The 56,639-nt window shown below is 38.3% G+C and carries 56 protein-coding genes, 17 tRNA genes, 1 rRNA gene and 1 other RNA gene; 51 read left to right on the forward strand and 24 right to left on the reverse strand.

The features are described 5' to 3' along the window. Positions 1-188: 188 nt before the first annotated feature. From rrf to ACFPYN_RS07600, 18 genes are all read left to right on the forward strand, one after another. Positions 189-304 (forward strand): 5S ribosomal RNA (gene rrf / locus ACFPYN_RS07515). Between the two features lie 13 nt (positions 305-317). After that, positions 318-392 (forward strand) — tRNA-Asn (locus ACFPYN_RS07520). A 4-nt stretch (positions 393-396) separates the two neighbouring features. Continuing rightward, positions 397-488 (forward strand) — tRNA-Ser (locus ACFPYN_RS07525). A gap of 22 nt (positions 489-510) precedes the next feature. Beyond that, positions 511-585, forward strand: a tRNA-Glu gene (locus ACFPYN_RS07530). 154 nt (positions 586-739) lie between these two features. After that, positions 740-815 (forward strand) — tRNA-Val (locus ACFPYN_RS07535). A 148-nt stretch (positions 816-963) separates the two neighbouring features. After that, a tRNA-Met gene (locus ACFPYN_RS07540) sits at positions 964-1,040 on the forward strand. 228 nt (positions 1,041-1,268) lie between these two features. Next, a tRNA-Met gene (locus ACFPYN_RS07545) sits at positions 1,269-1,345 on the forward strand. 3 nt (positions 1,346-1,348) lie between these two features. Then, a tRNA-Asp gene (locus ACFPYN_RS07550) sits at positions 1,349-1,424 on the forward strand. A gap of 147 nt (positions 1,425-1,571) precedes the next feature. Further along, positions 1,572-1,647: transfer RNA gene (locus ACFPYN_RS07555), tRNA-Phe, on the forward strand. A gap of 19 nt (positions 1,648-1,666) precedes the next feature. After that, positions 1,667-1,742 (forward strand) — tRNA-Thr (locus tag ACFPYN_RS07560). 9 nt (positions 1,743-1,751) lie between these two features. Then, positions 1,752-1,835: transfer RNA gene (locus tag ACFPYN_RS07565), tRNA-Tyr, on the forward strand. Between the two features lie 5 nt (positions 1,836-1,840). Beyond that, positions 1,841-1,914, forward strand: a tRNA-Trp gene (locus ACFPYN_RS07570). 18 nt (positions 1,915-1,932) lie between these two features. Beyond that, a tRNA-His gene (locus ACFPYN_RS07575) sits at positions 1,933-2,008 on the forward strand. Between the two features lie 41 nt (positions 2,009-2,049). Continuing rightward, a tRNA-His gene (locus ACFPYN_RS07580) sits at positions 2,050-2,125 on the forward strand. A gap of 9 nt (positions 2,126-2,134) precedes the next feature. Further along, positions 2,135-2,206 (forward strand) — tRNA-Gln (locus ACFPYN_RS07585). Between the two features lie 7 nt (positions 2,207-2,213). Next, positions 2,214-2,288 (forward strand) — tRNA-Gly (locus ACFPYN_RS07590). Positions 2,289-2,299: 11 nt separating this feature from the next. Next, positions 2,300-2,373: transfer RNA gene (locus ACFPYN_RS07595), tRNA-Cys, on the forward strand. Between the two features lie 38 nt (positions 2,374-2,411). Continuing rightward, positions 2,412-2,492, forward strand: a tRNA-Leu gene (locus ACFPYN_RS07600). A gap of 96 nt (positions 2,493-2,588) precedes the next feature. Here the strand turns inward: ACFPYN_RS07600 and ACFPYN_RS07605 are convergent. Further along, complete coding sequence (locus tag ACFPYN_RS07605; protein WP_377733367.1) at positions 2,589-2,780, reverse strand: hypothetical protein; 192 nt, start codon at positions 2,778-2,780, stop codon at positions 2,589-2,591. A gap of 270 nt (positions 2,781-3,050) precedes the next feature. Between ACFPYN_RS07605 and ACFPYN_RS07610 the strand changes: the two genes are divergently transcribed. The 4 genes from ACFPYN_RS07610 (at position 3,051) to ACFPYN_RS07625 (ending at position 5,520) form a co-directional block, all read left to right on the forward strand. Beyond that, complete coding sequence (locus tag ACFPYN_RS07610; RefSeq protein ID WP_377733368.1) at positions 3,051-3,389, forward strand: DUF5658 family protein; 339 nt, start codon at positions 3,051-3,053, stop codon at positions 3,387-3,389. 128 nt (positions 3,390-3,517) lie between these two features. Beyond that, positions 3,518-4,129: an NAD(P)H:quinone oxidoreductase gene (gene wrbA, locus ACFPYN_RS07615; protein ID WP_377733369.1), complete on the forward strand. Its 612-nt coding sequence runs from the start codon at positions 3,518-3,520 to the stop codon at positions 4,127-4,129. A gap of 165 nt (positions 4,130-4,294) precedes the next feature. After that, entirely contained in the window at positions 4,295-4,603 is a 309-nt protein-coding gene (locus ACFPYN_RS07620) for a DUF5658 family protein (protein ID WP_377733370.1), read from the forward strand. Positions 4,604-4,755: 152 nt separating this feature from the next. Further along, positions 4,756-5,520, forward strand: coding sequence for an STAS domain-containing protein (locus ACFPYN_RS07625; protein ID WP_377733371.1), 765 nt, complete (start codon positions 4,756-4,758; stop codon positions 5,518-5,520). A gap of 40 nt (positions 5,521-5,560) precedes the next feature. Here ACFPYN_RS07625 and ACFPYN_RS07630 read toward each other — a convergent pair whose 3' ends face one another. Beyond that, a complete protein-coding gene (locus ACFPYN_RS07630) occupies positions 5,561-6,253 on the reverse strand; it encodes a B3/B4 domain-containing protein (protein WP_377733372.1) in 693 nt (230 codons plus the stop codon). Positions 6,254-6,308: 55 nt separating this feature from the next. Here ACFPYN_RS07630 and queG point away from each other — a divergent pair, with 55 nt between their 5' ends. Then, positions 6,309-7,445, forward strand: a complete 1,137-nt coding sequence (gene queG / locus ACFPYN_RS07635; RefSeq protein WP_377733373.1) for a tRNA epoxyqueuosine(34) reductase QueG — start codon at positions 6,309-6,311, stop codon at positions 7,443-7,445. Positions 7,446-7,457: 12 nt separating this feature from the next. Continuing rightward, a complete protein-coding gene (trmL, locus tag ACFPYN_RS07640) occupies positions 7,458-7,931 on the forward strand; it encodes a tRNA (uridine(34)/cytosine(34)/5-carboxymethylaminomethyluridine(34)-2'-O)-methyltransferase TrmL (RefSeq protein ID WP_377733374.1) in 474 nt (157 codons plus the stop codon). 359 nt (positions 7,932-8,290) lie between these two features. Here the strand turns inward: trmL and ACFPYN_RS07645 are convergent, their stop codons facing one another. After that, the gene (locus tag ACFPYN_RS07645) at positions 8,291-9,595 is read right to left on the reverse strand and encodes an NCS2 family permease (RefSeq protein ID WP_377733375.1); all 1,305 of its coding nucleotides are present in this window, start codon (positions 9,593-9,595) and stop codon (positions 8,291-8,293) included. Positions 9,596-9,755: 160 nt separating this feature from the next. Here ACFPYN_RS07645 and ACFPYN_RS07650 point away from each other — a divergent pair, with 160 nt between their 5' ends. Next, the gene (locus tag ACFPYN_RS07650; RefSeq protein ID WP_377733376.1) at positions 9,756-10,586 is read left to right on the forward strand and encodes an aldo/keto reductase; all 831 of its coding nucleotides are present in this window, start codon (positions 9,756-9,758) and stop codon (positions 10,584-10,586) included. A gap of 317 nt (positions 10,587-10,903) precedes the next feature. On the opposite strand, the gene ACFPYN_RS07655 is transcribed toward ACFPYN_RS07650, so the two are convergent. From ACFPYN_RS07655 to ACFPYN_RS07665, 3 genes are read right to left on the reverse strand one after another with little or no spacing between them, the layout of a single operon-like run. Further along, the gene (locus ACFPYN_RS07655; RefSeq protein WP_377733377.1) at positions 10,904-11,749 is read right to left on the reverse strand and encodes an RluA family pseudouridine synthase; all 846 of its coding nucleotides are present in this window, start codon (positions 11,747-11,749) and stop codon (positions 10,904-10,906) included. 53 nt (positions 11,750-11,802) lie between these two features. Further along, positions 11,803-12,273: a thioredoxin family protein gene (locus ACFPYN_RS07660; RefSeq protein WP_377733378.1), complete on the reverse strand. Its 471-nt coding sequence runs from the start codon at positions 12,271-12,273 to the stop codon at positions 11,803-11,805. A gap of 2 nt (positions 12,274-12,275) precedes the next feature. Then, the gene (locus ACFPYN_RS07665) at positions 12,276-12,701 is read right to left on the reverse strand and encodes a disulfide oxidoreductase (protein WP_377733379.1); all 426 of its coding nucleotides are present in this window, start codon (positions 12,699-12,701) and stop codon (positions 12,276-12,278) included. 132 nt (positions 12,702-12,833) lie between these two features. Here ACFPYN_RS07665 and ACFPYN_RS07670 point away from each other — a divergent pair, with 132 nt between their 5' ends. From ACFPYN_RS07670 to ACFPYN_RS07695, 6 genes are all read left to right on the forward strand, one after another. Further along, on the forward strand, positions 12,834-14,378 hold the full coding sequence (locus ACFPYN_RS07670; protein WP_377733380.1) for a GNAT family N-acetyltransferase: 1,545 nt from the start codon (positions 12,834-12,836) through the stop codon (positions 14,376-14,378). Positions 14,379-14,567: 189 nt separating this feature from the next. Further along, on the forward strand, positions 14,568-16,298 hold the full coding sequence (locus ACFPYN_RS07675) for a phospho-sugar mutase (RefSeq protein ID WP_377733381.1): 1,731 nt from the start codon (positions 14,568-14,570) through the stop codon (positions 16,296-16,298). Positions 16,299-16,944: 646 nt separating this feature from the next. After that, the gene (locus tag ACFPYN_RS07680) at positions 16,945-17,853 is read left to right on the forward strand and encodes a DNA-3-methyladenine glycosylase family protein (RefSeq protein ID WP_377733382.1); all 909 of its coding nucleotides are present in this window, start codon (positions 16,945-16,947) and stop codon (positions 17,851-17,853) included. A gap of 96 nt (positions 17,854-17,949) precedes the next feature. Further along, positions 17,950-19,065, forward strand: coding sequence for a GAF domain-containing sensor histidine kinase (locus tag ACFPYN_RS07685; protein ID WP_377733383.1), 1,116 nt, complete (start codon positions 17,950-17,952; stop codon positions 19,063-19,065). A 12-nt stretch (positions 19,066-19,077) separates the two neighbouring features. Continuing rightward, entirely contained in the window at positions 19,078-19,719 is a 642-nt protein-coding gene (locus ACFPYN_RS07690; protein ID WP_377733384.1) for a response regulator, read from the forward strand. Between the two features lie 35 nt (positions 19,720-19,754). Then, on the forward strand, positions 19,755-20,294 hold the full coding sequence (locus ACFPYN_RS07695; RefSeq protein WP_377733385.1) for an NADPH-dependent FMN reductase: 540 nt from the start codon (positions 19,755-19,757) through the stop codon (positions 20,292-20,294). Between the two features lie 137 nt (positions 20,295-20,431). Here the strand turns inward: ACFPYN_RS07695 and rsgA are convergent, their stop codons facing one another. After that, positions 20,432-21,514 carry a ribosome small subunit-dependent GTPase A gene (gene rsgA / locus ACFPYN_RS07700; RefSeq protein WP_377733386.1) on the reverse strand — a complete coding sequence of 361 codons (1,083 nt, stop codon included), beginning with the start codon at positions 21,512-21,514 and terminating at the stop codon, positions 20,432-20,434. A gap of 362 nt (positions 21,515-21,876) precedes the next feature. Here rsgA and ACFPYN_RS07705 point away from each other — a divergent pair, with 362 nt between their 5' ends. Next, a complete protein-coding gene (locus ACFPYN_RS07705) occupies positions 21,877-22,029 on the forward strand; it encodes a hypothetical protein (protein ID WP_377733387.1) in 153 nt (50 codons plus the stop codon). 325 nt (positions 22,030-22,354) lie between these two features. Here the strand turns inward: ACFPYN_RS07705 and ACFPYN_RS07710 are convergent, their stop codons facing one another. Together ACFPYN_RS07710 and ACFPYN_RS07715 are read right to left on the reverse strand one after the other, a co-directional pair. Then, positions 22,355-23,242, reverse strand: a complete 888-nt coding sequence (locus ACFPYN_RS07710) for a cation diffusion facilitator family transporter (protein ID WP_377733388.1) — start codon at positions 23,240-23,242, stop codon at positions 22,355-22,357. 66 nt (positions 23,243-23,308) lie between these two features. Beyond that, positions 23,309-24,652 (reverse strand): hemolysin family protein, encoded by a 1,344-nt coding sequence (locus ACFPYN_RS07715; RefSeq protein ID WP_377733389.1) that lies wholly within the window; start codon positions 24,650-24,652, stop codon positions 23,309-23,311. Positions 24,653-24,855: 203 nt separating this feature from the next. Between ACFPYN_RS07715 and chrA the strand changes: the two genes are divergently transcribed. Genes chrA through kynB form a run of 3 tightly spaced genes read left to right on the forward strand, consistent with a single transcriptional unit; the run spans position 24,856 to position 27,947 of the window. Further along, a complete protein-coding gene (gene chrA, locus ACFPYN_RS07720; RefSeq protein ID WP_377733390.1) occupies positions 24,856-26,043 on the forward strand; it encodes a chromate efflux transporter in 1,188 nt (395 codons plus the stop codon). A gap of 14 nt (positions 26,044-26,057) precedes the next feature. Beyond that, positions 26,058-27,329 carry a kynureninase gene (kynU, locus tag ACFPYN_RS07725; RefSeq protein ID WP_377733391.1) on the forward strand — a complete coding sequence of 424 codons (1,272 nt, stop codon included), beginning with the start codon at positions 26,058-26,060 and terminating at the stop codon, positions 27,327-27,329. Next, the gene (gene kynB / locus ACFPYN_RS07730) at positions 27,330-27,947 is read left to right on the forward strand and encodes an arylformamidase (protein WP_377733392.1); all 618 of its coding nucleotides are present in this window, start codon (positions 27,330-27,332) and stop codon (positions 27,945-27,947) included. It abuts the gene before it with no gap. A 223-nt stretch (positions 27,948-28,170) separates the two neighbouring features. Here kynB and ACFPYN_RS07735 read toward each other — a convergent pair whose 3' ends face one another. The 4 genes from ACFPYN_RS07735 to ACFPYN_RS07750 all read right to left on the reverse strand — a co-directional run bounded on the left by ACFPYN_RS07735 (position 28,171) and on the right by ACFPYN_RS07750 (position 30,923). After that, complete coding sequence (locus ACFPYN_RS07735; RefSeq protein ID WP_377733393.1) at positions 28,171-29,574, reverse strand: cryptochrome/photolyase family protein; 1,404 nt, start codon at positions 29,572-29,574, stop codon at positions 28,171-28,173. Between the two features lie 4 nt (positions 29,575-29,578). Next, complete coding sequence (locus ACFPYN_RS07740) at positions 29,579-30,160, reverse strand: TetR/AcrR family transcriptional regulator (RefSeq protein WP_377733394.1); 582 nt, start codon at positions 30,158-30,160, stop codon at positions 29,579-29,581. Positions 30,161-30,261: 101 nt separating this feature from the next. Further along, entirely contained in the window at positions 30,262-30,750 is a 489-nt protein-coding gene (locus ACFPYN_RS07745) for a universal stress protein (RefSeq protein ID WP_377733395.1), read from the reverse strand. Positions 30,751-30,770: 20 nt separating this feature from the next. Then, the gene (locus ACFPYN_RS07750) at positions 30,771-30,923 is read right to left on the reverse strand and encodes a hypothetical protein (RefSeq protein WP_377733396.1); all 153 of its coding nucleotides are present in this window, start codon (positions 30,921-30,923) and stop codon (positions 30,771-30,773) included. Positions 30,924-31,455: 532 nt separating this feature from the next. On the opposite strand from ACFPYN_RS07750, the gene ACFPYN_RS07755 reads away from it, so the two are divergent. The 3 genes from ACFPYN_RS07755 to ACFPYN_RS07765 all read left to right on the forward strand — a co-directional run bounded on the left by ACFPYN_RS07755 (position 31,456) and on the right by ACFPYN_RS07765 (position 35,325). Next, positions 31,456-33,198: an ABC transporter ATP-binding protein gene (locus ACFPYN_RS07755; RefSeq protein WP_377733397.1), complete on the forward strand. Its 1,743-nt coding sequence runs from the start codon at positions 31,456-31,458 to the stop codon at positions 33,196-33,198. Beyond that, a complete protein-coding gene (locus tag ACFPYN_RS07760) occupies positions 33,195-34,952 on the forward strand; it encodes an ABC transporter ATP-binding protein (RefSeq protein WP_377733398.1) in 1,758 nt (585 codons plus the stop codon). The genes ACFPYN_RS07755 and ACFPYN_RS07760 overlap by 4 nt, the downstream gene beginning before the upstream one ends. 130 nt (positions 34,953-35,082) lie before the next feature. Continuing rightward, positions 35,083-35,325, forward strand: coding sequence for a metal-sensitive transcriptional regulator (locus ACFPYN_RS07765; RefSeq protein WP_377733632.1), 243 nt, complete (start codon positions 35,083-35,085; stop codon positions 35,323-35,325). 805 nt (positions 35,326-36,130) lie between these two features. Here the strand turns inward: ACFPYN_RS07765 and ACFPYN_RS07770 are convergent. Continuing rightward, positions 36,131-36,337 (reverse strand): YheE family protein, encoded by a 207-nt coding sequence (locus ACFPYN_RS07770; protein ID WP_377733633.1) that lies wholly within the window; start codon positions 36,335-36,337, stop codon positions 36,131-36,133. Positions 36,338-36,408: 71 nt separating this feature from the next. Here ACFPYN_RS07770 and ACFPYN_RS07775 point away from each other — a divergent pair, with 71 nt between their 5' ends. The 4 genes from ACFPYN_RS07775 (at position 36,409) to ACFPYN_RS07790 (ending at position 39,239) form a co-directional block, all read left to right on the forward strand. After that, on the forward strand, positions 36,409-36,798 hold the full coding sequence (locus tag ACFPYN_RS07775; RefSeq protein ID WP_377733399.1) for a ferritin-like domain-containing protein: 390 nt from the start codon (positions 36,409-36,411) through the stop codon (positions 36,796-36,798). A 77-nt stretch (positions 36,799-36,875) separates the two neighbouring features. After that, the gene (locus tag ACFPYN_RS07780) at positions 36,876-38,024 is read left to right on the forward strand and encodes a DUF445 domain-containing protein (protein ID WP_377733400.1); all 1,149 of its coding nucleotides are present in this window, start codon (positions 36,876-36,878) and stop codon (positions 38,022-38,024) included. A 10-nt stretch (positions 38,025-38,034) separates the two neighbouring features. After that, entirely contained in the window at positions 38,035-38,382 is a 348-nt protein-coding gene (locus ACFPYN_RS07785; RefSeq protein ID WP_377733401.1) for a YlbF family regulator, read from the forward strand. Positions 38,383-38,504: 122 nt separating this feature from the next. Then, complete coding sequence (locus tag ACFPYN_RS07790; protein ID WP_377733402.1) at positions 38,505-39,239, forward strand: hypothetical protein; 735 nt, start codon at positions 38,505-38,507, stop codon at positions 39,237-39,239. 168 nt (positions 39,240-39,407) lie between these two features. Here the strand turns inward: ACFPYN_RS07790 and ACFPYN_RS07795 are convergent, their stop codons facing one another. After that, complete coding sequence (locus tag ACFPYN_RS07795; protein WP_108585255.1) at positions 39,408-39,608, reverse strand: cold-shock protein; 201 nt, start codon at positions 39,606-39,608, stop codon at positions 39,408-39,410. A gap of 629 nt (positions 39,609-40,237) precedes the next feature. On the opposite strand from ACFPYN_RS07795, the gene ssrS reads away from it, so the two are divergent. Beyond that, positions 40,238-40,432, forward strand: a non-coding RNA gene (gene ssrS, locus ACFPYN_RS07800) — 6S RNA. A gap of 223 nt (positions 40,433-40,655) precedes the next feature. After that, positions 40,656-40,799 (forward strand): amidohydrolase family protein, encoded by a 144-nt coding sequence (locus tag ACFPYN_RS07805; protein ID WP_377733634.1) that lies wholly within the window; start codon positions 40,656-40,658, stop codon positions 40,797-40,799. Here the strand turns inward: ACFPYN_RS07805 and ACFPYN_RS07810 are convergent. From ACFPYN_RS07810 to ACFPYN_RS07820, 3 genes are all read right to left on the reverse strand, one after another. Continuing rightward, on the reverse strand, positions 40,796-41,923 hold the full coding sequence (locus tag ACFPYN_RS07810) for a vanadium-dependent haloperoxidase (protein WP_377733403.1): 1,128 nt from the start codon (positions 41,921-41,923) through the stop codon (positions 40,796-40,798). The genes ACFPYN_RS07805 and ACFPYN_RS07810 overlap by 4 nt on opposite strands. Before the next feature lie 544 nt (positions 41,924-42,467). Beyond that, positions 42,468-42,728 (reverse strand): hypothetical protein, encoded by a 261-nt coding sequence (locus ACFPYN_RS07815; protein WP_377733404.1) that lies wholly within the window; start codon positions 42,726-42,728, stop codon positions 42,468-42,470. A 66-nt stretch (positions 42,729-42,794) separates the two neighbouring features. After that, a complete protein-coding gene (locus tag ACFPYN_RS07820) occupies positions 42,795-43,454 on the reverse strand; it encodes a CPBP family intramembrane glutamic endopeptidase (RefSeq protein ID WP_377733405.1) in 660 nt (219 codons plus the stop codon). Positions 43,455-43,714: 260 nt separating this feature from the next. On the opposite strand from ACFPYN_RS07820, the gene ACFPYN_RS07825 reads away from it, so the two are divergent. Further along, positions 43,715-44,497 (forward strand): enoyl-CoA hydratase, encoded by a 783-nt coding sequence (locus ACFPYN_RS07825; RefSeq protein ID WP_377733406.1) that lies wholly within the window; start codon positions 43,715-43,717, stop codon positions 44,495-44,497. Positions 44,498-44,569: 72 nt separating this feature from the next. Here the strand turns inward: ACFPYN_RS07825 and ACFPYN_RS07830 are convergent, their stop codons facing one another. Continuing rightward, on the reverse strand, positions 44,570-44,755 hold the full coding sequence (locus tag ACFPYN_RS07830) for a YhzD family protein (protein ID WP_377733407.1): 186 nt from the start codon (positions 44,753-44,755) through the stop codon (positions 44,570-44,572). 224 nt (positions 44,756-44,979) lie between these two features. Between ACFPYN_RS07830 and ACFPYN_RS07835 the strand changes: the two genes are divergently transcribed. From ACFPYN_RS07835 to yhaM, 5 genes are all read left to right on the forward strand, one after another. Continuing rightward, entirely contained in the window at positions 44,980-45,879 is a 900-nt protein-coding gene (locus ACFPYN_RS07835; RefSeq protein WP_377733408.1) for an ABC transporter ATP-binding protein, read from the forward strand. After that, the gene (locus ACFPYN_RS07840; RefSeq protein WP_377733409.1) at positions 45,872-47,140 is read left to right on the forward strand and encodes an ABC transporter permease; all 1,269 of its coding nucleotides are present in this window, start codon (positions 45,872-45,874) and stop codon (positions 47,138-47,140) included. Before ACFPYN_RS07835 ends, ACFPYN_RS07840 begins: the two co-directional genes overlap by 8 nt. 554 nt (positions 47,141-47,694) lie before the next feature. Continuing rightward, positions 47,695-48,915, forward strand: a complete 1,221-nt coding sequence (locus ACFPYN_RS07845) for a metallophosphoesterase family protein (RefSeq protein ID WP_377733410.1) — start codon at positions 47,695-47,697, stop codon at positions 48,913-48,915. A gap of 10 nt (positions 48,916-48,925) precedes the next feature. Continuing rightward, entirely contained in the window at positions 48,926-51,820 is a 2,895-nt protein-coding gene (locus tag ACFPYN_RS07850; protein ID WP_377733411.1) for an ATP-binding protein, read from the forward strand. Beyond that, on the forward strand, positions 51,817-52,755 hold the full coding sequence (gene yhaM, locus ACFPYN_RS07855; RefSeq protein WP_377733412.1) for a 3'-5' exoribonuclease YhaM: 939 nt from the start codon (positions 51,817-51,819) through the stop codon (positions 52,753-52,755). The genes ACFPYN_RS07850 and yhaM overlap by 4 nt, the downstream gene beginning before the upstream one ends. A gap of 222 nt (positions 52,756-52,977) precedes the next feature. On the opposite strand, the gene ACFPYN_RS07860 is transcribed toward yhaM, so the two are convergent. Then, positions 52,978-53,877: a peptidylprolyl isomerase gene (locus tag ACFPYN_RS07860; protein WP_377733413.1), complete on the reverse strand. Its 900-nt coding sequence runs from the start codon at positions 53,875-53,877 to the stop codon at positions 52,978-52,980. A 139-nt stretch (positions 53,878-54,016) separates the two neighbouring features. Between ACFPYN_RS07860 and ACFPYN_RS07865 the strand changes: the two genes are divergently transcribed. Continuing rightward, the gene (locus tag ACFPYN_RS07865) at positions 54,017-54,109 is read left to right on the forward strand and encodes a YjcZ family sporulation protein (protein ID WP_377733414.1); all 93 of its coding nucleotides are present in this window, start codon (positions 54,017-54,019) and stop codon (positions 54,107-54,109) included. A gap of 146 nt (positions 54,110-54,255) precedes the next feature. Here ACFPYN_RS07865 and ACFPYN_RS07870 read toward each other — a convergent pair whose 3' ends face one another. From ACFPYN_RS07870 to ACFPYN_RS07885, 4 genes are all read right to left on the reverse strand, one after another. Next, positions 54,256-54,441 carry a hypothetical protein gene (locus ACFPYN_RS07870; protein ID WP_108585245.1) on the reverse strand — a complete coding sequence of 62 codons (186 nt, stop codon included), beginning with the start codon at positions 54,439-54,441 and terminating at the stop codon, positions 54,256-54,258. A 68-nt stretch (positions 54,442-54,509) separates the two neighbouring features. After that, positions 54,510-55,052: a DUF3267 domain-containing protein gene (locus ACFPYN_RS07875; protein WP_377733415.1), complete on the reverse strand. Its 543-nt coding sequence runs from the start codon at positions 55,050-55,052 to the stop codon at positions 54,510-54,512. Positions 55,053-55,171: 119 nt separating this feature from the next. Beyond that, positions 55,172-55,738: an HTH-type transcriptional regulator Hpr gene (locus tag ACFPYN_RS07880; RefSeq protein WP_377733416.1), complete on the reverse strand. Its 567-nt coding sequence runs from the start codon at positions 55,736-55,738 to the stop codon at positions 55,172-55,174. 239 nt (positions 55,739-55,977) lie between these two features. Next, on the reverse strand, positions 55,978-56,358 hold the full coding sequence (locus ACFPYN_RS07885) for a YtxH domain-containing protein (RefSeq protein WP_377733417.1): 381 nt from the start codon (positions 56,356-56,358) through the stop codon (positions 55,978-55,980). Positions 56,359-56,639 lie beyond the last annotated feature (281 nt).

The raw sequence follows: 56,639 nt of genomic DNA on the forward strand, positions 1-56,639 counted from the left end.
GGAAGCACGGCGACGTGTGCAGCTGACGAATACTAATCGATCGAGGACTTAACCAAAATTTTGAATGGCTTTCAATGGCCCGTTTATCCAGTTTTGAGTGAACAAGAAATAGTTTTTTTAAATAATAAAAAACACTTGTAAATCTCGTCAGACTTGTTATAATAAATCTTGTCTTTAAAAACAAATAGTCTGGTGATGAATGCGAAGAGGTCACACCCGTTCCCATACCGAACACGGAAGTTAAGTTCTTCAGCGCCGATGGTAGTTGGGGGTCTCCCCCTGCGAGAGTAGGACGTTGCCAGGCATTATATTATTATTCCGAAGTAGCTCAGTGGTAGAGCAATCGACTGTTAATCGATTGGTCGTAGGTTCGAGTCCTACCTTCGGAGCCATATTGGGGAGCTGTCCGAGTGGCCGAAGGAGCACGATTGGAATTCGTGTAGGCGGGTTAAACTGTCTCAAGGGTTCAAATCCCTTGCTCTCCGCCAAAGACTTTCTTCTATAATATATGGCCCCTTGGTCAAGCGGTTAAGACACCGCCCTTTCACGGCGGTAACACGGGTTCGAATCCCGTAGGGGTCACCAATTTCTTTTTACGTAACTTTAACCAGTATGTAAGAAGAATCAAAAGCAAGTAGTTCTAGGAAACGATCGAATGAATGAAGAAGCGTACAAAAATACGTTACTGCATGAATGAGTGAATTGACAACGAAATGCGTAGCTTTTCATTCTTTTTAACGGAGGATTAGCTCAGCTGGGAGAGCATCTGCCTTACAAGCAGAGGGTCGGCGGTTCGAGCCCGTCATCCTCCACCATTACACTATTGAAACTCTCTAAAGAAATCGCGAGGGTGGAGCAAATCGCCAAACGAAGATGGCGATTAACATCGAAGCAGGCGAAGCTGATGCAGATGTCCACAATGACATAAGCGTTGTATCATAGTGTTTATAACAATAATATTATCGCGGGGTGGAGCAGCACGGTAGCTCGTTGGGCTCATAACCCAAAGGTCGCAGGTTCAAATCCTGCCCCCGCAACCAATTAATCTTAAAATGATTAACATCGACAGTGACAAAAATCGATGAACAAAAAAGTGACATTACTCACGCTAGAGAAATTGCGAGAGTGTTTATAACAATTATATTATCGCAGGGTGGAGCAAATCGCCAAACGAAGATGGCGATTAACATCGAAGCAGGCGAAAGCCGATGCAGATGTCCATTAAGTAATAAGCGTAGTATCTATAGTTTTTATAACAATATTATTATCGCGGGGTGGAGCAGCACGGTAGCTCGTTGGGCTCATAACCCAAAGGTCGCAGGTTCAAATCCTGCCCCCGCAACCAAATGGTTCCGTGGTGTAGCGGTTAACATGCCTGCCTGTCACGCAGGAGATCGCGGGTTCGATTCCCGTCGGGACCGCCATTTTTTATGAAGTATCTAGAATTGGAATAAGCAAAGAAGATCGAGGAAGCAAAATGAGTAAGTGAAGGAGCGTACTAACGTACGTGACTAACCGAACGAAAGAAGCTGACAAAGAGATTCAAAGCTTAGTACAAATTCAACTAATGTGGCTCAGTAGCTCAGTCGGTAGAGCAAAGGACTGAAAATCCTTGTGTCGGCGGTTCGATTCCGTCCTGAGCCACCATTATATTTTTTAACACCATGCCGGTGTAGCTCAGTTGGTAGAGCAACTGACTTGTAATCAGTAGGTCGAGGGTTCGACTCCTTTCGCCGGCACCATCTTCAATTGGAGGGGTAGTGAAGTGGCTAAACACGACGGACTGTAAATCCGTTCCTTCGGGTTCGGCGGTTCGAATCCGCCCCCCTCCACCAACTTTAGGGGCATAGTTTAAAGGTAGAACTGAGGTCTCCAAAACCTCCAGTGTGGGTTCGACTCCTACTGCCCCTGCCAATTTTTATTGTCTTTATGGCGGTTGTGGCGAAGTGGTTAACGCATCGGATTGTGATTCCGACATTCGAGGGTTCAATTCCCTTCAGTCGCCCCATTTTCCTGATTTGCATTCAAACTTTTATTAATAACATTATGGCGGGCGTGGCGAAGTGGTTAACGCATCGGATTGTGATTCCGACACTCGGGGGTTCAATTCCCCTCGTTCGCCCCATATTATTAATGGGGTATAGCCAAGCGGTAAGGCAACGGATTTTGATTCCGTCACGCCCTGGTTCGAATCCAGGTTCCCCAGTATTGTTGCGGAAGTAGTTCAGTGGTAGAACACCACCTTGCCAAGGTGGGGGTCGCGAGTTCGAACCTCGTCTTCCGCTCCATTTTTTTTTTTGGCGGCATAGCCAAGTGGTAAGGCAAAGGTCTGCAACACCTTTATCACCGGTTCAAATCCGGTTGCCGCCTCCATACTTTTTTTGTTTTTAGTCTGCATGTAATTATAATTTGCCCGAGTGGTGGAATGGCAGACACGCCGCACTCAAAATGCGGTGCCGTAAGGCGTGCCAGTTCGAGTCTGGCCTCGGGTATCATTCGAAAAGCAGTATCTACTTAATGTAGATACTGCTTTTTTTTGTATATTATGAGGAACTGCCATTGTTCAGTAGAAGCACATTTACGGGGAATCATTTCTTATCATTATTTACGGGGTGATTGGGTTCGCGCTTAGTGTTATTTTTGGCTGCTTTGTTTTGACCAACCGTATCTAAATCATCCGGACTTACATCGTGTCCAAAGCCAAATTCTTCACGATCAAATTTTGCCTTCTTCATATTTTTATTTTGTCTTTGTTGATTCTTTGTATTATTTGAAGTCAACGAAATTCACCTCCATTTTCTAATAGCTTGTTCTGAATGAATAGGTTTATTCTTCTTGATTTCGTTTTTTTTCTTTAAAATAAAAAAAGTCTAAGCATAGGCTTAGACTTTTTTGTGAGAAATACCATGGCTTATCAACCCAAGCCTCACGTATTTAGTATAACCTCTTAATGACTATATAAACGGCTTAATATATACCAACTGGCCCAAATCTAAACAGAATTCCTCCTATTTTGACATTACCCAATAGCTGTTTAAGCGATCAGAATAATGACCACACTAATTTTATCAAAAAAGGCATTAGGTGATCAGATGATTAGCTCAGCATGGATGTTAATACTATTAAATAGTTTGGATGGGATTGCAACATATGTAGGTATATCTTTATTAATTATTAGTGAAGCCAATCCGTTATTGGCAGAATTAGATCCATTCAATATTCTCATGATTAAATTGTATTTAAGCACTTTTCTAACAGCGTTTATATTACAACATCCATTGCAACTGTTTGGAAGAGGGTTTACATATCTCCTTAGTTTTGCCAACGTGTGTTATTTAGGAGTATTTGCTAGTCATGTTTTTTGGATTGGTGTAAGTATGGTGTACTAATACTTATGATGATAAAAATAGAATAAAAACTAATTTTTAAGGGAATAACGAAATAGGAACTGATGTTAATTCGTCTAGATTCTTTATTTATCGCTAAACTGTTCATTCTAACAAGGGAGATGAAAATGATGTCAAAAGTAAAATTAGCAGTAATATACTACAGTTCAACAGGCACTAACTATCAATTAGCGAAATGGGCAGAGGAAGGTGCGAAAGAAAACGGTGCTGAAGTGAAAGTATTGAAAGTACCGGAAACTGCTCCGCAAAGTGCCATTGATTCAAATCCAGCATGGAAAGCAAATATTGAGGAAACGAAAAATGTGCCTGAAGTCACTTTGGATGATTTGGAATGGGCAGATGCCATTATATTTAGTGTTCCTACACGCTTTGGGAATATGCCTGGTCAAGTGAAGAATTTCTTAGATACTACAGGAGGACTGTGGTTTAATGGGAAGTTAACAAATAAAGTGGTGAGTGCCATGACTTCTGCACAAAACCCTCATGGTGGACAAGAGGTGACCACACTGGCGCTATATACAACTATGTACCACTGGGGAGCGATTGTGGTGGCGCCTGGTTATACAGATCCTGTATTGTATAGTGCTGGTGGTAATCCTTATGGGACAAGTGTATCTGTCAACCAAGAAGGTAAAATGGTTGAAGATGTTCAAGGTGCGGTTAAACACCAAGCAAAACGTACTGTCACTGTTGCGGAATGGGTTAAAAAAGGGAATAAATAATACATGTCAAAAGGCAGGGAGTTAGAAGGTATCCAACTTCTAACTCTCTGCCTTTTCTTAATGGTTTCATAATTGATATGGATTCCTTATGAATTAATAAAGTTCTCAGGGCTATCGATTAAAAATCGTTCTTAATGCATACCATATATAGATTCAATCCAAAACATGGGGTGGGCAATTCTGTCGGTCTTGGCGTTTCTCATTGTGGTTCTTAATGCAGTGGATGGAGTACTAACCTACATAGGTTTAAAAACTTCTCAGATAGAAGAGCTTAATCCAATGCTTAGTATACTTCAGCCTGAGTCTATTCTCTTTGTTAAGTTGTTGCTAAGTGGTTTATTGTGGTATGTCATTTATAAAAAAGGGTTATTGAGGTTTGGAAGGAAGCTTCTATTGCTTTTATGGATAGTTGTGGTAATTTACACGGGTGTAATTATTCTGCATCTCTTTTGGTTCATTCCATTCTTGTTCTAATTGACTGTAAGCAAAGTATATCTCAAATAAAAAGGATGACACTCTGAGGGTGTTATCCTTTTTGTATGGTTGCACCACAATAAATGGATTAGGCATTCACCTAGATTTTGTATATACTATAGATACTAGTTTATAGGAATAGGATGAGTAAAATGAGTGAAGTGGGATCAATACCAAACGAAATTTCAATGTTAAAAGCGCTAAATAGTATTGGTGAAAATATTATCATCGCTGATAAACAGTTCCATATCAGATGGATGAATAGCAATGCCTCAGAATTGTTATCAGTGGTTGCACCGTTATTTCAATTACAGGACAGTGAAGCCTTTATTGGATTAAGTATGGACTTCTTTCATAAGCGCCCTGTACATCAACAACAAGTAATGAGAAGTTTAGAAACCACACACCGAACACGGATTACGATTCGTGATCGTATCGTAACTGATATAGTTGTTACACCCATAAAAAATGACTTAGCTGATATAGAAGGATACGTTGTCATGCTAATGGACGTAACCACAAAATCAGAAGAAGAGAAAAAGAAAGAAAAGTTGATTAAAGCACTTTCACTTCCTATTTTACATGTGTGGAAAAATACAATTGCATTGCCGTTAATCGGAGAGTTTGATGCAGAGCGAGCAGACCTACTTATTTCATCTGTGTTATTGGAATGCTCTGCTCACCGAATTGAATACGTTTTAATCTCTTTAAGTGGATTGAGTGATTTTGATCAAGAAGTTCAATTTTATATTCAAAAGCTGTATGATTGTTTAAAATTAATTGGTGCAAAATGTATTTTGGTAGGTATTAGTCCAAAGCTTGCTATATCGATGGGTGCTTTGGAACGAGATATTCCAACATATAGTTCAACTTATGCTGCCTTAGAAGCAGTTATGGAACAACAAAAGCAACAGTAAAAAAACCGCTTCCTCGCGAAGCGGTTTTTATGTGCAGCTATTAATCAATCGACACTTGTGGATGTTCTTTATCCAAAAGGAAAGTTGAATAACTTCCACCATTTACTTGCGCAAACATTTTCCCGGCGGACTTTATTAGTTTTTCAGCATCTTCCATGGTGGTGGAAGGTTGTAAAAAGAAAATCTGTAACCCTTCAACGGTAGTTTCATTAACTACGGTGCGAATTGAATCGACAAATGGGCTACCAAATGGACCTACTGTATCTTCAACGCATAATATGCCACTTAACGTATTATCACGTCCATTAATGCCTGTATATGAGGTTTCAGCATCACCAAGTCGAATGTGACTATCTCCTGCTATTTGAGATACATCATATAGACCAACAGGAATTTCGTATTGTAAGGAAAAGAAGGTATTTAAATCTACACCGCTGTTTAATGGTTGCAGATAATTCTGGTTGCGAATACGACGCATCATTGCCTCCATGGATGGACGATATCGACCAGGGTCCGCTCCAAACTTCTTCCATAAGACTCTCCATTCTTTAATTCCCGGATAATCTGTCAATTCTTTGTCCTGCAAATCAAAAAATAAGTGTTCTTGATATAATTGCATGCGTCCTTTTAGCATTTGAGGAGATTCTGACACGACAAATTTGGTATAATGATTAATGCCTATTTTAATGCGTTCATCGATTTGAAAGATGGATGGATCGATTGAAATTTTCATGTTTTCACCTACAGATCATTTTTCATCATTTTAGCATAAGGAGGGAGAAGTTATCATGAATGTGAATCAGTTTCAACAAGAGCTCGTTTCATTTGCACACTCAATCGGAATTGATAAAATCGGCTTTGCTTCTTCCGATCCTTTTCGTGAGTTGAAAAACCGATTGAAGCGACAACAAGAGCTTGGGTATCAATCTGGTTTTGAAGAGCCAGATATCGAGAAAAGAACGACCCCAACTCTGTTGTTGGATGAAGCAGAAAGTATTATATCGATTGCAATTGCCTATCCGTCACGTATGGAAAACGCTCCGCAAGGAAAAAAAGGGGAGCGCAGAGGGATTTTTGCACGCGCGTCGTGGGGAACAGACTATCATACGGTGTTACGAGACCGTTTAGCCAAATTAGAACAGTTTATTGCTTCACATATCATTGATGCTAAAACACGCTCAATGGTGGATACAGGAGAGTTATCTGACCGTGCTGTTGCACAGCGGGCAGGAATCGGCTGGAGCGCGAAAAATTGTGCTGTGATTACTCCAGAGTTCGGATCTTATGTGTATTTAGGTGAAATTATTACCAATCTTCCATTTGCACCGGATACACCAATGGAAGATGAGTGTGGAGATTGTCGACTGTGCTTAGACGTTTGTCCGACAGGCGCTTTAATTGAAGGTGGTCAATTGAACGCACAGCGATGTATTGCATTCTTAACACAGACAAAAACTTCTTTGCCTGATGAGTTCCGAACTAAAATTGGAAATCGTATTTATGGCTGCGATACGTGCCAGACGGTGTGTCCAAAAAATAAAGGCAAGTTTAATATGCATCAAATCGATTTCCAACCCGATCCGGAACTTGCTAAGCCTTTGCTGTTACCATTGTTGAAAATGAGTAACAAAGAATTTAAAACAAAGTTTGGACATGTTTCTGGATCATGGAGAGGAAAGAAACCAATTCAACGGAATGCCATTTTAGCTTTAGCACATTTCAAAGAAGAAAGTGCCATTCCTAATTTAATTGACTTACTGTTCAAAGATGAGCGACCAGTAATTCGTGGGACAGCTGCTTGGGCGATTGGGAAGATTGGAACCGAAGAAGGAAGATCAGCGCTTCATGAAGCATTACAAACAGAAACAGACACTGAAGTAGTTGAAGAAATCCATAAAGGATTAGCGTTTCAAACCGTAAATTAAGGAAGTGGAAGAATGAGCATTCACGTAGTACTTTATCAACCATTAATACCTGCTAATACAGGCAACATTGCACGTTCTTGTGCAGGAACAGATACAAAACTTCATTTAATTCGCCCACTTGGTTTCTCGACAGACGATAAGATGTTAAAGAGAGCCGGACTGGATTACTGGGAACACGTTGATATCCATTATTACGATGGGTTAGATGAATTGTTTGCTAAGTATCCATTAGGAGAGTTTTTCTTCCTAACTAAGCATGGATCGAAGCCTCATACAACGTTTGACTATAGTGACAGAGAAAAAGATACCTTTTTCGTTTTTGGGAAAGAAACATCTGGATTGCCTCGTGAATTAATTGATGCCAATCAAGACCGTTGCTTACGCATTCCAATGAACGACAATGTGCGTTCATTAAACTTATCGAATACAGCAGCCATTTTAATTTATGAAGCACTTCGTCAACAAGATTATCCGAATTTGAAGTAAGCTGAGTACCAGCAAGGATCATTAGACATGTATTGAAAAATAAAAAAGGGATTGCTAGTTAGTAGCAATCCCTTTTACATGGTTATTTTTTTTCAGATGCACCTGGTTTGTCATCGTATCCTGCCGTGAACATCGCAGCAAGGAATGCAACAGTGACACCAAGAATAAGTATTAAGCTCATAATTGTTGCCTCCTTTTGAGAGAATTAACTAGCATACTTAAGTATAGCTTACTTCATTTCAAAAAGAAATATTCTCCTAACCACAAATGTGGCAAATATCGTTCAATGATTCATTTTGTAGAAAGACTTCGTTCATGAAAAAATAAAAAGACTGAAGCCGTAATGGCTCAGTCTTTTTTCAATGTGGTAAAAATAATAGTTGATATAAGAAAAGAACAGCGAATATATATAGTAACGGATGTACGTTACGTGCTTGGCCTTTAAATATCTTCAGCAATGGATATAAGATGAATCCCAGTTCAATCCCCGTCGCAATGCTTGATGTTAATGGCATCGTTAAAATGACAATAAATGCTGGGAACGCTTCATCGAAAGTATCCCAATCAATATGCTTTACAGCGCTGATCATTAAACTTCCGACAATGATTAAAGCAGGTGCAGTTATAGCTGCAACACTTGAAAGAGAAGAGACAAGAGGTCCAAAGAATGCTGCTATGATAAAAAGGATTGCAACAGTAACAGATGTTAGACCAGTACGACCTCCAACTGCAACACCTGCAGAAGATTCGATATATGCAGATGTTGGGCTTGTACCAAACATTGCGCCAACTGTTGTCGCAACTGAATCAGCTAGCAAAGCTTGTCTTGCTCGGGGCATAGTATTGCCTTTCATTAAACCAGCTTGTTTGGCAACGCCAATCATGGTGCCTGTTGTATCAAATAAGGTAACGAGTAAGAAGGAAATAACGATTCCGAACATACCATATTCGAATACATCCATAAGTGCGACTGCAGGATTCCAAACGATTACACCTTCTGGTAAAGATGGAAGTTGCATTAACTTTGCATCAAAATTTAGTTGATTTGTGAAAAATGCAACGATTCCTGTAGCGATCATTCCGTAGAATAATGCGCCATAGACATTCATAACCATTAATATCAACGTTATGAGTAATCCAAACAAGGTAAGTAACACTGGTGCGCTCGTTAAATCACCAAGCTTCACTAAATTTTGTGGATGTGCTTCGACTAAGCCGGATAAACGCAAGCCGATAAATGCGATAAATAATCCAATTCCAGCGGTTATCCCATGTTTCAAGTTTTCAGGAATAATTTCAATTAGTTTTTTACGTAATGGTGTTAATGAAAGAATGATAAATAATAGTCCGGCAATAAAAACGGCTGAAAAGGCCGTGATGTAATTAATTTCTCCATTAGATGAAATGACAACAGTATAAGTGAAAAATGCATTTAATCCCATACCAGGAGCGATAGCGATAGGATAATTTGCAAATAATCCCATCCATAATGTACCTACTGCTGCAGAAATAATCGTTGCTAGAAAGACTTGATCAAAAGGTACTCCAGCGTCTGCCAATATGACAGGATTGACAATCACGATATAGACCATTGTCAGGAAAGTGGTCATTCCTGCGAGTACTTCAGTTTTTACATTAGTATTATGCTCTTTTAAGCGAAACATAGTGTGTCTCCTTTCGAAAAGACGAACGAAATAACCAACATTCCATATAATATTCGTTTTTTGGCTAAAGTGCAATAGTTTTTATGAAAAATCTTCTCACTCGTAAAAAAAGCTTTAAATTTGTACAATAGAAGGAGAATGAATTGAAAGGATGAAGAAAATGAAGCTTACCTTACAATCGACAAAAACTTTACATAACGGTGTTGAAATGCCGAGACTTGGATTAGGTGTTTACAAAATGACCAATCCAGAAGAATCTGTTAGAGCGATGACGACTGCTCTTCAAGGCGGCTACCGTGCGATTGATACCGCTTCACTCTATGGAAATGAAAAAGAAGTCGGAGAATCCGTGCGTACTTCGGGTGTAAAACGTGAAGATATTTTTGTAACAACAAAAGTGTGGAATACGGATCAAGGCTATGACCAAACATTGAGAGCATTTGAAACATCGTTGGAGAACTTAGGCTTTGACTATTTGGATTTATATTTGACACATTGGCCAGTGCCAGAAACATTTAAAGAAACTTATCGTGCCATTGAACGCCTTTACGATGAAAAACTAATACGAGCAACAGGTGTTTCTAATCATCAGCAACATCATTTAGAAGAGATTTTTGTAAAAGCAAATGTAAAACCCATGGTAAATCAAATCGAATTAAGTCCACGTCTTACTCAGTATGACCTGAGAACATTCTGTACAGACAACCAAATTGCAGTAACTTCTTGGTCACCTCTAGCGCGAGGGGGATTACTAGATGAACCATCCCTAATGAGAATGGCTAATAAATACGGAAGAACACCAGCACAAATCATTATTCGTTGGCATCTACAGCACGGCTTAATCGTCATTCCAAAGTCAGTGACACCAGAACGCATTGTATCTAATGCGGATGTCTACGGTTTTGTATTATCTTTTGAAGATATGAAGAATATTGATTCCCTAAATTTAAATGAACGAACAGGCGCAGATCCAGACAATTTCAATTTTTGATTGTTAAAGAAAAGACAGTGGTAAAGAATGCTGTTGATATGGTAGAACAATTTATATAGCCCAGTGATGCAACGTACCTTTATGTTTCGAAGCTAGCACTAAAAAAGTGAAACATGAGTCTTTTTTATGCACCTATATTTGAAAATTGTAAACAGGTATAGTTGTTTGTTTTACGCATGACGATTAAGGTTGATTGAAATGGAAGAGACGGAGACTCCGGCGGGAATAGCATGAGCTGAAGTCCCGCACAACAGTATAGAGCAAAGAAAAAAAGAGATTCACCGAGTTGAAAATACTCGGGAATCTCTTTTTCGGTATTATTTATAATCTTCTACAATGACCATTTCTTTCGTAATCGGATGGACAAATTGTAATTTACGAGCTTGCAGCGAATAGTTATCTTGTCTCGTTCTTGAACCATACATTCTGTCACCCGTTACTGGATGGCCAATTGAGCTGAAATGTACTCGGATTTGATGAGTACGTCCTGTTTCTAAAATCACGTTTACTTTCGTGAAGTTAGAATCTTGTCCCACTACTTCAAAATGAGTAATCGCTGTTTGACCAGATGGAGATACTGCACGACGTGCCGAATCATGACGGTCTGTGCCAATTGACGTTCGAATAGATCCGCTTTTTTGTGTCATATAGCCGTCAACGATTGCTTCATATGTGCGAATGATTTTTTTCTCTTCAAGCATGCGGTCAAGCATCGATTTAATTAGTGGATGCTTCGCAATTAATACTAATCCTTTAGTGCCTTGATCGAGGCGGTGGACGTGTTCTGCATATACGCCACCTTGCTTATTCACATGGGCTATGACATGATTCATACATGTGCCAGTTTGTCCTGGTTCATTTGGATGTGTAGCCATGTCTGCAGGTTTAGAAACGACAAGTACATGAGCATCTTCAAACAAAATTGGCACTTCGCAAATGTCAGTAGCCACATAAGAAGAAGGCTCAACGTTAATATTGAATGTAAGTTTAGTACCAATTGGGAAATGGTGTTGCCAGACAATAGGCTCTCCGCTTTCATTCAAAATACTTTTAGCCATGCGCATTTCGTGCATGATTTTCTTGCCGATATGGAAATCGTCACGGAGAAGTTCTTCGATTGTAATATTATCTTGTTGCAATGCATATTGAAAAGTTGTGATCATTTTTATTCCTCCTAAAAATAGACCATGTACGATGACATGGTCTACGTTATCTTCTATTTTAATACAACATCACTTAAAAATGTTTTAATATTTTCTTCAGGTTGATTTCCAACCATGCGTGAAACTTCTTTACCATCTTCAAAATGAATCATAGTCGGCGTTGCTTCAATCGCATAATCTTCCCAACCTTGTTCAAATTCATAGACATTGTATTGGACGATATCAGCATCCATATCTTCTACAATTGGCATTAAAACAGGAGTCATAGCTTTACAATGTACACAAATAGGGCTAAAGAAGTAAGCTGTTACAGGCTCTCCACTTTCTACCTTTGCTTGCAAGTCATCAGGTAGAATGATGTTTTGATAGTTTTCATCGTCTAATTGGTCAATTGTTTCTTGTTTTAAATCGTTCGTTCCGTAAGGATTGTCCGCTAATTTAGTGTCATTAGACATATTATTCAGGACAATAATCAATGCGAAAACTGCGACAATAATTCCACCGATAATTAATAATTTCTTCATCTTTATTTTTCCCCCTTTGAATCTTTTAAAAGCATGAAGCTGGTAATAGCTATGAGAACAAATGCAGTTAATGCTAAAAATGGAATGGTGATAAAGCCAAAGATGTTGATATACTCACCTGTGCAGGACACGCGGCCACAAGCAGGTGCATTTTCAGACAAGAAGCTAACTTTTTGTAACCCATAATGATACAAAGAAATGGCTCCGCCAATCACGGAGAAGATGGCAGTTGTTACGGCAATACGTGCATTTTTTTGCACATAGGCAACACCTAAAATTAGAACGAGTGGATACATGAAGATTCGTTGGATCCAACATAACTCACACGGTTCATATCCCCTTATTTCAGAAAAGAATAGGGAGCCCATTGTAGCTGTTAATGAAACGACCCACATAAACAATAAAATATTTTCCGACTTTTTCGTCATATTTAATTCTCCTCTTCTGAGGGTAAACCCATATCAAATTATAATTCTAAGTAGCATACAAGTAAAATATTTTCAACGGTGACTAAGTTCGATATAATAAAATATGTAGCTTTTGTGAAGGAGACGATACACATGTCAGAAGAATTCGATTTATCCAAGTTTGAAGTAAGCATGGTAATCCGACAAACAACCATGGAAGATGTTGAACCAATGTTAGAAATGCAAAGACTTTGTTTTCCAGGAATGGATCCATGGAAAGTTGAGCAATTACGTAGTCACTTAAGTATATTCCCAGAAGGTCAACTTGTGGCAGAACTTGATGGTCATATCATCGGATCTTGCTCAAGTTTAATCATAAATTTTGATGAATATGATGATCGTCATTCGTGGTCAGATGTAACGGATGATGGCTATATAACGAATCATAATCCAGAAGGATACAATATGTACGGCATCGAAGTAATGGTACATCCAGAATACCGACGTATGAAAGTCGGTCAACGTTTGTATGAGGCACGCAAAGAAATAGCACGTCAGTTTAATTTGAAATCTATCATTATTGGTGGACGTATTCCAAATTATCACAAACACTCAGAAGAGATGTTGCCACGTGAGTATGTAGACGCAGTATCAAGACATAAAATTTATGATCCCGTGTTAACATTCCAAATTATGAATGGCTTTACGCTGATGCGTATTAACCCTAACTATTTACCTGATGATACTGCTTCAGGCAAATACGCTACCTTAATGGAATGGAATAACGTCGATTATAAGCCAATGTCAAAACGTCATTTTAAAACGAGTTATCCTGTTCGAATCTGTGTTGTTCAATACATGATGCGTGCAATTGAATCGTTTGATGATTTAGCAAACCAATGTGAGTATTTCGTTGACGTAGCTTCCGACGCCCATTCTGACTTTGTGGTGTTCCCGGAAATTTTCACTACTCAACTGATGTCATTCTTAGATGAGCCTTCTCCGAGTCGCGCTATTCGACGTTTGACTGAATACACACCTCAATACATTGAGCTCTTTACCGATTTAGCTGTTCGCTATAACGTTAATATTATTGGCGGATCCCATTTTGTAAAAGAAGAAAATGATGAGATTTACAACATTGCTTACTTATTCCGCCGTGATGGTTCGATAGAGAAACAATATAAAATGCACATCACTCCTAATGAACGCAAGTGGTGGGGTATTAGTGCAGGGGATTCAGTACGTGTCTTTGATACAGATTGCGGAAAAATTGCCATCCAAATTTGTTACGATATAGAGTTCCCAGAAGTTGCACGTATTGCTACGGATATGGGCGCAAATATTATTTTCGTTCCTTTCTGTACAGAAGATCGTCAAGGATTCTTACGAGTGAAATATTGTGCACAAGCTCGTGCTGTTGAAAATCAAATTTATACAGTTATTTCAGGAACCGTTGGAAACTTGCCACAAACTGAAAATATGGACATTCAATATGCACAATCTGGTATTTATGCACCATCTGATTTTGAGTTTGCTCGTGATGGTATTGTAGGTGAAACGAGCCTAAACTTAGAAATGGTGTTAATTGGAGATGTAGATTTAGAAATCTTGCGTCGTCAACGACAAGACGGAACGGTGAAACAATTAAAAGACCGTCGTCATGATATCTATCGAATTGATTATAAAAAAGGTTGAGACCCGTATCTCTAAGTGATTAGCTTCGCTAGCTAGATTACCTTCATTTACAACTGAATTTAAACCGTTCAGTTGTGAGTGGTAAGATAGCCTTCTAAGCTTTTGATTGTCTCAGTCGAGTTAGAATGAGTTTCTATGCTTTTCGGGCTAGGAACAGCATGTCAAATCGTTTCTATTGGAGGAGACTGTATGAGTTATCAACAAACTGCGGAAAAATGGTTGGCGTTCGATCAATTAGAAGCTGAATGGAAGAATCAACTTTCTATAATTGCCAAAGATGAAAAACGCTTAGAAGATGCATTTTATAAAGACTTGGAATTTGGCACGGGCGGCATGCGCGGGGAAATTGGTGCAGGATCCAACCGAATGAATACCTATACAGTTCGCAAAGCGTCACAAGGGGTGGCAGATTACGTAAAAGCAGCTGGAAAAGAAGCGATGAAAAAAGGAATTGTAATTGCCTTTGATAGTCGCAGAAAATCTCCTGAGTTTGCACTAGAAGCCGCGAGTACTTTTGCGAAAAATGGTATCCAAGCCTATTTATACGAAGAACCTCGGACCACACCACAACTGTCATTTAGTGTGCGTGAACTAGGTGCATTTATGGGGATCGTGGTTACTGCAAGTCATAACCCACCTGAGTATAACGGCTACAAAGTATACGGTGAAGATGGTGCACAGCTTAATTTGGCAGATGCTGAAGCAGTTATTGCGTATGTTCAACAAGTTGGCGATGAGTTAGCTATTGAAGCGGGGAACACGGAAGAGTATTTACAAACTGGCATGATTCAAGTGATTGGCCATACTTTAGATGAAGCTTATCTTGAGAAGGTCTTAGCTATTCAACATCACCAGGAATTTGCGGGTAAAGACGCATTAAAAGTGGTATTCTCACCTCTTCATGGAGCTTCAGGTTCAACCGTTCGTACTTTAATGGAACAAGCGGGATATCAAAACTTTATGTATGTTGAAGAGCAAATGGAACCAAACGGCGAGTTTCCTACATTGAAATCTCCTAATCCAGAAGAAGCAGGTGCGTTTGAGTTAGCGATGAAACTAGGTAAAGAAACAGCTGCTGATGTTTTAATTACAACTGATCCAGATGGGGACCGTGTAGGTGTGGCAGTTCGACAAGCGGAAGATTACGTACTATTAACAGGGAACCAAACAGGAGCCATTTTGATTGAATATTTACTTACTCAATTAAAAGAGAAGGGCCAAATGCCAGCAAATGGTCGAGTATTTAAAACAATCGTGACTTCTGATTTGGGTCGTGTGATTGCAGAATACCATGGCTCGTCGACTGAAGATGTATTGACTGGGTTTAAATTTATTGGAGAAAAAATTCAACACTATAATGAAACCAAAGAATATACGTTCTTGTTTGGTTATGAAGAAAGCTATGGTTACTTAATTCAACCATTCGTTCGTGATAAAGATGCCATTCAATCTGTCTTAGCTATTACAGAAGCAGCTGCTTTCTATAAAATGCAGGGCAAGACGTTACTCGATGTCTTGCATGACTTATTTGAACGTCACGGCTACTACTTCGAAGGGTTAGTGTCGATTACGAAAAAAGGGGCAGACGGAGCACGTGCGATTCAAGGTCTGTTAACTAATTTACGTAATCAACCCTTAACGGAAGTTGCCGGGATTGCCATTTCGTCACAAGAAGATTATTTAACGCAAACACGTAGCTTTATTGATGGGCGTAAGGATGAAAATCTGACATTGCCTCAATCAGACGTTTTGAAATATTTCTTAGCGGATGGGTCATGGGTATGTATACGACCAAGTGGAACTGAACCGAAGATTAAATACTATATTGGTGTCATGAGTCCAACTGAAGCTGAAAGTAAAGATAAACTGAATACGATTACAACGCAATTCACGGCTGAAATGGAAAAACGTTTCAGCTAGTAAGAGTGGACCCTATTAGTGAATAAGCTAATAGGGTTTTATTTGAAAAGATAAGAAATCATATAATTTTAGTTGCATAAATCCAGTGTATCAGGCGTTTTGGACAAAAAGATTGATTCATTAATAGTGTTGATTTTCGTTTCAAGCGGACGCTTTCCGCGGGGCGGGCGGTGAGCCTCCTCGGTCGCTTTGCGATCTGCGGGGTCTCACCTGTCCCGCTGATCCCGCTGGAGTCGCCGCCTTCCACTACAATCCATGAAGTGAGTTGTAACCAACAAGAAAATCTATCAATTTCTTATTGCGAAGAAACGAATAAATGATTTTAAGTTTTCTAGAGATAGAACCAACCTATAATCGTAGTTGCCATCTATATTAGTTGATTGAAGCGCAGGTGGCGACTTCTGCGGGAATAGCATGAGCTGAAGACCCCGCAGGAAAGATACTGGTCAAAGCCAGTATCTTTGCGACGAGTAACCGCAGGAGCATATGTTTTTGCAGTGACGAGGAGACTGAAGCCATGCCCGCGAAAAGCGTCCACCGTAGCGGAAACAACAGGCAACTATGGTTACTCTTCTTAAAAGGACCGGGCGGACTTTGCCCGGTTTTTCTTATTCTGTTAAATTTTCTTATAAGGGAATGAATGTCAATGTGGGAGCAACGTGGAATTGAGTTAAGAAGAGGCATACAAGATTTTAATGGGAACGATATATTGTCTTATTTAGCTCGCAATCAAAAAGAAGTATTGCATCGAGTCGATAAAGAAAATAAAAGCGTTATAAAAGCGATTCGAATACAACAAGAAGTGGTGCTTATCAAACTGTCTATTGGAGATCAGGAACTCGTCCTATCATTTCCGCAATTAATTCGGCCAACCATTCATGTTTCCAAGGTAGCAACAGACTTTGTTGACGAGTGGTTTGATTTATCACGTGATTTACAACCTTTTTATGACTTAGCACATGGGGACGAGATATTGAAGGAAGTGGTCTTAGCTTATAAGGGTCTCCGCATAGTAGGTGTGGAGGAGTTGTTTGAAGCCCTTAGCTGGTCCATTATGGGACAACAAATTAGTTTACATGTTGCATATGCATTAAAACAAAAGCTTGTTACAACGTATGGTGAGTCCATTGTGCACGATAACGAAGAGTACTGGGTATTTCCAACGGCTCAAAAATTGGCATCGCTAGAAGTGGAACAATTGCGAAAGCTGTCCTTTACCCAAAGAAAAGCAGAATACATCATTGGTGTTGCTGAACTTATTGCAACTGGCCAAATAGACAAGGAACAGCTACAGGTGATGTCTCTAGGGGAAATGGAGGCACGTTTAACTGCTATTAGAGGTATTGGAAAGTGGTCGGCAAATTATGTCATCATGAGATGTTTACGACATCCTGATGCTTTTCCATTAGCTGATGTCGGTTTACATAACGCATTGAAAAAAGTGCTCAATCGATCTGAAAAGCCCACTTTGGATGAAATTGAACGATGGGCTGAACATTGGAGTGGATGGCGCGCTTATGCGACATTTTACTTGTGGAGAACGTTGCAAGATTAACATGTCAGCCAAAAGTATGAACTAGCCCTCATTCGAATGCATGAAAACGAGTGGTATGATAGAGGATATAATGACAGGTAAGATGGAGGCGACTGTATGCAATCAAACGAACATTCAAACATCGGCTTATTAAAAGAAATTGCCGAACTGTTGAATGAAGAAACCGAAATGATCACCATGCTACAGGGCGCATTACGAAAATTTTTAGCTGGCACACAGTTTGAAACAGGCTGGATTTTCTTTATTGATACAAAAGGAAAGCATCAATTACTTGCCCATGAAAATCTTCCAGATGCTCTTGAATACGGCAGTTGTCGTCATCTAGAAAAAGGTGGATGCTGGTGTGTTTCTAAGTACCGCAATGGAGAGTTGAAAAAAGCGACGAATATGATAGAATGTCAACGAATTGAAAATGCGATTGATGCAAAAGTGGGAGACCATGCTGGCATTACGCATCATGCAACCGTACCTTTACAATCCGGACAAGAAAAATTTGGCCTGTTAAATGTGGCCTCCCCAAATACCGTAGCATTTACAGATCACGAACTTGCACTGCTAGAGTCTGTGGCCTTTCAACTAGGTTCAGCGATCAAGCGCATCATGTTAACGAAACAAGAACAGGAAATGGCGCTTGTACAGGAACGAAATCGCTTAGCTCGAGATCTACACGATTCGGTAAACCAATTGTTATTCTCCGTTACCTTGACCGCTCGAGGTGGTAGCGAGATGGCTGAACAACCAGAAGTGAAAGAAACCTTTCGTGAAATTCAACACTTAACGCAAGAAGCATTAACTGAAATGCGTGCGCTTATCTGGCAGTTGCGTCCAAAAGGATTAGAAACTGGACTGATTGAAGGGATTAAAGGCTATTCTGAAATGCTCGGATTAACTATTAAAGTAAAAGTGTCAGGTGTAATCAATTTACCATCTCGAACTGAAGAAACACTGTTCCGTATCGCACAAGAAGGATTAAATAATGTTCGGAAACATGCGGGAGTTCAGGAAGCGGAATTATTTATTACGGTAACACTGACAGACGTATTGCTCGTTTTAAAAGATGAAGGATGCGGATTCCAAATGGATTCAAATGTGCAAATCCCATCCATCGGCTTGCAAAGTATGAGAGACCGAGCGAAAGCAGCTGGAGGAACCGCTGACTGGGTAAGTCACATTGAAAAAGGAACGGAATTATTAATCCGTTTGCCACATTAAGGAGGAATCTGCATGATTAGAGTGCTAATTGCGGATGATCATCACGTCGTACGACGAGGGTTATTATTCTTTTTGAAAACGCAAAAAGATATGGATGTTGTGGGAGAAGCTACGAACGGGAGAGAAGCCGTTGAATTGACAGCCAAGCTTAGACCAGATGTGGTGTTAATGGATTTGGTGATGCCGATAATGGACGGGATTCAAGCGACAAAAAAGATTAAATCTCAGTATCCACAAACACAAGTGTTAATGCTGACGAGTTTTTCAGACAGAGATCACGTCATTCCTGCCATTGAAGCGGGAGCATCTGGTTATCAATTAAAAGACATTGAACCTGACGATTTAGTTGAAGCAATTCGCAAATTAATGCGTGGGGAGAATACACTGCATCCTCAAGCCACCTCGCAACTCATGAAAGAGAGTGAACCGCAAATTGAACTACCGCATAAACTTTATCCACTGACACCGAGGGAGCAAGATGTTTTGTCTGAGTTAACAAAAGGGAAAAGTAATAAAGAAATCGCTTCTTCTTTATTCGTTACAGAGAAAACAGTAAAGACACATATATCAAATATATTTTCAAAATTACTTGTACAAGATCGCACACAAGCTGCACTGTATGCAGTAAAGCATGGGTTAACAGAACCTAGCTAATTGTTAATTTGCAATTCAAAAAGGAGAGAATAGAGATGAAAATAGTAGTAATAAGTGGAGGACCACGTAAACACGGACGAACTGCGATTGCGGCTCGATTTATTGAACGTACTTACGGATATCACACATTAGATTTAAGTGTTATGGAAATGCCGATGTACACGGGGGAAGAAGAGCAAACGACTAATCCAGTCGTGAAGTCTTTGCGTCAATCTGTTCTTGAAGCAGATGCTGTATTGCTTTTATCACCTGAATATCATAGTGCGATGAGTGGCGCATTAAAAAATACGCTTGATTTCTTAAGCAGCACACAATTCCTGCACAAACCAGTTGGCTTAATCGCTATGGCTGGTGGAGGTAAAGGTGGGATTAACTGTTTAAATAATATGCGTACGGTCATGCGTGGGTTATATGCAAATGCTATTCCTCGTCAATTAGTGCTGGATCCAAGTGTTTTTGACTACGATCGCGATGGCTTGACAAAGGAAGCGGCTGAACAAGTCGATGGATTGATTGAAGAATTAAAGATGTACGCTCGAGTAGCTAAGGAAGTAAAAGCACAGCAGCTTATATAGATGAAAAGTGGACCGCATTCCTTTAGGGGATGCGGTTTTTCTATGTGTAGAAAAATTGCGTGGGTTCACTCGTACTCGATCTTGCCAATCCTCAAAAAAGCCAGCCCATATTTGATGGACTGGCAATTGTATAAATGTTATTTCTTTTTCCCTGGCCTCTTGCGCATGTCTTTCGTGATTTGTTTCCATTTTCCACGCTCTGCTTTTTGAGCTGCAGCATCTGCTTTTCTTTCAACGTATGCAAGTTCACGTTTTAGCTTTTCATAGCTTGCATAGCGTTCGCGGGTTAGAGAACCATTTTCGAGTGCTTCTTGTACGGCACAACCTGGTTGATTCGTATGTTGGCAATCCGTGAAACGACATGAATTTGCAAATTGCTCGACATCTTTGAATCCTGTATTTAAGCTTTCACTGTTATCCCACATTTGAAACTCGCGCATACCAGGAGTATCAATTAACAATCCTCCGCCAGGCATACGGAACAATTCACGATGAGTAGTCGTATGGCGTCCTTTGTCGTCATCTTCTCGAATGTTTTGAACCACCATTACGTCTTCACCACATAAGGCGTTTGTTAAAGATGATTTTCCAACTCCAGATGAGCCGAGAAGAGCTGCTGTTTTCCCATCTTTTAATAATTCTTGAAGTTCAGCAACTCCTTCGCCAGTTACACTGCTGACGACGTGTATGGGCACTCCAAATGCTACATCATTTGCTTGATCAACAAAGACTTGTGGATCATCACAAAGATCCTTTTTAGTCAATACAATAACGGGATTAGCCCCAGAATCCCAAGCAGCAATTATATATCGCTCGAGTCGGCGGACATTAAAATCTAAGTTTAGAGACATGATAAGAAAGACGATATCGACGTTAACTGCGACAATTTGTTCGACAGTTGTTTGGCCAGCAACTTTTCGAGAAAAAAGCGATGTTCGTGGAAGAATACTGCGTATAATCCCTTTTTCTTCACCAGGCATTTTTTCTATGGCAACCCAGTCACCGACAGCAGGGAAGTCTCTGCGATCGAGTGCTGTGTGCTTAAAACTCCCAGACAGAGAAGCTAACCATTCACCTTCATCTGTCACAACGCGGTACATATGTTTATGTTCTAGCAAGATACGACCAGCGATGCTTGCTTGTAATTTTGTATTGTCGGATTGGTCTGTCCATTTTGTATTCCAAGAATCGTTCCAACCGTAATTTTCAACTATTTTCAATGTGTATTCCTCCTGTTTTGTATAAATAAAATAACCGTGGCTGCGAAAAGGCAGCCACGGTTAAAAATACACATCACAAGATACGGTCTACTTTTTAGAAAGCATACGTGTGATGAGATACCTGGAACATGCCAATTCGCGTTTTTACATTCTCATATAAAATTGTCATAATACCTCACCTGCTTTCTATTAATAGTATAACCTTACCAAAAGCATATTCATTTAGTCAATAACTAAAATGAGAAATTTGCCTCTATTCCGAAAATAATCCAAATGGCACGTTTAACTCAAAGTGTTGATTGGGTAACTAATTAATAAGTTGAAAAGAAACATAAAAACTTACAAAATTGGAGGAATTTAAAATGATGAAGAAACCAGTGGCTGGACAAAAATGGTGGAAAATTGGAGCTGCAGCATTCCTATCTGTAGGTTTGCTAGGTGCTTGTGGAGATGGAGACAATGAAGATGTAGATGGTGAAATGGAAGAAGAAGTAGAAGAGGAAGAAGCAGACTAAACATAATGAAAAAACCGTCCATGTGACGGTTTTTTTAGCTTCGAGTAATTTCATATTAAAATTAAGTTTTCCAAAGAGTAAGTGATACGATCCATCAATGGTCGTAAAAGGAACGGAATGGTGTCTAACTCGTCTAATCGCAAGTGACAATTATCAAATGGTGAAAATATTCTTAAAGGAACGATATGAGCCTTTTAAATCCACCATTCCTGTCGAAAGTATCGAAAGAACCTGACGTTTACCGAGCATCGTGCAACAAAATATATTAATCGTCAAAAAAATGGCTCCGGGTATAAACAACCCCGGAGCCATTTTTTATCTGTAATCATGCTTTGTTGGATGGTTCTGGAATGTGTGGCTCGATATGGACCAGCACCATACAAAATGGTTTGACTAAAAGAATTTTTCTTTCTATTTCTTCCGTGATTCGATGACTTTCTATGACATTTAATGTTGGATCTACTTTTACGGTTAAATCAACAAACATTAAATTTCCGTGCATACGCCCTTTAAAATCCTCTAAGTGAATAACACCTTGAACTTTTCTTACAAGAACTGATAATGTTTCCACTTCATCTTCGTTGAAGCCATCTGTCAATGTTAAAACAGCTTCGATAAAAATATCATATGCGGTTTTCATAATGAGAAAACCGACGAGGATAGCGGTAATAGAATCAAGAATGGGAACTCCAAAGATAGCTGCGAGTATCCCGATAGCAGCTCCAAGACTTACTAGAGCATCAGATCGATTATCATAAGCAGCCGCACGGACGGCTGAACTGTTGATGCGATTCGCCAACTTTAAATTGTATCGATAAACGACATACATAACGATAGCACTTCCACCAGCAACAAAAGCAGTTAATAGGGAAGGCGTTTCATGTACAGGGTGTAGCAAATTGCCACTAGCATTAATTAATACCTGTAATCCAACGGCAGCCATAATAAAGGATGCTACAAGAGAGGCAACTGTTTCTGCGCGAAGATGTCCATAATGGTGATTTTCATCGGGGGGCTTTTGTGAAATTCTTAGACCAATTAAAACAGCGATAGATGCCGCAATATCTGTCGTATTATTGAGACCGTCTGCTTTTAATGCTTCCGATGTTCCAATGTATCCAATCGTAAGTTTTAATGCACTTAAGACAATGTAGGTTCCAATGCTAACCCAAGCACCTTTTTCCCCTTCTCTTAATTGTGTGTAAAGTTCCATTTTGTTTCCCTCCTGCAACACTCTTAGACATAAGAAAACGACCCTCTTAATGAGAGTCGTTTATCTCTATGATTCCACTGATTGATCTTCGAGAATATCAGCAATTTCTTGTTTAGTTAACTTTTTGACTTCTAGATACAGTATGTGATGACCTTCCATATCTTTAATCGTAAACTCATAGCCCTGTTCAATTATTTTTTCACCTTTAATGGCTTCAAAATGTTTGGTTAAGAACCAGCCTCCGATTGTATCGATATCTTCTTCATCAATATCGATTCCTAAAAGATCATTGATATTTTCAATTAAGATTTTCGCATCAAGGATATAATGATAATCTCCTAATTTTTGCACGTCTGGTAATTCATCGTTATCAAACTCGTCTCGAATATCGCCGACAATTTCTTCAAGAATGTCTTCGATTGTAACAAGTCCAGATGTCCCTCCATATTCATCCATCAAAACCGCCATATGAATACGTTCACGTTGAATTTTAAGAAGCAATTCACCAATAGGAATCGTTTCAATAACACGAATGATCGGTTGCATATAATCAATCACTGGACGATTGATGTTGGAAGCATCTTTAATATAGGCTGTTAATAAGTTTTTCATGTTAACGAGTCCAATTACGTGATCTTTATCACCATCGGTAACGGGATAACGAGTATATTGCTCGACATTGACTTGGTCGAACACTTGGCGAAGCGTTGTATCTTTATCAATGGTGCTCATCTCAGTACGTGGTGCCATAATTTCCTTGGCAATCCGATCGTCAAATTCAAAAATTTTGTTTACAAACTTATATTCTGATTGGTTAATTTCACCGCTCTTCAAGCTATCTGATAAAATCATACGAAGTTCTTCTTCTGTATGAGCAAGTTCAGATTCGGATGCTGGTTTTAATCCAAATAAGCCTGTAAGTGTGCGAGCAGAACCATTTAAGAATTTAATTATTGGATACATGATGCGGTAGAACCAAATTAATGGTATCGCAGTAGCTAAAGCAACTTGCTCCGCTTTTTGAATGGCTAACGTTTTCGGTGCCAATTCACCGACAACTACGTGCAAGAATGTAACGAATGAGAACGCAATTCCGTAAGAAAGAATGCTCGACATGCTTTGGCTAAGCTCGAATCGTTCAAATAATGGATGTAATATAAGCTCGACTGTCGGTTCTCCGAGTAAACCAAGACCCAGAGCGGTCATTGTAATACCTAACTGACACGCTGATAAATATTCATCTAAATTTGAAATGACTCGTCTTGCTGGTATCGCCCGTTTATGTCCTTCCGCAATTAATTGATCAATGCGGGTCGCTCTCACTTTTACAATAGCAAACTCACTTGCAACGAAGAATGCCGTTAAGGCGATTAAGACAGCAAATGCTGTCAATCGTATGGCTATGTCCAAAGAATTCCTTTGTTCCAAACCCGAATGAGGGGGAGAACAAAGTGTACACCTCCTGTTTTCTGAAAAATAGTTAATACCTATAATAATAAAATACTTACGTATAAAAAACAAATATTACTTTCTAACGCAGTTTATACTATTAACGAGTTTCATCATCTTGTATCATATAAGAGTAAACTTATATGTCAGGAAGTGATGGGAATATGGCAACAAAAAAAGCAGGGCGTTATCTTGAAATCTTAGCAGCATCAACCAAACTTGGACTTACTTCTTTTGGAGGACCCGCAGCACATATCGGATATTTTAGAGACGAATACGTTCAAAAAAGAAAATGGCTAGATGACAAACTTTACGCTGATTTAGTGGCACTATGTCAATTTCTACCGGGACCAGCGAGTTCACAAGTAGGGATATCAATTGGCGTGTTACGTGGTGGATTACTTGGAGGTATACTATCATGGATTGGTTTTACTTTGCCTTCCGTATTTTTACTGATGGCATTTGCATGGGTCATTATGCAAACCGGTTCATTTGAAAGTGGATGGATTCAAGGTCTAAAAATTGTGGCTGTTGCAGTTGTAGCACATGCCTTGATGGGTATGGGGAAATCATTAACACCTGATAGGACCAGAATCACAGTTGCAATGATAGCCGCCGCCGCAACACTATTGATTCCAACAGCATGGGGACAAATTTTAATTATTATCCTGGCTGGGATTTTTGGTGTGATGTTTTACAAAAATGAAAAAGCGCCAGAAGCTGTTGAAATGCCATTGTCGTTTGGGAAGAAAACCGGCATAATCGCTTGGATTCTATTCTTTGCTTTACTTATTCTATTACCACTATTTAGACCGTTCGTTCAAGCTACTTGGTATGCCATTTTTGATATCTTTTACCGAGTAGGTTCTATCGTATTTGGTGGAGGACACGTCGTACTGCCTATGTTAGAGCGGGAAGTCGTACCGGTAGGTTGGATGTCATCTGAAGCGTTTATTGCTGGCTACGGTGCCGCACAAGCTGTTCCTGGACCATTGTTTACCTTGTCAGGATACCTTGGGCAAATAATGGGGAGCTTTTCAGGAGCTGCTATTGCCGTGATTGCCATGTTTTTACCGTCATTCTTACTTGTAGTTGGGACTTTACCTTTTTGGGCAGTGATTCGAACTAAGCCAAGAATACAAGCCGCTTTAAAGGGAGTTAATGCAGCCGTAGTCGGAATTTTACTAGCCGCTCTTTATGACCCTGTCTTTACAAGTGCAGTGCATGACCCAATTGATTTTGTCATTGTGTTAATTTCCTTTACTCTGTTAGTATTTTATAAACTATCACCATGGTTAGTCGTGATTATCACGGCGATTTTAGGTGCATTAAGCTTTGCCATGTTTGGCTAAAAGGAGATATGACTTTGGATACAACTATGCAGTTTGCAAGAGAAATGGACAAGTTAGACGTGTTAAGTAGTTATAAAGCGGAGTTTTATTTGCCAGAGAATCAATTATATATGGATGGTAACTCTTTAGGACTTATGTCGAAGCGTTCTCAGGAATCACTTGAAAAATTAATAGCAAGCTGGCGTGATAAAGGAATTGATGGATGGACAGAAGGCGAAGATCCTTGGTTTACCTACTCGGAAAAATTAAGTGAACGAGTAGCAAACGTCGTCGGTGCGAATGGTAATGAAGTGATGGTTACTGGCTCGATTACCGTTAATATCCACCAAATGCTCTCTACATTGTTTCATCCAACTGCTGAAAGATCAGTTATTGTCGTAGACGAATTAAATTTCCCTTCAGATATTTATGCTGTAGAAAGTCATTTAAGATTGCGTGGACTGAATCCAGCAGTGTCAATGAGAAAAGTGAAAAGTGATGATGGCTATACATTAACACTTGATGCTATTGAAGAAATGTTAACCGAGGATGTTGCTATTTTGATGTTGCCATCCGTGTTATACCGAAGCGGGCAATTGTTGGATATGGGACGCATTACTGAAATGGCTCATGCAAAAGGGATTTTAGTCGGTTTTGATTTAGCTCATTCTATTGGAGCAGTTCCTCATCAATTACATAAAGAAAACGTGGATTTCGCGATTTGGTGTCATTATAAATACATGAATAGTGGCCCAGGGGGGTCAGGCGGACTTTATATTCATGAGCGTCATCATAACGAATTGCCCGGGCTCGCTGGCTGGTTCGGTTCTGATAAAACAAAACAATTTGATATGTCACATGACTTTTCAAAAGCAAATGGAGCAGGTGCTTACCAAATCGGTACGCCGAATTTATTTAGCACAGCCCCACTAACTGGCAGTGTTGAATTATTTGAAAAGGCAGGGATAAGAAATGTGCGAGCTAAATCGCTTGCGTTGACACAGTACTTGCGTGACTTAATTCAAGCAGAATTAGGGTCATTTGGTTTTGTCGATGTCACTCCTGTTGCTGATGAAGCGAGAGGTGGACATATCGCGTTAGCTCATCCAGAAGCAGCTCGTATTTGTAAAGCGTTGAAACAAGCAAATGTGGTGCCAGATTTCCGTGCACCAGATATCATTCGATTGGCACCAATCAGCTTTTATTCAAGTTTTGAAGATGTTTGGGAAATGGTCCAACGTTTAAAAACAATTATGGAAAAAGAAACATATAAAACATTTTCAAATGAACGAAACGTGGTGGCGTAATTGAAAATACATGACATATCCATGATGTTAAACAGTGATGTAGCTGAGTGGCCAGGTGATACGCCTTTCGAGTTTCAGTTAAACTGGACGAAGCAACAAAGTGGGTCAGTGAATGTAGGACAAATAACGACCAGCGCACATATCGGTACTCATATCGATGCTCCATTTCATTTTGATGAACTAGGAAAGAAAGTACATGAACTGCCTTTAGAAAACTATATGGTTGATGCAATTGTCATTGATGTCAGCGGGCAAGATGTAATTTCTCGGGCGTCGTTACAAGGCGTTGAAACTGCTACTGCAAAAGCAGTTCTGTTTCGTACAAGTGCCTGGCAGGAAAGAACTGTGTTTCCTGAAGAAATTCCAACCTTTGAAGTCGAAGTGGTGGAGTGGATGGTTGAAAACGAGATTATTTTATTTGGAGTAGATTTGCCATCAGTAGATTCGATTACGAGTAAAGATCTACCCATGCATCACGCTTTAGGAACTGCAGGTCGCTATATTTTAGAAGGGCTAGTGTTAGACGATATAGCAGAAGGCATGTATAGATTAATCGCATTGCCTTTAAAAATAGAAGGTGCAGACGGTAGCCCCGTGCGTGCCGTGTTAATTGAATAAGAAATGCCGTTGTTTAATGTGCGTCAATGAAATGTAAGTGTCTTTCTAGAGAAGAATCGTGTCCACCTCAGGGCGAATGGTCGAAAACTCTTGAGAGTTGGTCGGAAAAACCATTTGAATGGTCGAAAAGCCATAATAGTTGGTTCTAACCAATTATTAATTGGTCGGAAACACCAAACGACCACAAACTCTGCAAAAAAGGATGAACCCATGTAAATCGGGTTCATCCTTTTTTTATCTCTCCATAGGCAAGTAAGGCACGAGTACGTCCAGCCTTATGAGTTACCACGGGGTATGGATATGTATCGCCTAATACGACGCCTGCCTCTTTGAGTGAATCCTCAGATGCTTGATCAGGTTCCATAATATCTTTATCTGATAGATGTCGAAGTTCAGGAATCCATTTTCTAATGTACAACGCTTCTCCATCAAACTTCGCACTTTGTAAATAGGGATTGAAGATGCGGAAATAAGGGGCTGCATCCGCGCCACTTCCTGATGCCCATTGCCAACCAAATGTGTTATTGGCTATATCACAATCTATTAAAGTATCCCAAAACCACGACATGCCTTTTGTGAAATCCACTAATAAATGTTTCGTTAAATAACTGGCAACATTCATTCGCACTCGGTTATGCATATAGCCAGTCGACCACAACTCACGCATTCCTGCATCTATTAAGGGAATCCCAGTTTGTCCATAACACCATTTTTGATAATGCTCTTCATTGTTTAGCCAAGGGAAGTTCGAAAAATTTTTGTTTAGTGGTTTATTTACAGTATGAGGGAAGTGGACAAGCATTTGATAGGCAAATTCTCGCCATACTAATTGCCTGATAAAGGCTTCACTAACATCAGGCTGCATTTTTAATGCGTAATGATAAACACTGCGAACAGAAAGGGCACCGATAGCTAAGTATGGAGAAATACGTGAAGTTCCTGAAATTGCTGGAAAGTCCCGCTTTATTTTATAAGCAGCGACGTCTTCATCGATAAATGTTTTGACGAGCTCAATAGCTGCCTCTTCGCCAGCTGGCCAATTTTCATCTATTCCGTCAGTCCAATCAAAAATAGGAACAAGTTGTAAGACATTAATATCCGCAGAGATACTTGTCACGCTCTCTGGAACCTTGAGAAATTTGGCGTCTCTAATATGCGGTACTACTAAAGGAACTGCTTTAGTGCGGAAATGGTTATAAAACGGAGTGAAAACTTTATAAGGTTCACCGTTCTCTTTCAGCGATTCCCAAGGGGGAAGTAACATAGTGCCCTCGAATGTTTTTACAACGAAGCCTTCATCAAAAATATGTTTAGCAAATTCTTCATCTCGCAATCGTTGTTCGGGATGATACGAGCGGTTGAAATATATGGCATCAATTGCATATTCTTTTTGAAGTGCTTTTACCGTTTCAGGTAAAGGAGAATTAGAAACATACAGTTCACCGCCAAGTTTACGTATGGATTCTTGTAATGACTCTAAGTTGCGATGAGTCCAGTATTTAAACGCTGCACCTAAATTATTTTCTACTACATAAATGGGTAATATTTCGCCATCAAGCTTCGCTTGAGAAAGAGCAGGGTGGTCGTGAAGTCGTAAATCATTTCTTAACAGCACAGCGATTTTCATATATTCACGACTCCTTTCGAGGTTTAACCCCATTTTCAATAATGTCGTTTAGCATATTTGCCCAACCATCAATGTTTTCATCATTTGCTGGCCGAGACAAAATTGAATGGAAAAAGATAGACGCTACCAGTTCATTTGGCAAGTCCGCACGAACTTCTCCGAGATCTTTTGCTTTCTTAACTTGATTCGTCAACATGAAAAACATTTTCCCATGAAGTCCATCCATTTGTTTTAAATGATTACGAGCAATGTCTGATTCTGATTGGTCTAACTGACCACGCATGCCAATCATATAGTGAACTTGGTCGTATTGCATGAACGTTTTTAACCACTCTTTCATGGTTTCGAGTCCAGTTGTTTCGGACGCTATGATTTCCATTTCCTTCATTACTTTACTGACTAAAATAAACATATAATCGGTGATAAGATCGTCTTTATGGCCGTAATATTCATAGATAGTGCTGCGCGCTATATCTAAATTTTCGGACAATGCTTTAAATGAAAAACCTTCGTATCCTCTTTCGAGCAATAACTTTTCAGTCTCTCTCAGCATTGCAGCTTCGTCCATTTTTTTCCGACGCGCCATTTCCCTCACACCTAACTTCTCTTTTTCTTCTCTCTAGTATACGTGAAAATGTTGTGAAAACTAAATAAAAACGCGCCCCTATGAGGGAGCGCGAAAGATGATTATTTAACAACAATTACAGTACAAGGTGAATCTTTCACTATTTTTTCACTAACAGAGCCAACAAAAAACTTTTGGAAGCCTGATTTACCGCTGTTTCCAACGATAATTACATCTGCTTTTTCGTTTTCTGCCAATTCGGCCAATGCTCTAGCAGGTTGACCGTCAATTGCTAAAATTTGTGCTTCGATATGATGCCTATCTAGCTGTGTCTGTATGGATTCAGTCATTTGTTGAGCATATTCGCGAGCTAAATGCTGTGGTGAATCGATATCAACTTCATCTGAAGGAGCTGAATTCATATCCACTAAGATGGGAGCATTAACTAATGGTTCGTTAGAATAGGGAATATCTCCACCTACAACGTCGTCGTTCACATAAGCTACGATGAGTGATGTATTTGGTCGGTTATGCATCAAATCAACCGCATGTATTAAAGCAGCTCTGCTGCCTTCTGAACCATCATAACCAACAATCATTTTCTTAAACATAATGATAAAACTCTCCTTCCTTAACTGAACATAGGGAATACGTAATTAATTAAAAACCATAATACTGCAAAGAAAATAATTAAGTAAGCAGCGTATTTAATAAATGTTGCGCCTACTAAACCACTGTCTGTTTTTTCTTCTCTACGTACTTCAATATTCTTTTTTTCTTCCACGAGTAATCACTCCTTTTACTTGAATGTTTTGTTACCTTTTAAATACCCTACCTAAAAATGTATAAACGCAAGTTATTGACAGAATAATAATCTTTTTCAAAATGTATTGACAATTAAAAAATTGTCATGCTAATCTAAGTAAGTAAATAAACTATGAGATGAGGAGGTACGTGTCATGATTAAAAGAATTGATCTATCATCAAACTATATAGTTCGTCCGTACCTACTAGTAATATCTCAATGATTTAATTTAAATCAAGGGAAGGGTATGGATACCTTTTCCTTTTTTCATGCGCACGCGCATCTGGAAACAGGCGCGTGCTTTTTTGTGTTTCTTATTACCATATTTTGGTTTCACAGTGTAAAACTGTCTTATATAAACCAGGAAGTGAAAGTCGAGCTTCGCAACAAAAAAATGAAAAGGAGTGCTGAAGATGAACTATCAGCAACAGAAACAGAAGCAAATATTGATCAAGGAATCTCTAGAAGGCGGCTAGTGAAAGCCAAACCGTAAAGGAAAGAAGGAAATTACATGTTCTCAGTATTATTCAAATTAAGATGGTTTTTCGCAGAAAACTGGAAACGATATACGATTGCAATTTCGTTGCTGATGGTAACGAATGTACTCGAGGTTGTGCCACCATGGCTGCTGGGTGAATCCATTGATGCCATTTATCAACAAACATTAACATCAAAATTACTAATGATTTTCTTACTGTCACTAATTGCGGTAACGATTGTCAATTATTTAAGTAACTTTGTTTGGCAGTACCAATTATTCGGCGGAGCATATGTCATTGAAAAGCAATTGCGAAGCCGTTTAATGAAACAATTTTTACGCATGACGCCGTCATTCTACGAAAAGAATCGAACTGGCGATTTGATGGCAAGAGCAACCAACGATTTAAAAGCCGTGTCTACAACTGCAGGGTTCGGTATTTTAACATTAGTTGACTCGTCACTTTATATGCTTACCATTTTAGTGACTATGGGAATATTAGTTAGTTGGAAATTAACTTTTGTTGCACTTTTACCTTTGCCAATCTTGGCAATTATCATGCAAATTCTCGGTAAACGGATCCACGAAAAATATATGAAGGCACAAGATGCTTTTGGAGATATGAATGACAGTGTACTAGAAGCAGTTTCGGGTGTTCGTGTTATTAGAGCGTATGTCCAAGAACGTGCTTCAGAAAAACAATTCGATGAAATGACAGAAGATGTTTATGCGAAAAATATGGAAGTTGAAAAAATTGATGCATTATTTAACCCGATTACCAAAGTATTAACAGGCATTAGTTACATGATTGGACTAGGATATGGAGCATTCTTGGTGTCGGAAGGTCAAATGACGCTCGGTGACTTAGTCGCATTCAATGTGTATCTCGGAATGATTATTTGGCCCATGTTTGCGATAGGTGAATTGATCAACGTCATGCAACGAGGCAATGCATCTCTGGATCGTGTGCAAGAAACCCTTGATTGCGAAGAGGATGTCAAAGATGCATCAAATCCAGTGACGGTTTTGCAACCGGGTAGAATTGGTTTTAACAATGTGAAATTCCAATACCCACAGTCATCTACAGTGAACTTAAGTAATATTAATTTGCAGTTAGAGCCAGGCCAAACGCTTGGAATAGTCGGGAAAACTGGAAGTGGGAAAACCACGCTAATTAAACAGTTTCTACGTGAGTACCCTGCAGGTGAAGGGTCACTTACATTTGCAAACATTCCGATAGAAAATCAAACAAAGGATCAGGTGCGCAACTGGATTGGTTATGTGCCACAAGATCATGTCTTATTCTCTCGAACGGTTAAAGAGAATATTTTGTTTGGCCATCCTGAAGGAACAGATGCAGACATTGAAACGGCTATTCGTTTATCACATTTCCAAAAGGATTTAGAAATGTTACCACAAGGGTTAGAAACGCTTGTTGGCGAAAAAGGTGTAGCTTTATCCGGAGGGCAGAAGCAGCGTATTTCGATTGCTCGTGCACTCATTAAAAATCCAGAAATTTTATTGTTGGATGATTCGTTGTCTGCGGTCGATGCAAAAACGGAGGCACGTATTATTGAAAATATACAACTCGAACGGAAAGACAAAACAACCATCATTACCACACATCGTCTATCTGCAATTCAACATGCGGACTGGATTATTGTATTAGATGATGGGGTTATGATTGAAGAAGGTACGCATGAAGATTTGCTTACGAATGAGGGCTGGTATAAAGAACAGTTCGACCGTCAGCAGATTGAGGAGGTGTCATCATGAGTACAGGGAAAAGATTATGGCTCTACGCCTTACATTATAAAAAACTGTTAATCCTGGGAATTAGTTTGCTAACCGTAGGGGTGGCTGCCGATTTAGCAGGGCCTTTGATTGCTAAGAAGATTATTGACGATCATATTGCAGATACAACAGCTGGTTCATTTGCTTTTGAACCCATAGCGTTGTTGCTAGGTGTGTTTTTTGCCTTAACAATCGTTTCTGCAATGTTCCGTTATGGAGAATATTTATTGCTACAAAAAGCAGCTAATCGTGTAATTCAAAAAATGAGGAATGATGTCTATCAACATATCCAAACTTTACCGATTCGCTACTTTGACAACTTACCTGCAGGGAAAGTAGTAGCTCGTATTACAAACGATACCGAAGCGATTCGCGAATTGTATGTAACTGTACTGTCTCAATTTGCATCAAGTGCAATGTATATTACAGGTATTTATGTGGCATTATTCTTCCTTGATTGGAAAATGGCAACAATTGCTTTGTTCGTTGTTCCAGTTTTGTTTATTTGGATGTTCTTGTATCGAAAATACGCATCAAAGTATAATCACATTGTTCGAGAAAAAGTCAGTGATATGAATGCTATGATTAATGAATCTATCCAAGGTATGACAATCATCCAAGCATTCCGTCGTGAAGAACAAATGCAAGAAGAGTTTGAATTGACTAACCGTGAACATTACAGGTACCAAAATAAATTGCTTTATTTAGATGCTGGAACGTCTCACAATTTAGTCGGAGTTCTTCGCTCCATTACATTTGTTTTATTTATTTGGTATTTTGGAGGTGCTTCATTATCAGCTACCTCAGCAATATCTGTTGGTGTGTTGTATGCATTTGTTGATTACATTATCCGTTTATTTAATCCTGTATCAGGTATTGTAAATCAATTAGCAAAATTAGAGCAGGCTTTGGTGGCAGCAGAGCGTGTATTCCGATTACTAGACCGACAAGGTGAAGAGGTTAGTGATGAGAAAATCACCCGTTATCAAGGGAATGTTCGTTTCGAAAATGTATGGTTTGCTTATAATAAAGAAGAATATGTATTAAAAGATATTTCTTTTGAGGCGAAAAAAGGGGAAACCGTTGCTTTAGTAGGGCACACCGGGTCTGGTAAGAGTTCAATTATGAACTTATTGTTCCGCTTCTATGATGTTTCAAAAGGGGCGATCACAATTGATGGCTTAAATATTCAAGACTGGTCTCGACAAACCGTTCGTGACCATATGGGGATTGTGCTACAGGATCCGTATTTATTCACGGGAACAATTGAATCTAACGTTAGCCTAGGTGATGCGAGAATTTCTCGTGAAAAAGTGCAAGCATCTTTAGATGCAGTTGGCGGAGAACGTGTGCTCAAACATTTAGCAAATGGTATCGATGAACCAGTGATCGAGAAAGGAAGCACTCTTTCTTCCGGACAACGTCAATTAATTTCATTTGCTCGAGCGTTAGCATTTGATCCAGCCATCTTAATTTTAGATGAGGCAACATCAAATATAGACACAGAGACTGAAGAAATTATTCAACACGCGATGGATGTCTTGAAAAAAGGACGTACCACATTCATTATTGCACATCGACTTTCTACTATTAAAAATGCGGATCGTATTCTTGTTTTAGATCGTGGTGAAATTGTGGAGCAAGGAACGCATGATGAATTAGTAACACTAGGAGGACGGTATGAACAAATGTATCGTTTACAATCTGGAGTGGCTCTTAATCCTCAAGGGGGTTAAGGGTGCTCCCCTTTTTTGAATGACACAGAGTTCAACGAATCATTGTGATAGATTTTTTTCACTAAATCCGCTATCTTAAAGGAAGAAGATATGTAACTAAGGAGTGAAGATCGTGCGCTATGAAAAAGATATGATGAATCGATTGAAACGCCTTGAAGGACAAGTACGAGGTGTTATCAAGATGATGGAAGAAGATAAAGGATGCCGCGATGTTGTCACACAGCTGTCAGCAGTGCGTTCTGCTGCAGATAGAACCATAGGATTAATTGTCGCGAAAAATTTAGAACAATGTATTATTGAAGCTAATGATAATGGTACTTCTACAGAAGATGCCATTCAAGAAGCGGTTAGTATGTTGGTGAAGAGTAGATAAATAAAAAAAAGTTGGAAATGCCCCTAGTCATATATATGACTAGGGGCATTTCCTTTTTTAAAAGATAAGAGAGTATTTAATTTTAGTTCCAAAAATCCAGTGTTTCAGGTGTTTTGGACAAAAGATTGATTCATTAATATTGTTGATTTCCGTTTTAGGCGGACGCTTTCTGCGGGGCGGGCGGTGAGCCTTCTCGGTCGCTTCGCGATCTGCGGGGTCTCACCTGTCCCGCTGATCCCGCTGGAAAGATATTGGACGAACTGTCATTCGTCCAATATCTTTGCGACGAGTAACCGCAGGAGCACATGTTTTCTCGTCGCCTTCCACTACAATCCATGAAGTGAGTAGTAACCAATAAGAAAATCTATCAATTACTTATTGCGAAGACACGAATAAATGATTCTAAGATAAGCTAGAGATAGAACCAACCTATAATCGTAGTTGCCATCTATATTAGTTGATTGAAGCGCAGGTGGCGACTTCTGCGGGAATAGCAGATGTTTTCTGCACCGAAAGCGAAGCGACAGATGCATGAGCTGAAGACCCCGCAGGAAAGATACTGGCCAACAGCCAGTATCTTTGCGACGAGTAACCGCAGGAGCACATGTTTTTGAAGTTACGAGGAGACTGAAGCCATGCCCGCGAAAAGCGTCCACCTTAGCGGAAATCAACAGGCTACTATGGTTACTCTTCTTAAAAGGACCGGGCGCACTTTGCACGGTTTTTTTAAAATTTAGTAGAGGTTGATTTATGTTCCAGAATTACGCTATCCGCGATGTCACTAGAGTGAAATTCATGAACAACATTACTCGTAAACATGAAATAGCATCAGTTCGTGAATCATTTTCTTTACAGCTTCTTCATCAGTTGGTTGGGAAGTGCTTGTCCAAGTGATCGTTCCATTTGGCAAATATTCACCGCTATAGCGGGTTTGCTTGTAAAAGAAAGAGAAGGTCCAGCCGGGTAATTGTTTGTTTTCATACATAGGTTTAAAGCTAAAATGTTGCAGCATTAAGTCTGCTCCTTTCATAGGTGAAGACACACCCGCATACGCTAGGAAAAAGGCGAAAAAGGGGTGGCCAAGTGTTTAATGAACAGCTGAAACAAGCCATTGAAGATGAGTATCGAGATTTTTATTTCTATAAATACATGCTAAAGCTAACGGAAGATCCATATTGGCAACGGTTTATCCAGCATGCAATGGAAGATGAAAAAAGCCACTATGAAATGTTCCAACAACTCCATTATATGCTGACTGGTGAATTTGTACAAAATACCTCAAAACCTAATCCACCAACAAATTTAAAGCAAGCAGCAAAGGAATCACTTGAGAAAGAACTGGCAGCAACAGACTTTTATAAAGAAATGCTTTTAACTGTGCCAATACCAGAAGCGTATAATCCATTTTTCATAGCGATGCATGACGAAATGGAACACGCAATCAGATTTTCTACGATTTACAACGCATTGTAAATGAGAGTTTCACATTTTTAATAAATATTCCTTTTCTGTTATAATGGAAAGCAGATTGACAGAAAAAGGTGAACAACTTGAACTTTTTATGGACATTGCTTTTCATGGCATTAATTGGTGCATTAATTGGAGGATATACGAACCATCTTGCCATTAGGATGCTGTTTCACCCGCATGAAGCGAAATATATAGGCAAATGGAGAGTACCATTTACGCCTGGACTCATTCCAAAACGACGAGATGAGCTAGCAAAACAACTTGGTCGAACGGTCGTTGAACATTTATTAACACCGGAGACATTTAAACGAAGATTCTTTTCAAATGACATGCGACTAAAAGCCGAAGTGTGGATTCAAGGACAACTTACAAAACATCTGTTTGAATCAGATATGACACTGAAACAATGGCTGGCAAAAGCAGGTATTGAACATGTGCCTTCTCGTGTGGAAGGGAAAATTGATTCAGTAATCGATGAACAACTGGCATTATTAGAATCGCGATTTGCCACTAAAACAATGAGGGAACTAACTCCAGAACAATGGCAGCAACAAACAGACGAACGCATTCCTGAGATTGTTACCTACATGATAGACAAAGGTGAAGCGTACTTTGACTCGGAAGAAGGACGTCTAACACTAAAAAGACTGATTGATGATTTCCTTTCCTCAAAAGGGACAATCGGTAACATGATTCAAATGTTTATGGGTGAGTCGTCTTCCATCGTCAAACGTGTGCAACCGGAAATACAAAAATTCTTAAATGCACCGGGTACATTTGATCTTCTTTCAAACCTGATTCAAGGGGAATGGGAGAAATTAAAAGATCGCCCATTAAATGAATTGATTGGTGGATTTGATATAAATCCAGTAGTAACAACTGTGAAAACTTATTTAAAACAGGAGCTTGCAGTTGAAAAAAGATTGGATGGTACGTTACAATCGTATTGGCCAGAAGGTGCTAACTGGACAGCTAGTAACCTAACACCAAAAATGACTGAATTTGTATTTACTCAAGGTGAATTGAAACTTGAAGAAACGATCAAACGATTAAAGCTAGAAGAGATGGTGCAAGCACAGGTTAATACATTCCCTGTAGCCCGTCTTGAAGATTTAATTTTAGGCATTTCAAGAAAAGAATTTAAAATGATTACAGTACTAGGCGCGATTCTTGGTGGACTGATTGGATTAATCCAAGGTGGAATCGTGTACTTAATGAATATGATTTAGGAGTGATCACATGACAGTAAACATTTATGACGATATTAATCGTTTAGAAAACACATTTAGAAATACAACCGAATTCTTAACCGTGGAACAAGCGGTAACAGAGGTAAAGAATGATGAACAAGCACTTTCGTTGTTCAAAAGCTTTCGTGACTTGCAAATGAACTTACAACAAAAACAAATGCAAGGTGAAGAAATTTCGGGCGAAGAGATTGAGTATGCTCAAAAAACGGCTCAACTTGCACAAGCAAATCCTAAGATTGAAAAAATGCTCCAAGCTGAAATGGCCCTTAGTGGATTAATTGAAGAAGTAAACCGTGTATTAATGAAGCCTGTTCAATCGTTATATGATGGAATATAAACCAGCCTAGTGCTGGTTTTTTCTTTTGGACAAAAACTGAATAATATAGATTCTTTAGAGAATGGATAATCTTATTTAATAAGGGTATCCATAGTCTATAGATTGTTTCGAAGGGTTGGCTAATGATGATACTAATTACATTTTTATTTACGATCGGTCTTGTGTTTGTTCATATCTTTTCAAAAAATTTACATTTTTTGCATTCCGTCCAGAGACATCGATTTCTATCCTTATCTTCAGGAGTGGCAGTTGCTTACGTCTTTGTCCATTTGCTTCCAGAATTAAATGAATATCAAAAGATTTTGGAGGATACGATCGATAACAAGTTATTGATATTACTTGAAGATCATATTTATATGATTGCGATGTTTGGTTTAGTGGTTTTTTATGGGTTGGAGCTAATTGTAAGGAAGATGAGAGACGTCAATAAAGTAACAGATGACGTAAAAGCTTCTATGAGAGTTTTTCAAATACATATAAGCATGTTCTTTATATACAATGCGATTATTGGTTATTTACTTGTTCGTGGGGAGTACGATGGGTATTTAGGTCTCTCTTTTTACTTTATAGCTATGGCCGTGCACTTTATTACAAATGATTGGAGTTTAAGAGAGTCCCATAAAGATGTATATGATCGATATGGTAGATGGTTACTGTCGTTTGCGGTTCTTTTCGGCTGGATTGTGGGGGCATTTTTTGATATCCGAGAAGTTGTGGTCTCTCTATTAGCAGCATTTTTAGCAGGAGCGATTATATTAAACGTAATGAAAGAAGAACTTCCTGAAGATCGGAAAAGCAGTCTGCCTGCCTTTTTAATAGGTGTGGTGTTATACACTGTACTTATCTTATTTATATAAAACTCGATTAGTCATAAGAATAGAGGATGTAGAAAACATTATTTACAAGTTACTAACGGTCGTGTATGAATAAATTGAGAATCTCTGCTCAGATAATGAGTGGAGGTTTTTAATTTTAGACAAATAAAAAACAGACTCTACAAAGTAGAGTCTGTTTGAAAGTTAAAATTAAGCTTTGTTTACGTTTGAAGCTTGAGCTCCACGAGCGCCTTGCTCAACGTCGAAAGTTACTTTTTGACCTTCGTCTAAAGATTTGAAGCCTTCACTTTGGATTGCTGAGAAATGTACGAATACATCGTCCCCATTTTCACGCTCGATAAAACCAAAACCTTTTTCTGCATTAAACCATTTTACTGTACCTTGTTCCATTTTTGTTGCCTCCTAGTGTGAAATTCACACAATGTAATACTATCCCTGCCCAAAGTGATCATTAAGACGATAAGTTTGAAACATATACAAATCTTTTACACCGACAAAAATAATTCTTCTTTATCATAGCACCAATTTAAATGATTAGCAACTGATTTGTTTTACTCTTGAAAAATTAAACGTGTTTGTCAGTATAAAAGTGTTTTCAATCTAAAGGTTAACAGTATTAGTTTGTTAAAATATACTGTTCCTGATTGAACGTTTGCGCGAGTCGCACAGTCGGAATGAGCTAACACGTATGTAACCGACATAGTTATGGGCTCATTCTTCACGCTCTTCGGCATTGTTAGCTGCTATTGTACACTTTCGTTTACTCGTCAATATACATTATGAGAGCTTTCTATTTAAGAATTCCTGATTTAAATGTAGCGTTCCTTCTATAGAAGAGAAGATAGTGGTTAATGATACAAAGTCTTTGGTAATTCACTATTGGATTTATAAGCCAAATACTAACCGATTTAAAATGCTGGTTCACATGATAACGAATTGAATGATTTCATTAATAAAAAAATCATATTAGAGGTCAAAATTACCATTGAAAGTTCAAATCAAGTATTGTAAGATACTAATACAAGCTGCATTGTGCGTAATGATATTAAGTTTTAACCTTTAATCTGTAACAGGGAGTTTTTATAGAAACGGGAATGGCATGCCTCATTCATTTTAATCAATGAGGACAAACAGGATGGTTTCTGCGAGCACCCACTTTGAGAAGTGGTGGTCTAAAACTTTCTTATTCTATTTACGGCAAAGGCGGCTTTTTTAAAATGAATATTATAGCAAGGTTTATAGAGCACTCTTACCAAAAATGGTGATGGTGCTTTTTTGTAGTGTTTTTCAGTTTGTCGCAAATTTGTCGTAAATCTCTAACTCCTTTAAAAAATGTTACCATTAATTACGAAAACAGAGTGGTAAAGAGCGTAGGAATAAAGGAAAATCGGATTATTGCAGTTGGATCAAACAGAGAAATTCAGCAATATTGTTCAGATGAAACAAACTAGTATTGATCTTGATGGAAAAACGCTACTACCGGGCTTTATTGATGCACACTTACATCTTACTATTTCTGGGACAAACTTATTAGGTGTAAGTTGTATTGCACCTCATACAAGAAAAAACCTCTTCATTTAGAAGAGGTTTTTAAAATTAAAGAAAGGATGTGGATTCCTACGATTTTGGTGTGAGGAAGATTCTGCTTTATCATTGTGTTTGTCACTGTCAATACTGCTTTCAATATCCTTGTCTTTGTCTCTGTTTTTGTCAATGTAAACGTTATTATGTCTGTTATTATACCTTTCAATGTCTCTTTTATTGTCACTGTAAACATTTTTGTATGTGTCACTGTCAACGATTCTTTCATTGTTTCTATTGTCATTAAATTTGTCATTGTCACTGTAACTGTATTTCTCTCTATCCTTGTCTTTTTCCTTTACTCGAGATGAACAATCATCCGCAAAATCATAAGGGATAAATTGTTTAAAGTCATCTGCAATGAATTCAGCATTACGGTATTCTCTGTAAGGGGCATCAATAGGTGTACGATTTGGATTACGCTGTGTCTTTAAGTGATCTACAACCACTTTTCCTATAAACCTTCCTAATTTTAGCCCTTCGGTATTATCGATTGGAAAATGAACGCCTGCATATAAACGACTGACTGCATCATCTTCTGCAAATTTGCGTAGTTTTTTTGCTTCTCGCGGAAAGAAATAACTTAATACCACTTCTGAACAGCCTGACATGCTAGCGTGCCCTGAAGGATAGGAAGGGAATCGCGGTGTACAGATTTCCGTCTCCATCTCATGGTCGTATTGATTGGGTCTCGCCGTATCCCACTTGTATTTATAATCCCAGACCACGATCATGGTGTCGTTTACAGCTGCTTGCACAGCCAATAATATTCGTGCAGCATAAACTGGTGTGACTCCATATGAATCAATTAAACGGTCAATGACAGGACTCCACTGTTTAGTCGGGACGCCTGTTCCGTAAAATACTGCGTTTTTTTCATGTGTTGGGTTATTGTTTCTGAGAGTGCTTTGAACAATCTTTAATTCTTTCTCAAAGTCAATATGATCTGGATGTATGATTGGGAGATGCATTTTAACTCCCTTTGGATTAAGAAAGTCGCCTTTTCTGTTTCTTTTTAGATATGTTAAGGACCAAGAACCTGCTGTAGATGTGACAGGGTCACCTGGTGGTTTTGATTCTCCAGCGTAAGGAACCTTGGACCATCGTAAAAATTTTTTACTCATTAATATTCACCTCCAAACCCTTTTTTTATATTATGAGAGGGACTAGGATTGTGGGTGTGCTTTTTATTTGTACAATTTTTTCGAGAAAAAAATAAACCTCCCTAGAATCTAAACTCTAATGGGGTTTTATGTTATCCCCCTCAATTAGAATAGGTGTCGTATAGAACTCAGTCAGACCAACATCTGCTAACTGTTCAACAAACTGGGGTCTAATTATGATGCAAAATATAATCATTAAAAATCAAAATATGGTGGTGGTTTAGTTGGAACTGTTAAATGGTATAACTTGTTTTTTTAATTCCAGATTATGAACCATCAAACTTAGATGGAAAACAATTTATCCAAAAGTCCAATATTACACAGAGCCCTTGGAAACTCCTACTGGAGTTCTCAAGGGCTCAAAAGTCTAATATTTTGTTATGAACATTTGCGTCAAGTATCTTAGTTCAACCGCCGTATACCGAAGGGTACGTACGGTGGTGTGAGAGGTCGAGAGTTAATCACTACCTCCTACACGATTGTAATTTTTGTGCCGATCATCATGCTATGCCGTTTTCTTAATTCCATTCATAAATCTTAAAAGTATATAGAAAACAACGATGGCAAAGATAAAGGAATATGGATAGATAGTTGAAACTTCAATTTTTCCAAATGAAACATTATTTTGAAGTAAAACGCTGTTTTGATTGATGGTCAAATTTGGGTGATACGTAAATGTATTTATAAGTCCGACCAATCCAACCATCAGAAAGTAGATTAGATGAATAACGACAGCAGCAACAAATGCTTGAATTAATAGTTTCATAGAAACATCCTTTCGTATACTAGTCTTTACGAATAAAAAAGGAAAATGTTTCAATAAATACCTTAATTACATAAAATAATGCAAGTAGACAAAAATGATACCTATATCAGCGAGTGCATGACTTATTACAGGAGCAATAATTGATGAGAATTTAACTCTGAAATAACCCCACAGTAAGCCCGCAAAGAGAACAGGAAGCGTTGCAATTAAACTAAAGGGCATTTCGAATAGGGGAATCAAGGATAACATATGGTAAAGTGCATAAAAAAATGAAGTAAGTAATACACTTTTCGTTACGCCTAATTTGTCCAGATAACGCTTGTACATAAATTCACGCCAGTACCATTCCTCTAACAATGGATTAATAAAAATCAAAACTAATATAAATACCCAGACGTTTTTACCACTGAACCCCCATTGAAGGAGCAGTTCTGATAATCGATCGACATCAAATAAATGACCTTGTAAAAATGCGACTGATCCGTATATGGAAAATAAACAAATAACTCCGCTGATTATGCCAAATAACAGAGGCTTTACCGTAAACCCATTTTGAATGGAATGAACAAGTTTTTCTTTTAAATCTGAATGTCTTGCATAAGTTATAAATGGAATGAAAAATAACCAACTGTAAAACAAGACGAATGTAATAGGGATGGACTCAAAATAACTAAGTCCAATAAAAATCATTATCGTTGGACCAAATAAATAAATTACGTTCTTCATAGTGCCTCCTGGTTAAACATTTTACAAAATACAACTTTCTTAGTATTGGATCCTTCTTTCCTGAATATGCATACTAAATATAACGGATATTGAAATTTCTAACAACATACTGAATGTTAGCGAAAGATTGAATTAATTAGAGAATTTCTGTTTTTCTATTTGATACCATAAGATTTATAAACGAATTTAAAGGGATTTACAAAATGAATCACGAATAGGTATCTTATGAATGACTATTCACTCGGAAAGAGGTGTCTATTTTGACATTTGAAACATTAACTATGGAAAAGAATGGCCGATTAGCAACTTTAACATTGAATCGCCCACAAAGTATGAATGCGATGAACGGTGCAATGATGAAGGAAATTACGGAAGCTTTAGAATGGCTACACGATGAGAAAGAGATACAAGTTTTATTAATTAAAGGCGAGGGTCGTGCTTTTTCAGCAGGTGGTGATATAAAGGCTATGATGGACCCCACTAATCCGTTAGACATAGATACGGTAATGGTGGATGTTTCTCGATTAGCTAAAGCACTTTATACGCTTCCGATGATTACTATTGCATCGGTTCATGGAGCTGCTGCAGGTTTAGGTTTTAGTTTAGTTCTTGGATGTGATGTTGTTATTGCAGAAGAAAACAGTAAACTTGCCATGAACTTCATTGGCATTGGGTTGGTTCCGGATGGTGCAGGACATTTCTTCTTAAAAGAACGTGTAGGGATTCCAAAAGCGAAGCAACTGATTTGGTCAGGGAAAGTATTAAATGGTCATGAAGCACTAGCATTGGGGTTAATTGATGAGGTGACTGCTGAAGGAAGAGCATATGAGCAATCAGAAATAGTGGCTGCTAAGTTCTTATCATCTCCAGTTAAGGCGATGATTGCATCTAAACAAATATTACATACCCAAAATGTTCATGAATTAGAGCGTATTTTGGCGCTAGAAAGTTCTTCACAATCTGCAATGCGTCGTTCAAAGGATCACTTAGAAGGTATTCAGGCATTTGTAGAAAAACGCAAACCAAGTTTTAAAGGGGAGTAAAAGAAAAGTCTGCTAAAGCGAAGTTTCGCCATAGCAGACTTTTTTTGGTTATAGTTATAATGGTTGATTTAATTAACTGTGGAAAAGGATTAGTTTTCCAGCAGTGTTTACTAATCGATGAGTCTTATTAGTAAACTCTTGTTCATCTATCATATCTTGACCTTTTGCTTTTGCTTCAACGTCTGATTCGAAATTCCATGTTTCTTCAATAATTACTTTTCCTGTTGGTTCAAATGCTGTGAATTTATAAGGTTTCATAAACGTCCAACCTTTCTGAAATGAATATAAATTCATTATACAAGTTTTCAAAACAAAAAAATAGGTTGGAAAGACTGCTCTACATTGGATGCCTAAATAAAGATTATATTTTACTTATTACAAGAGATTCAGATTTCCAACTTAATAGTTATGTATTGCGGAATAAGTTGATGTATTGGATTAGTAGAATAATTGTCGAGATAAATTTATTAAGGAGTGAAAACATGACATTGCAAATTGAACATGTGACGAAGAAATTTGGTGATTTCTCAGCTGTTAAGAACTTAACCATGACTGTTCAGCAAGGAAGTATGTACGGATTTTTAGGAGCGAATGGTGCAGGTAAGACGACTACATTCCGTATGATCTTAGGGTTATTGGATACTACCGAGGGCTCAATCACTTGGAATGGAAAACCCATTACGTATGCAAATAGTTCACATATCGGCTACTTACCTGAAGAACGGGGATTGTATCCAAAAATGAAAGTAGAAGAGCAATTAGTATATTTAGGGCAGCTGCGTGGCATGAAAAAAAACGATGCAAAGATTGCGTCAAATGAGTGGTTAGCGCGTTTTGAAGTGCCACACTATGCTCATAAAAAAGTCGAAGAATTATCAAAAGGGAATCAACAAAAAATACAACTCATTGCTTCACTCGTACATAAACCATCCTTAATCATTTTAGATGAACCGTTTAGTGGGTTAGATCCAGTCAATGTAGAAATGTTGAAGAAAGCCATATTGGACATACAAAAAGAAGGGGCAACGATTGTATTCTCCAGTCACCGAATGGACCATGTAGAAGAATTGTGTGAGCAACTGTGCATCATGCATCATGGAGAAACCATTGTCAGTGGTTCGTTACGAGAGGTGAAACGTGGATTTGGACGTCAAAATGTCAGAATAAAAGCAGATTTCGACCTAACGTTCCTAGGAGAAATGGAAGAGGTCAATTCATTTAAATCTTCTATTGAAGGTGGACTCTTTCAAATTTCACAAGAACGAACAGCACATGAACTATTACGCACAGCGTTAACAAAAGGGGATATTCGTTATTTTGCTATTGAGGAACCATCCCTTCAAGACATCTTTATTGAAAAGGTGGGGAAAGAACATGCTTGATTTTTGGACGATTTTTAAACAGTCTTTTTGGACTAAAGCAAAAACTAAAGCATTTGTCATAACGACATTAATTGTAGTTGCAGGTATTTTCTTGATGGCAAACATTTCTACTATCATTTCAAAAGTTCAGGAAGTGGGCGTTTTTGGAGACGGAGCGAACGAAGATATCATTTACGTCATCGATGATAGTGGTAGTCTCGTTGATCAACTGCAGCAACAGTTAGATGTGAAAGAGAGTGGTATCACTTTAAAAGCTACAACTGAATCTATTCAAGAACTGGAGAATCAAATTACAGACGAAAAAATATCGAGCTTGCTGGTTTTAGGAATTAATGACGCTGACACCATTCAAGCGACATACACGTCAAAGAATGCCAATGCTTTTGAGCAACCGATGTCCATTCGTGAAGCTCTTCAAAGCGTCCAAACAAACCTTAAAGCGAGTACTTTAGAATTAACAGGGGAGGAAGTTGCACAGCTATTTGTACCTATTCAATTTGAACAAGATGCAGTTAGTGCTTCTTCAAAATCGGAAGAGGAATTAAGCCAAGCACGTGGTCTGGTTTATGTGTTAATCTTCGTTATTTACTTCGCTGTTTTCTATTATTCAAATATGATTGCGATGGAAGTAGCAACAGAGAAATCATCACGGGTAATGGAAATCATTATTTCAAGTGTGTCCCCGGTTAAGCATATGTTTGCGAAAATTGCCGGAGTAGGAACTCTTGGGTTATTGCAAATTGCATTATTTGGAGTGGTGGGATTTGTCGCATTAAAAACGAGTTCATCTGACTTAACATCTGGTGTGTTTTCGTTCTTTGGTTTCTCAAACGTCAGCATTAGTACGATGCTCTATGCAGTTGTATTCTTCTTACTAGGATATTTCCTATACGCTACTCTCGCAGCGTTGCTTGGATCACTGGTAAGTCGAACAGAAGATGTTCAACAATTACTATTACCGATGACTTTCATTATTATTATCGCATCGTTTATTGCATTTACAGGACTAGGTAATCCAGAGGCCACCTACGTGCAATATTCATCGTATTTCCCATTCTTTACTCCTCTCGTGATGTTCTTGCGTGTAGGGATGCTGGATTTACCGTTTTGGGAACCATTGCTCGGAATAGGTATTTTGTTAATTACGATTTTCATCTTAGGTTGGTTCGGCTCTCGGGTTTACCGTGGTGGCGTGTTAATGTATGGCGCATCTCAATCATTGAAAGACATTAAAAAGGCAATACAATTAGGCAAGAAATAGAATGTTAAGCGAGGCAGATAATGCCTCGTTTTTTTAATTTAAGGCTCTGTTAAGCTAGAGTTTAGTTTCTTGTAATTTACTCTGTCCGTTCGCGTGAGCTAATAAATGCGTACACCTATTTACGATAAGGTAAATGGGTTGCAACGTTGCAAATCCAAAACCACAGAAAGTATGTAAGAATAAAAGATGAGCTAAGTGAACCTGTTACTTAGCTCTTTTATTATGATTAGAGGATGAAGCAGTTATTTTTTACTCATAGTGACGCGAAAACCCCGTCAATTTAGAGGATTTTTCTCGTGTTATGGATTTAGTTGTATAATTTGAATGTTTAGTTGTAAAAATTGAGTATTTAGTTGTAATTTTAAGAGATTTAGTTGTAAAAATCGCGGGTTTAGTTGTAAAAGTTAAATAATGGAAATAATAAAATTGGCTTCACAATTTGAATCCTCATTGAGTGGAATCAAAGTTATTGTTCTACTTCCATAAGATAGTAATTTACCAGTTAAAATGATAAAATAAGAACAAACATTCGATTATTAAAGGAGAGGTCCCGTATGACATCCATTCGTTTTTTTCACGTGGCGGACTTGCATCTAGATAGTCCTTTTAAAGGAATTACATCAATGCCAGATCACCAATTAAAAATTCTTCGGGATAGCACGTTCGTAGCATTCCAAACACTTATTCAATCTGCTGTTCAGGAAAAACCGGATTTCATTCTGATTGTTGGTGATATTTATGACGGGGAAGACCGCAGCTTGCGAGCGCAACACAAATTCCAACAAGGAATGGAAGTGCTTAATAATCATCAAATTCCGGTGTTTATTTGTCATGGCAATCATGACCATCTTGGTGGCAAGTGGACACGTTTTCAGCTCCCTTCAAATGTTCATGTATTTCAAAAGAAAACAGAGAAAGTGCATCTTCGTATTCAACAACAAGATGTTTACATAAGTGGCTTTAGTTATAAAGAACGGCATGTAAAAGAGGCCATGATCTCGTCATATTCACAGGCGAATGATAACGAAGCAATTCATATTGGCATGTTGCACGGTAGCTTAGCTGGGGATAAAACACATGATGTGTATGCGCCATTCACAAAAGATGAGCTTATTAGTAAAAATTATGATTACTGGGCACTCGGTCATATTCATAAGCGACAAGTTTTACACATGGAACCACCCATTGTTTATTCGGGCAACATTCAAAGTCGTCATCGTAATGAAAGAGGTCCAAAAGGATTTTATGACGTTACCCTTGAAAAAGGGGATGCACAGCTAACGTTCATTCAGACATCTGCGATTATTTACGATCAACTTAGCTGTTCATGTAAAGATATTGTCCATGCCAATGAATGGTTTGCAATTATTGAAGAAGCCCTGGATCAATTCCGCAGTAAATATGGAGCAGCTGTTTTAGAGTTGAAATTAACTGAAGTGGATGCCAGTACGTTAGCAATGCTTGAAGGTACCCCTATGGATGAGTGGCTTTCTATGGTGCGAGAATCCCAAGAAATGAAAGATCCGTTAATTTGGGTGCAATCCATATCAATAGAAACTTTAGAAACTATTGATATGGAATCGAGTGGATTAACGGAGAATGTGATTTCAGTCATGAATAATTGGGACATAAAAGATTGGAAAGAAATCGTTAGTGATGTTTATCAACATCCAAGGTTGAGTCGATTTATGGAAACATTAACTGAAGAAGACTATAAAAATATCGAAAGATCCGCCAGTGCATTCTTACAAAAAGAACTTATTGTAAAGGAGTGAGAAGCCACATATGCATATACAAAAACTTGTGATTTTTGGTTTTGGTCAACACGAAGATATTACGATAGCACTAAAAGATGGGATAAATGTATTTTTCGGATTGAATGAAGCAGGCAAAACAACCATTCAACAGTTCTTGTTATCAGTACTGTTTGGTTTCCCACTTCGAAATCAAGGTTTACTTAGATACGAGCCTAAAGGCGGAGGTAGACACGGTGGACAAGTTCATATGGTACATCCGGAATTCGGAAAAGTAGTAATTGAACGTGTCAAAGGAAAATCAGCAGGAGATGTAACAGTTTACTTTGAAGACGGGACACGAGGCGAAGAAGATGCGTTGAAAAAAGTTCTATATCGATATGATCGAGTATCGTTTGAATCGATTTTCTCATTCTCTATTCATCAGTTGCAAAACTTTGACAAAATGACCGAAGAAGAATTAAGCAGAACTCTCCTTGCTTCGGGTACCACTGGCGTTGAAGCAATTACAAAACTTGAACAACGTGCGACAAAAGAAATGAATTCCTTATTTAAAAAGTCTGGAAAAATCCCGGAAATGAACGTCAAGATAGAAGAAATCCGTGCACTCGAGCAATCTTTAAAAGAAGCTAGAATGAAAATTGACCAGTATGAGCCTGCTATTTTACGCATTACTGAAGTGGATCAGCAACTTGAAATCTTGAAAACAAAAGAAAATCAACTTCAAAAACGGAATGAACAACTGGCCAAGTACCGCCAAGCAAAACCTTTGCTAGAGCAACAAATACAACTAGAAGGTAAGATTTCAGCAATAGAGCAACAGTCATTTCCGGCAGAGGGAATCCGACGATATGAAACTTTAAAAGATCGTGTCCAAGAGCTTCACATACAAATTGAACAACTTCAACAAGCTATCCTGCAAGTAAAGCAAAAAATGAATGATACCTCCTCCTTTAATCGATTTAAAGAAATGGACGAATTGTTGTCAAAAGAAACAGAGTGGCATCATTGGAATCTTCGCAAGCAACAGTTAACAAATGAACTAGAGCAATCTAAACTAGACATGCAGCAACAAGCTCGATTGCTCGGTATTAAGACCGAAAATCATTTTAAACAAGTAATGGAAATGAATGTTTCTCTCCAAAAAGAAGAGTACTTTCAACAAGTCATGCACCGTTTGCAACAAGCGGAAGAAACCATTCGTTTTGACATGCAAAGCAGCGAACGATCGCAAATTGAAAATGAAGAAGTCGACAGAAAGCTTAGTCAACTTAAATCATCCTCGCCAAGTGAAGCAGATCGACAACAGGTTGGGAAACTGAACTATTTGATTCGTCAAATGGCAGAACTTAAAGCACGTCAACAAATTGAGACAGAGCCAATAACCAAAAAGACAAATACGCATTTTCTGGTGAGTACGCTTATCTTACTTGCTTCTATAATTGGAGCTATTTCTTTCAGCAACTGGGGCATCGCAATTGGGGGTATCCTTTTAGCGGCAGTCGTCTTTGTTTTATTGAAGAACATGAATCAACCTCCTGTAGAAAAACAATCCAATGATTATGGCGTAGAAATTGTGAAACTTGAACAGCAACTGTCAATGACTGAACAACTAGCTGAACGTCTACGATTATATAACGATCGACTTTTACAGCTTACTGAGCAACATCAAGACAGACTACAAATGACTATGAAGATCGAAGAGAATTTACTAGCTTCTAATCTAAAACGTGAAGAAGCAAAACAGACACTCAACGAATTTCTAAAGCTTAACGGGTTTGATGGATTGATACAGACACAATTGTTTCCCGAGCTTTTCAAACGCATTCGTCAAATTCAAGAAATGCACCAGTTGATTTCCCGAAAATCGCAAGAGCTTCAAACGATTGGGGATCAAATCCATGAAAGGCTTCTTAGAATAGAAGATGTAACATCTAAATCTCTGTCCATAGAAACGGCTTATAGTCATTTAAGAGATGTTTCTACTTCTCATAAAGAGAACCAAAAAGAGCATGGAAATGCACAGATTAAGCAAAAAGAATGGGTTACACAAATGAACGAGAAACAACAATTATTTGAGGCGATGTCAAATGAGATTCTAGTACTATGGAGTGAAGCTCAAGTAAATAATGAATCCGCATTTTATGAAGCGGATAACGCATTTAGAGAAAAACAATCTGTACAACATAATTTGCTGGCGATAAATGCACAGTTAGATTCCATAGGAAAAATAGATTTAGCTAATGAAGTTGAGCAAAACCTTCTATTGTCTGCAGAACAACTTGATATGGAATTAACTAATCTGTTAGAGAATCGTAACGAATTATATGAGGAAAAAGCTTCTTTAAAACAGCAAACGAGTTCTATGTTGAGTGATGAAAGCTACGGTCAGTCCCTACAACAATTTGAACAAAAGAAAGCGGAACTCGCAGAACTTGCTCATAAATGGTCTGTCAACAAAGCCATAACGGAAGCTATTAATCAAACTATGTATGACTTAAAAGAGAAACGTCTGCCATTTGTTCTAAATCAAGCACAACAATTCTTTAACCATTTAACGAATGGTCGATATGATTCACTTGAAGTAAATGAAGATGGGATCTTTGAAGCGGTTAATCCACAGGGCATACGTTTCAGAATTGCTGAACTAAGCCAAGCAACGAAAGAACAGGCATATATTTCATTGCGATTTGCATTGGCGGAATCTCTAGTAAACTCAATACCGCTGCCAGTAGTTATGGATGATCCTTTTGTCCATTTCGATCGTTTTCGAGTTAAACAAATGGTACAATTAATGACAGATTTAGAAATCAATCATCAGTTCTTATACTTCACATGCCATGAAGATATGACAACGATTTGGCCGCATGCGCACGTCATTGATGTTGCAGCATTGCAAAAAGAAAGGAGTGTGCCATTTATATGAAACGTATTACAGAAATAGCAGTAGGAGAGGCAGTAGATCACTTTCTATTAATTAAACAATCTACTAAAGCATTTACCACTACTGGAAATCGATTTATGACACTCATTCTACAAGATAAGAGTGGAGATATTGAAGCGAAATTGTGGGATACAACAGAAGAACATGAAACGCTATATCATGCGGAAGCTATTGTCCGAGTAGGCGGAGAAATTCAACATTATAGAGGCAAAAACCAATTGCGAATTAAGAGTATCCGAGTTGTGAAAGAAGATGAAGGTATATCGTTAGCGGATTTAGTACCCGCCGCTGAAAAGCCGAAAGAAGTCTTGTTTGAGGAATTAATGCAATTTTTCTTCGAAATGAAGAATCCGGCCATTCAACGAATTACTCGACACTTATTGAAAAAACATCAGGCTGCCATCATGACCTACCCAGCAGCTACTAAAAATCATCATGATTATGTTTCTGGGTTAATCGATCATGTTGTATCGATGTTAAAACTAGGGAAGTCATTATGTGATTTGTATCCATCAATTAATAAAGATTTACTCTATGCAGGCATCATTTTACATGATGTAGGAAAAGTAACAGAGTTATCTGGTCCGATTGCAACTTCTTATACGATTGAAGGTAATTTACTCGGTCATATTACGATTATGGTTAATGAAATTTCAAAAGCGGCAGAAGAATTGCAAATTGAAGGAGAAGAGGTCATGCTTCTTCAACACATGGTGCTATCGCATCACGGCAAAGAAGAGTGGGGAAGTCCTAAAAAGCCAATGTTACGAGAAGCTGAAATGCTTCACTACATCGATAATATTGATGCGAAGATGAACATGCTAGACCGTGCGTTAAATAAAACGAATCCTGGTGAATTCTCTGAGCGATTATTCCCACTAGACAATCGTTCATTCTATAAACCAACATTTGAGTAAGAAAAGCACAGCGGGGCATGTTAGGGCGACACCGGCGCTGGAAGATTCGAAACGGGAACTTGTTTCCGATTGAGAATCTGAAGCTTAGGTGCGGCCTGCGCCGCGGAGCTAGACAGTAAGAAAAGCATAGCGGGGCATGGTAGGGCGACACCGATGCGAAAACCTAAATATAATAATCATAAAAAGGCACTCCCATTTATGGGAGCGCCTTTAAAGTATCTCTTATTCTGCCGCAGCAGGTTCTGCTGGTTCAGGGTTTAAGATTTGATCGATTGCGTCTTTCAAGTCTTCATCTTTAATCTTGATGTCAGCGTCGTTCATTAATTTTGATACTTTTGGTAATAATGTACTAGTATCTGCTTTTTGCATTTTAAGTGTTTTCGTAAGTTCTTCTTTATTTTCTTCTAATGTGCCAATATCTGCCTCACGTTTTTCAGTAACTTCAATTATATGAAATCCGAATTCTGATTTAACTGGTTCACTAATTGTGTTAAGTTCTAAAGCTAGAGCAGCATCAGAAAATTCTTTTACCATTTTGTCTGAAGTGAACCAACCAAGTTCGCCACCTGATTCTTGTGCAGCTTGCTCTGTAGAGTATTCTTTTGCTACTTCAGCAAAGTCAGCGCCGCTATCCAGCTTAGCTTTAACTTCTTTAGCTGTTGCTTCATCAGCAACTAAAACATGACGTGCATTTAATTCTGTTTTCATGTTGTTATATTGAGTTTCAATTTCTTTATCTGAAACTTCAATTCCTTCAGTCAAAGCTTTTTCTTGCAATAAATTCAAACGGATGTATTTTTTATATCCTTCTTCCGTTTGACCTTGTTGCTCAAGATACTGTGGGAATCCCTCGCCCATTTCTTTTTTCTCTTTATCGAATTGAGCAGTTACTTCTTTGTCTGATACTTCATATTCTGAAGCCAATACTTTTTCGATAATTAATACTTGAAGTGCTTGTTTACCAACAGACTGTTTCATTTCTTCATATAATTCATTTTTTGTAATATCGCCAGCTTTAGACGTGACAATTGTAGTTGAATCCTTAGATGCCGAGTCGCCGCTACAAGCTGATAATGCTAAAACTGATGCTGCTAATGTCAATGTCAATACTGATTTTTTCATGGGAAATCGCTCCTAACTCTCTTCTTGATGCAGTAGTTACTATACCATAAACGATGAAAAAACAAAAATGGTTCCCATTTTTGCCTACAGATGACAAACGACAAAGCATATTCTAACAAAGAGAGAGGGGGTGTGCGAAGTGAGTGGTGAACATCATCAACAATCCAGCTTTGCGTTAATTGTCGTCCTATTTATCTTGTTAATTATCGTAGGTGCAGCGTTCTTGTGCTAACGAAGTTAGTTGAAAAGCGCTAATTAGGTTAAAACTGTGCGCTTGAAACTGAACGGAAAGACTCTTCATAAAAAGGAGTTTCTTACCAAAAATACTATTGTGAAAAAGAAAAAGTCCATTTGCCTGGAAAAGGCGAATGGACTTTTTTATGCGGTAAATAATATTTCTACATAAAACGAAACAAGTAAAATTGTTACTAATACATTTATGGTTCTGAAAATCTTATTTTGCTTTTCTTCAGGAATTTCTCGTTGTGCACATAACGCGTAGGTCATGCGGTTAATTTGGAATAAATACACAATCGAGAATAACACTACTATTGTGATAATCACGTTTATTCCTCCCCTCTGCCAATCTACACAATCATATCAAAATCGCAAGAAAAAGAACAGTAAAGCGACTAGATGATAGGGGGTATTAATATTTCATATCCAGTTTCTGTTTCTTCAATCAACGCTTTTTTAGGAGAGCGAGCAAGATTCTTAATATATAACAAATCAATTAGACAAAGACCACAATGGTATGCGAGTAACATTGTAAAGTAATGTCCGAATTCTGGATACATAAATGCACCAGCAATCAAAATACTGTTTATGATAAAAAATGGAGCAAGTAAAGCGAATAAGAAAAGTGCTTTTGGTACTGGCTCTTTAATACGAATCGCTAAAATTGGCATAAAACCAAATTGTGTTTTTAAAGAGAAGCGAATTCGATTGCGATAACGAATTAACGGTAGAAAATGAATTGCTTTATGTGTTGGATACAATAAGATAAAACTTATTAAAAAAACCATAAATCTTTCATCAGAAAGAGGGTTGTCGTGTAAAATTTCAAGCATCACATAGAAAAAAGAGAATACGGCAAGGACGAGTAATGATGACAACATGAAAATACGATCGAAGCCGTATTGTTTTTTTACGTTAATAGTTTTCCAGCAGTGCAAAGTATGCATCTCCTATAATAAAATAATATGCTTGCAGATACATACATTACGATGTTTTGCTTAAAAAAGCAAGTTTGCAAATATTACATTTTAGATAGCGTTTTCAAGCGTTGATATAACTAGCTTTTATCTACTACGGTAGGTTTGATGTTTCCTATCTTTTCATCGAAGCTTTTATCTATGTTCTTGAACGAGTGTTCAAATATTTCCATGAAGTCGTCTCCATAAATATTTCGAATCACAGCCATTACTTCCATAAACTCTGGAAACCTTCCGTATAAATCTTTAAGAGGAAGTGAACCTTCGATAACGGAATGTTGAGAGTCATGGTAATGTTCGATCATATTCATTAATAATTCTTCGCCTTGTTCTGTCAGTTCAACATATGTATTTCGTTTATCATCTTCTCGTTTTGAAAATGATAGCAGACCGCGCTCTTCTAACTTTTTGGAAAAATTGAATGCAGTAGACACATGCATCACACCAAATTTTGCAACATCTGAAATCGAAGCACCTTTTAAATGGTAAGAAATCCATAAGATATGATGTTCATTAATATTCAAATTATAAGGTTTTATCCACTGTTGCCAATCTTTTTCCACGGCTTTCCAAAGTGCTTTTGACAGCTGTGCAATCCTCTGACTGTAGAGCATGGCTTCTTTCATTGTATACATTTGTTCAGACATGTCTTCACCTTCTTCCGCAAAAATCTATTTTTATCATTATAGCAAAAAAGTAAAGGTCTGCATAGTTAGAATTTTTAAAATATTATGATGACAATAGCTTTTTTTCTATATTTATAGAGATGAGGATGTTATTTAAAACAAAAGAAAACAATTTTTATAGATAGTAAGATAGTTTGATTGATCAAAATAGCTATAAAAAAACTGCCCTACAATATTTTGTAGGGCAGTTTTGTACATCTTCAGTTTGTTTGTGAAGGAGTCTTCTGATGATTTGCTATCGATTTTTCTAATTCTTCCATAGCCATTTGGATTGAAGATATTTCATTTTGCAAGTTTTCTTGAATCGGTCCGGTTTGATTCTGCCACTTTTGAACAGACTGCTTTAGTTCATCAATCGTTTGTGGAACTTCCGTTTTTGCTTCTTTAGTTAAGCGGGCAATCGATTGTTTTAAATCACTTATTTGAAATTTCACTTCAGATAATTTTTCTTTCCAATCAGATGATGCCGTTTTGACATTAGAACGTAAGTTACTTCCAGATTGAGGAGTAGAGAATAAGGCAGCTGCTGATCCTGCGACAACACCTGTTACTAAACCAATAAAAAATGTAGATGCTTTCATTTTAGACGCACTCCCTTCATATATATATGTATACTATTCCTTCATTTCAATTAATTAAAACATGTTGGACAAGCTAAGACAACACGAAAAGCAAAAAGCACGATGTTAACTCGGTTCCGCTGGTAGTAGAAAGACACCGAAAAGTAACATTTAAGCTTTAAAAACGGAGGTGTAATAAGAAAAGCGCAAAGCACCTTCTAGCTCGACACCAGCGCAGGAAGAATGAAAGGCTTATCGTCTCTCTGACTCCATAAAGGGGAAGAGAGCTAGACATAGCTTCT

Origin of the sequence: Paenisporosarcina macmurdoensis (assembly GCF_042658845.1) — a bacterium.
In the GTDB taxonomy this organism is placed as follows: domain Bacteria; phylum Bacillota; class Bacilli; order Bacillales_A; family Planococcaceae; genus Paenisporosarcina; species Paenisporosarcina macmurdoensis.

Coding starts and splice junctions, on each gene's coding strand:
- chrA (WP_377733390.1), top strand. CDS start 24,856: ATGGCAACAAAAAAAGCAGGGCGTTATCTTGAAATCTTAGCAGCATCA.
- ACFPYN_RS07710 (WP_377733388.1), bottom strand. CDS start 23,242: ATGGAACTTTACACACAATTAAGAGAAGGGGAAAAAGGTGCTTGGGTT.
- ACFPYN_RS07765 (WP_377733632.1), top strand. CDS start 35,083: ATGATGAATCGATTGAAACGCCTTGAAGGACAAGTACGAGGTGTTATC.
- ACFPYN_RS07760 (WP_377733398.1), top strand. CDS start 33,195: ATGAGTACAGGGAAAAGATTATGGCTCTACGCCTTACATTATAAAAAA.
- ACFPYN_RS07840 (WP_377733409.1), top strand. CDS start 45,872: ATGCTTGATTTTTGGACGATTTTTAAACAGTCTTTTTGGACTAAAGCA.
- yhaM (WP_377733412.1), top strand. CDS start 51,817: ATGAAACGTATTACAGAAATAGCAGTAGGAGAGGCAGTAGATCACTTT.
- ACFPYN_RS07660 (WP_377733378.1), bottom strand. CDS start 12,273: ATGAAGAAATTATTAATTATCGGTGGAATTATTGTCGCAGTTTTCGCA.
- ACFPYN_RS07815 (WP_377733404.1), bottom strand. CDS start 42,728: ATGAAACTATTAATTCAAGCATTTGTTGCTGCTGTCGTTATTCATCTA.
- ACFPYN_RS07625 (WP_377733371.1), top strand. CDS start 4,756: ATGAGTGAAGTGGGATCAATACCAAACGAAATTTCAATGTTAAAAGCG.
- ACFPYN_RS07670 (WP_377733380.1), top strand. CDS start 12,834: ATGTCAGAAGAATTCGATTTATCCAAGTTTGAAGTAAGCATGGTAATC.
- ACFPYN_RS07610 (WP_377733368.1), top strand. CDS start 3,051: ATGACCACACTAATTTTATCAAAAAAGGCATTAGGTGATCAGATGATT.
- ACFPYN_RS07810 (WP_377733403.1), bottom strand. CDS start 41,923: ATGAGTAAAAAATTTTTACGATGGTCCAAGGTTCCTTACGCTGGAGAA.
- queG (WP_377733373.1), top strand. CDS start 6,309: ATGAATGTGAATCAGTTTCAACAAGAGCTCGTTTCATTTGCACACTCA.
- ACFPYN_RS07835 (WP_377733408.1), top strand. CDS start 44,980: ATGACATTGCAAATTGAACATGTGACGAAGAAATTTGGTGATTTCTCA.
- ACFPYN_RS07650 (WP_377733376.1), top strand. CDS start 9,756: ATGAAGCTTACCTTACAATCGACAAAAACTTTACATAACGGTGTTGAA.
- ACFPYN_RS07885 (WP_377733417.1), bottom strand. CDS start 56,358: ATGAAAGCATCTACATTTTTTATTGGTTTAGTAACAGGTGTTGTCGCA.
- ACFPYN_RS07880 (WP_377733416.1), bottom strand. CDS start 55,738: ATGTCTGAACAAATGTATACAATGAAAGAAGCCATGCTCTACAGTCAG.
- ACFPYN_RS07845 (WP_377733410.1), top strand. CDS start 47,695: ATGACATCCATTCGTTTTTTTCACGTGGCGGACTTGCATCTAGATAGT.
- ACFPYN_RS07630 (WP_377733372.1), bottom strand. CDS start 6,253: ATGAAAATTTCAATCGATCCATCCATCTTTCAAATCGATGAACGCATT.
- ACFPYN_RS07665 (WP_377733379.1), bottom strand. CDS start 12,701: ATGACGAAAAAGTCGGAAAATATTTTATTGTTTATGTGGGTCGTTTCA.
- ACFPYN_RS07690 (WP_377733384.1), top strand. CDS start 19,078: ATGATTAGAGTGCTAATTGCGGATGATCATCACGTCGTACGACGAGGG.
- ACFPYN_RS07620 (WP_377733370.1), top strand. CDS start 4,295: ATGGGGTGGGCAATTCTGTCGGTCTTGGCGTTTCTCATTGTGGTTCTT.
- ACFPYN_RS07680 (WP_377733382.1), top strand. CDS start 16,945: ATGTGGGAGCAACGTGGAATTGAGTTAAGAAGAGGCATACAAGATTTT.
- ACFPYN_RS07795 (WP_108585255.1), bottom strand. CDS start 39,608: ATGGAACAAGGTACAGTAAAATGGTTTAATGCAGAAAAAGGTTTTGGT.
- ACFPYN_RS07770 (WP_377733633.1), bottom strand. CDS start 36,337: ATGCTGCAACATTTTAGCTTTAAACCTATGTATGAAAACAAACAATTA.
- ACFPYN_RS07655 (WP_377733377.1), bottom strand. CDS start 11,749: ATGATCACAACTTTTCAATATGCATTGCAACAAGATAATATTACAATC.
- ACFPYN_RS07820 (WP_377733405.1), bottom strand. CDS start 43,454: ATGAAGAACGTAATTTATTTATTTGGTCCAACGATAATGATTTTTATT.
- ACFPYN_RS07755 (WP_377733397.1), top strand. CDS start 31,456: ATGTTCTCAGTATTATTCAAATTAAGATGGTTTTTCGCAGAAAACTGG.
- ACFPYN_RS07645 (WP_377733375.1), bottom strand. CDS start 9,595: ATGTTTCGCTTAAAAGAGCATAATACTAATGTAAAAACTGAAGTACTC.
- ACFPYN_RS07830 (WP_377733407.1), bottom strand. CDS start 44,755: ATGAAACCTTATAAATTCACAGCATTTGAACCAACAGGAAAAGTAATT.
- ACFPYN_RS07860 (WP_377733413.1), bottom strand. CDS start 53,877: ATGAAAAAATCAGTATTGACATTGACATTAGCAGCATCAGTTTTAGCA.
- ACFPYN_RS07790 (WP_377733402.1), top strand. CDS start 38,505: ATGATGATACTAATTACATTTTTATTTACGATCGGTCTTGTGTTTGTT.
- ACFPYN_RS07695 (WP_377733385.1), top strand. CDS start 19,755: ATGAAAATAGTAGTAATAAGTGGAGGACCACGTAAACACGGACGAACT.
- ACFPYN_RS07785 (WP_377733401.1), top strand. CDS start 38,035: ATGACAGTAAACATTTATGACGATATTAATCGTTTAGAAAACACATTT.
- wrbA (WP_377733369.1), top strand. CDS start 3,518: ATGTCAAAAGTAAAATTAGCAGTAATATACTACAGTTCAACAGGCACT.
- ACFPYN_RS07740 (WP_377733394.1), bottom strand. CDS start 30,160: ATGGCGCGTCGGAAAAAAATGGACGAAGCTGCAATGCTGAGAGAGACT.
- trmL (WP_377733374.1), top strand. CDS start 7,458: ATGAGCATTCACGTAGTACTTTATCAACCATTAATACCTGCTAATACA.
- ACFPYN_RS07685 (WP_377733383.1), top strand. CDS start 17,950: ATGCAATCAAACGAACATTCAAACATCGGCTTATTAAAAGAAATTGCC.
- ACFPYN_RS07745 (WP_377733395.1), bottom strand. CDS start 30,750: ATGTTTAAGAAAATGATTGTTGGTTATGATGGTTCAGAAGGCAGCAGA.
- ACFPYN_RS07705 (WP_377733387.1), top strand. CDS start 21,877: ATGATGAAGAAACCAGTGGCTGGACAAAAATGGTGGAAAATTGGAGCT.
- ACFPYN_RS07805 (WP_377733634.1), top strand. CDS start 40,656: ATGAAACAAACTAGTATTGATCTTGATGGAAAAACGCTACTACCGGGC.
- ACFPYN_RS07735 (WP_377733393.1), bottom strand. CDS start 29,574: ATGAAAATCGCTGTGCTGTTAAGAAATGATTTACGACTTCACGACCAC.
- ACFPYN_RS07675 (WP_377733381.1), top strand. CDS start 14,568: ATGAGTTATCAACAAACTGCGGAAAAATGGTTGGCGTTCGATCAATTA.
- ACFPYN_RS07850 (WP_377733411.1), top strand. CDS start 48,926: ATGCATATACAAAAACTTGTGATTTTTGGTTTTGGTCAACACGAAGAT.